49 protein-coding genes (1 of these 49 running past the window's edge) are annotated in these 56,787 nt (G+C 67.1%); 21 read left to right on the top strand and 28 right to left on the bottom strand.

The features are described 5' to 3' along the window. Positions 1 to 297: 297 nt before the first annotated feature. The 3 genes from AAF481_09365 to AAF481_09355 form a co-directional block, all read right to left on the bottom strand. Complete coding sequence (locus AAF481_09365) at positions 298 to 879, bottom strand: hypothetical protein (GenBank protein ID MEM7481370.1); 582 nt, start codon at positions 877 to 879, stop codon at positions 298 to 300. 95 nt (positions 880 to 974) lie between these two features. Next, a complete protein-coding gene (locus AAF481_09360; GenBank protein ID MEM7481369.1) occupies positions 975 to 1,709 on the bottom strand; it encodes a DUF4197 domain-containing protein in 735 nt (244 codons plus the stop codon). A gap of 75 nt (positions 1,710 to 1,784) precedes the next feature. Beyond that, positions 1,785 to 2,327, bottom strand: coding sequence for a GNAT family N-acetyltransferase (locus AAF481_09355; GenBank protein ID MEM7481368.1), 543 nt, complete (start codon positions 2,325 to 2,327; stop codon positions 1,785 to 1,787). 81 nt (positions 2,328 to 2,408) lie between these two features. Here AAF481_09355 and AAF481_09350 point away from each other — a divergent pair, with 81 nt between their 5' ends. Together AAF481_09350 and AAF481_09345 are read left to right on the top strand one after the other, a co-directional pair. Then, on the top strand, positions 2,409 to 2,744 hold the full coding sequence (locus AAF481_09350; GenBank protein MEM7481367.1) for a metalloregulator ArsR/SmtB family transcription factor: 336 nt from the start codon (positions 2,409 to 2,411) through the stop codon (positions 2,742 to 2,744). An 8-nt stretch (positions 2,745 to 2,752) separates the two neighbouring features. Beyond that, positions 2,753 to 3,223: an SRPBCC domain-containing protein gene (locus AAF481_09345; protein MEM7481366.1), complete on the top strand. Its 471-nt coding sequence runs from the start codon at positions 2,753 to 2,755 to the stop codon at positions 3,221 to 3,223. Here the strand turns inward: AAF481_09345 and AAF481_09340 are convergent. The 15 genes from AAF481_09340 to AAF481_09270 all read right to left on the bottom strand — a co-directional run bounded on the left by AAF481_09340 (position 3,220) and on the right by AAF481_09270 (position 20,403). After that, positions 3,220 to 4,170, bottom strand: coding sequence for a tetratricopeptide repeat protein (locus AAF481_09340; GenBank protein ID MEM7481365.1), 951 nt, complete (start codon positions 4,168 to 4,170; stop codon positions 3,220 to 3,222). The two genes, AAF481_09345 and AAF481_09340, sit on opposite strands and share 4 nt — an antisense overlap. Further along, the gene (locus tag AAF481_09335) at positions 4,167 to 5,927 is read right to left on the bottom strand and encodes a BatD family protein (GenBank protein MEM7481364.1); all 1,761 of its coding nucleotides are present in this window, start codon (positions 5,925 to 5,927) and stop codon (positions 4,167 to 4,169) included. Before AAF481_09335 ends, AAF481_09340 begins: the two co-directional genes overlap by 4 nt. Next, positions 5,924 to 7,051: a tetratricopeptide repeat protein gene (locus tag AAF481_09330; GenBank protein ID MEM7481363.1), complete on the bottom strand. Its 1,128-nt coding sequence runs from the start codon at positions 7,049 to 7,051 to the stop codon at positions 5,924 to 5,926. The genes AAF481_09335 and AAF481_09330 overlap by 4 nt, the downstream gene beginning before the upstream one ends. Beyond that, entirely contained in the window at positions 7,044 to 8,132 is a 1,089-nt protein-coding gene (locus AAF481_09325; protein MEM7481362.1) for a VWA domain-containing protein, read from the bottom strand. The genes AAF481_09330 and AAF481_09325 overlap by 8 nt, the downstream gene beginning before the upstream one ends. Then, positions 8,129 to 9,202, bottom strand: coding sequence for a VWA domain-containing protein (locus AAF481_09320; GenBank protein ID MEM7481361.1), 1,074 nt, complete (start codon positions 9,200 to 9,202; stop codon positions 8,129 to 8,131). The genes AAF481_09325 and AAF481_09320 overlap by 4 nt, the downstream gene beginning before the upstream one ends. Then, positions 9,202 to 10,281 (bottom strand): hypothetical protein, encoded by a 1,080-nt coding sequence (locus AAF481_09315; protein ID MEM7481360.1) that lies wholly within the window; start codon positions 10,279 to 10,281, stop codon positions 9,202 to 9,204. The genes AAF481_09320 and AAF481_09315 overlap by 1 nt, the downstream gene beginning before the upstream one ends. Next, positions 10,271 to 11,302 carry a hypothetical protein gene (locus AAF481_09310; protein MEM7481359.1) on the bottom strand — a complete coding sequence of 344 codons (1,032 nt, stop codon included), beginning with the start codon at positions 11,300 to 11,302 and terminating at the stop codon, positions 10,271 to 10,273. Before AAF481_09310 ends, AAF481_09315 begins: the two co-directional genes overlap by 11 nt. A 3-nt stretch (positions 11,303 to 11,305) precedes the next feature. Continuing rightward, entirely contained in the window at positions 11,306 to 12,223 is a 918-nt protein-coding gene (locus AAF481_09305) for a DUF58 domain-containing protein (GenBank protein MEM7481358.1), read from the bottom strand. A gap of 14 nt (positions 12,224 to 12,237) precedes the next feature. Then, positions 12,238 to 13,227, bottom strand: coding sequence for a MoxR family ATPase (locus AAF481_09300; protein MEM7481357.1), 990 nt, complete (start codon positions 13,225 to 13,227; stop codon positions 12,238 to 12,240). Positions 13,228 to 13,339: 112 nt separating this feature from the next. Beyond that, positions 13,340 to 14,833 (bottom strand): TlpA disulfide reductase family protein, encoded by a 1,494-nt coding sequence (locus tag AAF481_09295; GenBank protein ID MEM7481356.1) that lies wholly within the window; start codon positions 14,831 to 14,833, stop codon positions 13,340 to 13,342. 240 nt (positions 14,834 to 15,073) lie between these two features. Beyond that, complete coding sequence (locus AAF481_09290; GenBank protein ID MEM7481355.1) at positions 15,074 to 15,736, bottom strand: hypothetical protein; 663 nt, start codon at positions 15,734 to 15,736, stop codon at positions 15,074 to 15,076. A gap of 46 nt (positions 15,737 to 15,782) precedes the next feature. Then, positions 15,783 to 17,522, bottom strand: a complete 1,740-nt coding sequence (gene ggt, locus AAF481_09285; protein MEM7481354.1) for a gamma-glutamyltransferase — start codon at positions 17,520 to 17,522, stop codon at positions 15,783 to 15,785. Continuing rightward, on the bottom strand, positions 17,523 to 18,986 hold the full coding sequence (locus AAF481_09280) for an NAD(P)(+) transhydrogenase (Re/Si-specific) subunit beta (protein ID MEM7481353.1): 1,464 nt from the start codon (positions 18,984 to 18,986) through the stop codon (positions 17,523 to 17,525). After that, entirely contained in the window at positions 18,983 to 19,273 is a 291-nt protein-coding gene (locus tag AAF481_09275) for an NAD(P) transhydrogenase subunit alpha (GenBank protein ID MEM7481352.1), read from the bottom strand. The genes AAF481_09280 and AAF481_09275 overlap by 4 nt, the downstream gene beginning before the upstream one ends. Beyond that, positions 19,270 to 20,403, bottom strand: a complete 1,134-nt coding sequence (locus AAF481_09270; GenBank protein ID MEM7481351.1) for a Re/Si-specific NAD(P)(+) transhydrogenase subunit alpha — start codon at positions 20,401 to 20,403, stop codon at positions 19,270 to 19,272. The genes AAF481_09275 and AAF481_09270 overlap by 4 nt, the downstream gene beginning before the upstream one ends. Positions 20,404 to 21,309: 906 nt before the next feature. On the opposite strand from AAF481_09270, the gene AAF481_09265 reads away from it, so the two are divergent. Genes AAF481_09265 through AAF481_09255 form a run of 3 tightly spaced genes read left to right on the top strand, consistent with a single transcriptional unit; the run spans position 21,310 to position 25,179 of the window. Continuing rightward, positions 21,310 to 22,659: an asparagine synthase-related protein gene (locus AAF481_09265; protein ID MEM7481350.1), complete on the top strand. Its 1,350-nt coding sequence runs from the start codon at positions 21,310 to 21,312 to the stop codon at positions 22,657 to 22,659. Between the two features lie 7 nt (positions 22,660 to 22,666). After that, on the top strand, positions 22,667 to 23,656 hold the full coding sequence (locus tag AAF481_09260; protein MEM7481349.1) for a radical SAM protein: 990 nt from the start codon (positions 22,667 to 22,669) through the stop codon (positions 23,654 to 23,656). Beyond that, complete coding sequence (locus AAF481_09255) at positions 23,653 to 25,179, top strand: FAD-dependent oxidoreductase (GenBank protein ID MEM7481348.1); 1,527 nt, start codon at positions 23,653 to 23,655, stop codon at positions 25,177 to 25,179. The genes AAF481_09260 and AAF481_09255 overlap by 4 nt, the downstream gene beginning before the upstream one ends. Before the next feature lies 1 nt (position 25,180). Here AAF481_09255 and tyrS read toward each other — a convergent pair whose 3' ends face one another. Beyond that, positions 25,181 to 26,449: a tyrosine--tRNA ligase gene (gene tyrS, locus AAF481_09250; protein ID MEM7481347.1), complete on the bottom strand. Its 1,269-nt coding sequence runs from the start codon at positions 26,447 to 26,449 to the stop codon at positions 25,181 to 25,183. Between tyrS and tmk the strand changes: the two genes are divergently transcribed. The 5 genes from tmk (at position 26,448) to AAF481_09225 (ending at position 31,700) form a co-directional block, all read left to right on the top strand. Next, positions 26,448 to 27,221, top strand: coding sequence for a dTMP kinase (gene tmk, locus AAF481_09245; GenBank protein ID MEM7481346.1), 774 nt, complete (start codon positions 26,448 to 26,450; stop codon positions 27,219 to 27,221). The genes tyrS and tmk overlap by 2 nt on opposite strands. Next, a complete protein-coding gene (locus AAF481_09240; protein MEM7481345.1) occupies positions 27,218 to 28,066 on the top strand; it encodes a hypothetical protein in 849 nt (282 codons plus the stop codon). Before tmk ends, AAF481_09240 begins: the two co-directional genes overlap by 4 nt. A gap of 102 nt (positions 28,067 to 28,168) precedes the next feature. Next, positions 28,169 to 29,287: a thioredoxin domain-containing protein gene (locus AAF481_09235; protein MEM7481344.1), complete on the top strand. Its 1,119-nt coding sequence runs from the start codon at positions 28,169 to 28,171 to the stop codon at positions 29,285 to 29,287. Between the two features lie 262 nt (positions 29,288 to 29,549). Further along, a complete protein-coding gene (locus tag AAF481_09230) occupies positions 29,550 to 31,010 on the top strand; it encodes a pyridoxal-dependent decarboxylase (GenBank protein MEM7481343.1) in 1,461 nt (486 codons plus the stop codon). A 3-nt stretch (positions 31,011 to 31,013) separates the two neighbouring features. After that, positions 31,014 to 31,700, top strand: coding sequence for a nitroreductase family protein (locus tag AAF481_09225; protein ID MEM7481342.1), 687 nt, complete (start codon positions 31,014 to 31,016; stop codon positions 31,698 to 31,700). A gap of 204 nt (positions 31,701 to 31,904) precedes the next feature. Here AAF481_09225 and msrP read toward each other — a convergent pair whose 3' ends face one another. Further along, positions 31,905 to 32,930, bottom strand: coding sequence for a protein-methionine-sulfoxide reductase catalytic subunit MsrP (gene msrP / locus AAF481_09220; GenBank protein ID MEM7481341.1), 1,026 nt, complete (start codon positions 32,928 to 32,930; stop codon positions 31,905 to 31,907). Between the two features lie 366 nt (positions 32,931 to 33,296). Between msrP and AAF481_09215 the strand changes: the two genes are divergently transcribed. The 6 genes from AAF481_09215 (at position 33,297) to AAF481_09190 (ending at position 37,980) form a co-directional block, all read left to right on the top strand. After that, the gene (locus AAF481_09215; protein MEM7481340.1) at positions 33,297 to 34,001 is read left to right on the top strand and encodes a hypothetical protein; all 705 of its coding nucleotides are present in this window, start codon (positions 33,297 to 33,299) and stop codon (positions 33,999 to 34,001) included. 41 nt (positions 34,002 to 34,042) lie between these two features. Next, positions 34,043 to 35,791, top strand: a complete 1,749-nt coding sequence (locus tag AAF481_09210) for an ABC transporter ATP-binding protein (GenBank protein ID MEM7481339.1) — start codon at positions 34,043 to 34,045, stop codon at positions 35,789 to 35,791. Between the two features lie 95 nt (positions 35,792 to 35,886). Continuing rightward, positions 35,887 to 36,141, top strand: a complete 255-nt coding sequence (locus tag AAF481_09205; GenBank protein ID MEM7481338.1) for a type II toxin-antitoxin system VapB family antitoxin — start codon at positions 35,887 to 35,889, stop codon at positions 36,139 to 36,141. After that, positions 36,141 to 36,587 carry a type II toxin-antitoxin system VapC family toxin gene (locus AAF481_09200; GenBank protein MEM7481337.1) on the top strand — a complete coding sequence of 149 codons (447 nt, stop codon included), beginning with the start codon at positions 36,141 to 36,143 and terminating at the stop codon, positions 36,585 to 36,587. Before AAF481_09205 ends, AAF481_09200 begins: the two co-directional genes overlap by 1 nt. Then, entirely contained in the window at positions 36,580 to 37,524 is a 945-nt protein-coding gene (locus AAF481_09195) for a TIGR01777 family oxidoreductase (protein MEM7481336.1), read from the top strand. Before AAF481_09200 ends, AAF481_09195 begins: the two co-directional genes overlap by 8 nt. A gap of 3 nt (positions 37,525 to 37,527) precedes the next feature. Further along, complete coding sequence (locus AAF481_09190; protein ID MEM7481335.1) at positions 37,528 to 37,980, top strand: SRPBCC family protein; 453 nt, start codon at positions 37,528 to 37,530, stop codon at positions 37,978 to 37,980. Positions 37,981 to 37,993: 13 nt separating this feature from the next. On the opposite strand, the gene AAF481_09185 is transcribed toward AAF481_09190, so the two are convergent. After that, a complete protein-coding gene (locus AAF481_09185) occupies positions 37,994 to 38,935 on the bottom strand; it encodes an FAD:protein FMN transferase (GenBank protein MEM7481334.1) in 942 nt (313 codons plus the stop codon). A gap of 462 nt (positions 38,936 to 39,397) precedes the next feature. Between AAF481_09185 and AAF481_09180 the strand changes: the two genes are divergently transcribed. Beyond that, a complete protein-coding gene (locus AAF481_09180; GenBank protein ID MEM7481333.1) occupies positions 39,398 to 42,556 on the top strand; it encodes a TonB-dependent receptor in 3,159 nt (1,052 codons plus the stop codon). 115 nt (positions 42,557 to 42,671) lie between these two features. On the opposite strand, the gene dapF is transcribed toward AAF481_09180, so the two are convergent. Genes dapF through trmFO form a run of 6 tightly spaced genes read right to left on the bottom strand, consistent with a single transcriptional unit; the run spans position 42,672 to position 49,162 of the window. After that, positions 42,672 to 43,505, bottom strand: coding sequence for a diaminopimelate epimerase (gene dapF / locus AAF481_09175; GenBank protein MEM7481332.1), 834 nt, complete (start codon positions 43,503 to 43,505; stop codon positions 42,672 to 42,674). A gap of 18 nt (positions 43,506 to 43,523) precedes the next feature. Further along, the gene (locus AAF481_09170; GenBank protein ID MEM7481331.1) at positions 43,524 to 44,831 is read right to left on the bottom strand and encodes a fibronectin type III domain-containing protein; all 1,308 of its coding nucleotides are present in this window, start codon (positions 44,829 to 44,831) and stop codon (positions 43,524 to 43,526) included. Beyond that, a complete protein-coding gene (gene hslU / locus AAF481_09165; GenBank protein ID MEM7481330.1) occupies positions 44,821 to 46,248 on the bottom strand; it encodes an ATP-dependent protease ATPase subunit HslU in 1,428 nt (475 codons plus the stop codon). The genes AAF481_09170 and hslU overlap by 11 nt, the downstream gene beginning before the upstream one ends. After that, positions 46,238 to 46,801: an ATP-dependent protease subunit HslV gene (gene hslV / locus AAF481_09160; protein ID MEM7481329.1), complete on the bottom strand. Its 564-nt coding sequence runs from the start codon at positions 46,799 to 46,801 to the stop codon at positions 46,238 to 46,240. The genes hslU and hslV overlap by 11 nt, the downstream gene beginning before the upstream one ends. Positions 46,802 to 46,845: 44 nt before the next feature. Further along, positions 46,846 to 47,784 (bottom strand): tyrosine recombinase XerC, encoded by a 939-nt coding sequence (gene xerC, locus AAF481_09155; GenBank protein MEM7481328.1) that lies wholly within the window; start codon positions 47,782 to 47,784, stop codon positions 46,846 to 46,848. Positions 47,785 to 47,836: 52 nt separating this feature from the next. Next, positions 47,837 to 49,162, bottom strand: a complete 1,326-nt coding sequence (gene trmFO, locus AAF481_09150) for a methylenetetrahydrofolate--tRNA-(uracil(54)-C(5))-methyltransferase (FADH(2)-oxidizing) TrmFO (protein ID MEM7481327.1) — start codon at positions 49,160 to 49,162, stop codon at positions 47,837 to 47,839. Positions 49,163 to 49,488: 326 nt separating this feature from the next. Between trmFO and topA the strand changes: the two genes are divergently transcribed. Continuing rightward, entirely contained in the window at positions 49,489 to 52,113 is a 2,625-nt protein-coding gene (gene topA, locus AAF481_09145) for a type I DNA topoisomerase (GenBank protein MEM7481326.1), read from the top strand. A 180-nt stretch (positions 52,114 to 52,293) separates the two neighbouring features. Here the strand turns inward: topA and dprA are convergent, their stop codons facing one another. Further along, a complete protein-coding gene (dprA, locus tag AAF481_09140) occupies positions 52,294 to 53,442 on the bottom strand; it encodes a DNA-processing protein DprA (GenBank protein ID MEM7481325.1) in 1,149 nt (382 codons plus the stop codon). Positions 53,443 to 53,826: 384 nt separating this feature from the next. Between dprA and AAF481_09135 the strand changes: the two genes are divergently transcribed. The 3 genes from AAF481_09135 to AAF481_09125 all read left to right on the top strand — a co-directional run. Next, positions 53,827 to 54,123 (top strand): tetratricopeptide repeat protein, encoded by a 297-nt coding sequence (locus AAF481_09135; protein MEM7481324.1) that lies wholly within the window; start codon positions 53,827 to 53,829, stop codon positions 54,121 to 54,123. 68 nt (positions 54,124 to 54,191) lie between these two features. After that, positions 54,192 to 54,884: a hypothetical protein gene (locus tag AAF481_09130; GenBank protein MEM7481323.1), complete on the top strand. Its 693-nt coding sequence runs from the start codon at positions 54,192 to 54,194 to the stop codon at positions 54,882 to 54,884. A 19-nt stretch (positions 54,885 to 54,903) separates the two neighbouring features. Next, on the top strand, positions 54,904 to 56,787 hold the 5' portion of the coding sequence (locus tag AAF481_09125; protein ID MEM7481322.1) for a hypothetical protein. The gene runs 1,002 nt beyond the window's last position; only the first 1,884 of its 2,886 coding nucleotides appear in the window; it begins with the start codon at positions 54,904 to 54,906; its stop codon lies beyond the right edge, outside the window.

The following is a 56,787-nucleotide window of genomic DNA, read 5'->3' as shown; positions in this document are numbered from 1 at the left end:
CTAGGCGCTCTGAGAGGCGTGAGACGATATAGATCCACACGAGTCCCCAGAGCACCATGTGATATCCGATGTGGCCGTCGAGTCGTAGGCGACCGGGAAACTTGATCATTCTCCTGAGGTCTCCCTCGCCCCGGAGTCCCGATTTTGGCCAGCGTTTCTTGCACCAAGGCATTTGACCTAGGATCGAATTCCATTGCCCACCGGTCAGGCGGAGTCCGATTTTTGCGAACATAACTACGTTATATTGTAATCTTAATTAAATTATATTCGAACTTCCAAGTCAACGACGCAAGCGCGTCACCGCCGACCCTTCCCGTACTCGTGCATCTGGCGGATGAAGTCCATCAGAGCACCGAGTTCTTCCACTTCAGGCGCGACCATGTGGAGTGCTCCGAGGCTGCGGATTCGGATCGTCTTGGAGATGGGGCCAAGCTCCTCGCCATTGCGTCGATAGCTTGCGAGTTCTAGATGGATCGTGATTGTGGACGGGTGGCTCTCTGAGAACCGTCCGTACTTTTCAAAAACGCGCCGGGTCAGTTCCTCTCCGCTCGTGTCGATGACTCCACCCTCGACGAGGAGGCCGACAAGCTGGTTGAGCTGGTCGAGGCTGAGTGACTTGTTCCATTTGCTGACCGGACCCGCGTTGTTCTTGTGCTCGTAGATGTATTGGCCGTCAGCAAAGAATTTGTGAGTGACCTGCTGGCCGTTGAAGCCTGGGGGCGACGTGCGTGAGATGACCACCACGCTTGGATCCGTCGAGAGTGAAAAGCTTCTCGATACAGGCCCATCGGTACTCGGGTCGTTTGCGGTACACGCCAATAGGGCGACGCTCGCGATTATGCCGACGAGGAGTCGTCCGAGAAGGGTTGCCCGCATCACGCTGCCTTTCCACGGGTTGAGACCGATGACGCTACCACGGGCTGAACCTGGTGCTGGGTGGCAGTGTGCTGTAGCTCCCGCAGAACGCGACCGACCTACCGCCTGCCAAACACTCTCCGCAACAGCTCCGTCGTCCGCGCAACCGGATCCTGCCGGATCTTGCGCTCTTCCTCGGCCAGTTCGTGGAACAGGCCGTCCAAGGCGCGGTCGGTGAGGTAGTCGTCGAGGTCGATGGCGGGGCGGGTGACGAAGGGGAGGGCGTTGTAGGTGTCGGCCAAGGTTCTGTACTGGCGGGCGAGGCCGACTTGGTCCATTTTTTCTTCGATGATCGGCTGGAAGCGCGCGGCGAGGGTGGCTTCGGTGCGCTGGCGGAAGTATTGGGTGGCGGCGGTTTCTTCGCCGCGCAGGATGCCCCAGGCGTCGGCGATGGTCATTTGGCGGATGGCGTTGACGAAGATGGGCTTGGCCTCGCTGGCCGCTTCCTCGGCGGCGCGGTTCATGGCGATCTCGAGTTCGTCCACCTGGCGGGAGAAGCCGATGCGACGGAGGGCCTCCGCCATGGTTGCGAGTTCTTCGGGCAGGCGGATGCGGATCAGCTCGTTGGCGAGGTAGCCGTCGTGGCTGGAGACGCGGGTGACGGCGCGGCCGCTGCCGACGTTCAGGGCTTCGCGCAGGCCGCGGGCGACGGTGGCCTCGTCGAGGGGGGCGTTGGTGCCGGCATTGGTGGCGGTGAGGATTTCCTCGATGGTGGTGGCGTCGAACCCGGCGCAGCCGCCGGAGAGAAGCACGGCGGCGGCGAGAACGGGCCAAAGCCTGTGTTGTTTCCTCATGCTTGGGAGGATACCGAAAGCGGTGCTCGGAGAACGGGCGGTCTGCGAGTTGCCCCTACCGAAAGCGGCGCGGGATCAAGGCTTTTCTCGCGCTTCCCACTCGTTTTCCAGCAGTCCGTAGTAGCCGGTGTCCCACCATTGATTCTCTTTCCAGAGGTCCTTCCGCAGGACACCTTCTCTGCGGTAGCCGAGGCGTTCGAGGATTTTGATCGAGGGGAGGTTGGCCGGGTCGACTCTTCCGAAGAGGCGGTGGGCTTCCAGGTGGTCGAAGGCGAAGGCGGTCAGGGCACGGGCGATCTCGCTGCCGTAGCCCTGGCCCCAGGCTTCCCGGGCCAGGGAGTAGCCGATCTCGTAGATGCGGTGGCCGTTGGGGAGGAGGAGGGCGCGGCCGAAGGGTTGGTCGTGGCGGGTGGCGACGAGCTGGTAGGTGTCCCGTGGGTCGGCCTCGGCGGCTTCGATGGCGCTTCCGATCAGGGCCAGGGTGTCTTCCGAGGTGTAGGGGCCGCGGCTGGTGTAGCGGGCGACTTCCGGATCGGATTGGAAGGCGTGGACGGCGGCGAAGTCCGAGGGGCGGAAGTCGCGGATCAGCAGTCGTTCGGTGACCAGCGGCAGGGGCATGGGCGGAGAATACTCTGCGACTCCGCGTCTTCCAAGGGGATGCTTGAAAATATAATATCAGTGTTATATAACTTCAACGCGATGGACGGAGTGCAGGAAATTTTCACCGCTCTCGCCGATCCCACCCGGCGCGCTCTCCTGGCCCGACTGGCCGAGGGCGAAGCCGGGGTGATGGAGCTGGCCGAGCCCTTCGAGATGAGCCAGCCGGCGATCTCTCGCCACCTCAAGGTGTTGGAGGATGCGGGCCTCATCGCGCGGCGGGTGGACGGCGCCCGGCGTCCTTGCCGGTTGGTGAGCGGGGGTACCGCGCCGGTGGAGCACTGGCTGGAGGAGCTGCGGCGGGTCTTCGCCGCGAACTACGAGCGATTGGACGCTTTGCTGGCGGCGGGCTTGCCGCCGCGAAAGGACGAGACTTGACGAACGAAATGAACCTGACGGTCGCGCAGGAGGGAGACCGCACGTTGGTGGTACGCCGCTTCTTCGCCGCGCCGCCGGAAGCCGTGTACCGTGCCCACACGGAGCCGGAACTGGTCCAGCAGTGGGTGCTCGGCCCGCCCGGCTGGACGATGCCGGTGTGCCGCAGTGAACCCAAGCCCGGGGGAGAGATCTACTACGAGTGGGTCGGGCCCGAGGGCGAAGGCTTTCACTTGACCGGCGAGTTCGTGGAACTGGTGCCGTTCGAGCGGACGGTTCACGTGGAGCGCATGCACCTGCCGGATCCCACCCCCGACAACCGGGTGGTGACCACCTTCGAGGCGGTCGACGGTGGCACCCGGTTGACGATGCGCATGACCGTGCTGGACGCCGCCACGCGCGCCCAGATGCTGGAGTCGGGCATGACCGACGGCATGGAGATGAGCTACCAGCGGCTCGACGGCCTACTGCCGACGAACTAAGAAGTTACCTGCTCGGTGTGCTCCACTTCGAGCCAGCCCTGCTGGCCGTCCGGGAGTTCGAGGCGGAGCCAGTCGCCGCGCTGCTCGACGAGGCGCACTTCGGTGCCGGCGTGGAGCTTGAAGCGCACCACCGCCCCGCCGTCCGGGCTGGAGCGCACGTCCACCTCCTGGGGCACGACCACGGCGACGCGCTGGGGGGCGAGAGTCTTGACCGCTAGGGAGGCGGTGACGGCGAGGAGGGGCACGAGGGCGAGGGCCGCCAGCCAGCGGAGGATTTCCCAGCGGCGCCGAAACAGGTGCAGGGCGAGACATCCCCAGAACAGCAGGTTGAGCACCACGGCGGTGGCGAGGAGTTCTTTCGTGGACAGGCCGTAGTGCCAGAAGAGCAGGGTACGCTGCACCTCCGACGGCGCCGGCGGCGCCAGGGCGTCCCGCGCGCTGCGGCGTGCAAAGTCGAGGTTGGCGGCGGCGTCCTGGTCGCGCGGCTGACGCACCAGACTGCGGCGGTAGGAGGCGATCGCCCGGCCCAGCTCGCCGGCGCGCAGGTAGGCGTTCCCCAGGTTGTAGTGCAGGGCGCCGTGGTCGGCGCCGTCTTCTAGGAGCTGGCCGTAGAGGTCGATGGCGCGGGGGTAGCGGCTCTCTTCATAGGCGTCGTTGGCGCGCACGAAGAGTTCGCCGAGGGCCTGGTCGGCCGGGCGCGCAGGCGCGGTGGCGCGGGGAGCCGCCGGCTCTCCCTCCGGGGCAGCCGTCGGGTCGCCGGCTTCGTCTACATCGGTTTCGTCGGTCTCTTCCAACTCTTCGCCAATGGAATCTTCGCCCTGCACGATCAGCGGATCGCCGCTTGCCAGGGACGCGTCGGCCGGCGGCGGGTCCTCTTGCGGTGCGGCCATGGCCGGCAGGACGCCACCGAGGAGGGCGGTGAGGATGAAGGCGGCGGCGCACTTCATGGGGTGGCCCGCCGTGCCGCCCGTAGGGCGCCTTCGAGGCGCCGAACGAGGTCCAGGGTGGTGCTTTCGAGGTCCGTCGTTTCGGCTTCGCGCCGGGCGTAGCGGGCGGCGTCCAGGCGGTCGAGGAGGGCGTGGACTTGCCTGGCCAGCTCGGCGTCGATCCCGCTGCCGCGGAGCGCCTCTTCGGCTTCCTGGGCGGTGAGGGCGCCACCTTCCAGGGTGAGCTTGTCGCCGATGTAGGCGCGCAGGGTGGCCGAGGCTTCAATGGCACCGTCGTTTCCCTCGTCGAGGTTCTCGAGCCGGCGGCGGGCGCGTTTGAGCGCTTCTTGCCGGCGCCGCAGACCGCCATCCCGCCGGTAGCGCTGGTCCCGCCGCCGGGCGAGCCAGAGACCGAGGAAGAGGAGCGGCGGCGCGGCCAGGGCGCCGCTCCAGCCGATCGGTCCGGCGGGGCTGGGCCGGCTCGCGGCCACCGCGGCGAGGTCACGCTTCAGGGGCAGGATGTCGTCCGCCAGGATGCGCACGGCCACTTTGCCGGTGGTCGGCGCGACGGATTCCGTGAGCCGCAGTTCTTCCTTGCCGTCCGCGGGGGTGACGTCCAGGGTGATCGCCTCGCTTCGGGCGGTGCGGTAGGTGCCGGCTTCCGGATCGAAGTAGACCAGCGACAAAGCCGGGATCTCGAGGCTGCCGGCGGTGAGCGGCACCAGCGCCTTGGAGAAGGTGCGCGAGCCGTTCAGGCGCACGCCGTTGCGCGAGATCTTGCGCAACGGTTTGTCGTCGTAGATCTTGAAGGCGGAGAGGTCCGGGAAGTCCGGTTCGCCGATGCGCTGCACGTTGCCCTGGCCGGCGACGGTGATCTTGAGGGTGGTCGACTCGCCGGTCTGGAGTGCTCGTTTGCTCGCCTCGGCGTCCAGGCTGAATTCTCCGACCAGGCCGCTGAAGGCCGCCGGTGCGGCCGGCAGCGGGCGGACGTTGAGGGTGATCGGCGGCCCGGCGACGGAGCGCGGTTCGGCGCGGCCGCGGCCGAAGAAGTCGTCGAAGGGGCTGCGGCGTCCGCGGTTTTGCACCACCACCTGGCAGTTGAGGCGCGAGCCGGAGACGGTCAGTTCCCCGGCGCGCAGCGGGAAGATCGCTTTGCGCCACTCGTAGACTCGGTAGCGCTGGCCATTGCGCACCGTCTCGTACTCCCGCACCTCCCCCAGATCCTCGACCTGGAAGCCGTCGAACTCCGGCGGAACGAGCTGCGGGTTGCCGATGCGGATGCGGTGAAAGAAGCGCCAGGTGTAGATCACCTGTTCGCCGACGAAGGGCTCGCGTTCGGAGACGGCGATTTGAATGAACAAGTCTTCGCCGCCGGACGCCGGCTGGTCCGCCTCCCGGACGCGCACCTGGAAGGGCCTGGACCGGTAGGTTCGACCGCCGATTTCGGCGCTCACCGGACCGATGGTGAAGGTGCCGGCGGCGCGAGGAATCAGCAAGTAGGAGTAGGTCACGCTGACGGTACTGCGTCCGTTCGAGATCTGGAAGTTCTGCGCTGCTCCCGTTTCGCGCGCTTCGAAGGCCGGCAGCTCCGGCAGCGAGGGGCGGGAGGTCCGGCTACCGCTCACTGTGACGGAGAGGATGAGTGGTTCTTGGAGGCTGGTTTCGACGCGGTTGACGGTGGCGCTGACGGACTGCGCCGATGCTGCCGAAGCGGCCAGACTGGCGGCGAGACAGAGTCCGACAAGGGCCAGGGTCTTGGCCTGGAGGGCGCGGCTCACCAGTCTTTCTCCGGCCGGGTACGGCGGCTGCGGCCCGGGCGTTCCTGCACCGGCCGCCCCTCTTCGAGGGAGTCGAGAAGGCGCGCTGCTTCTTCGGCGGTCAGGGGGCGTTCTTCGCCGCCGGTGGTGTCTCCCTGGGCGCCGGCGGACTGCTGGCCGGCGGGTGTGTTGTCCGGGTCCTGACCGTCCGGGATGCCGTCGCCGTCGGAGTCGGCCCGGTTGGGATCCGTTTCGCCGGGGTCGACCTCGCCGTCGCGGTCGAGATCTTCGGCCCCGTCCGGCAGGCCGTCCTGGTCGGTGTCGGGGTTTCGCGGATCGGTGGGATTGGCCCCTTCGCGCTCCACCTGGTCCGGCAGGCCATCGTCGTCGGCGTCCGGGCCGGCGGCGTCCGGGCTCCCGGCGGACCGCTGTTCCTGGGGGCCTCCCTGCTCCTGGTCGCCGCCTTCGTCTTGACTCGCGTTCGGTTGGTTTTCTTGTTCCTGGTTCCCCGGGCTGCCGGAGTCCTGCGAGTCGTCCCCTTCAGAGCCTTCCTGTGATTCCGACTGCTCGCCCTGGTCGCCCGGCGGTTGCTCTTGTCCTTGGTCGCCCTGCTGCTGTTGCTCCTGTTCTTGCTGGCGCTTCTGGGCCTCCTCGTGCCGGCGACGGATTTCATCGCGGGTGTATTCGAGGTTGAACTTGGCGTCTTCGTCGTCCGGCCTGACTTCGAGGGCGGACTGGTAGAAGGCGACCGCTTCGTCGAGCTTGCCCTGGCGGAAGGCGGTGTTGCCGAGGTTGTAGAAGCCCTGGAAGCGGACGTCCGGATCGTCGTCGTTGGCGGCTTCGGTGAAGGCCCGCTCGGCTTCTGGGTAATTCCCCATCTGGTAGTGGGCACTTCCCAGGTTGAGGGCGACTTCCGGATCTTCCGGCCGCCGCACCTGCTGGTCCACAAAGCCTTGGAGCGCCTGGTTGAAGTGGCCGCCCTCATAGGCCTCGTAGGGATCTTTGGGGGCGGGGGATGGCGCGGTCGCCGCCGAGCCTTCCGGTGCCGGGTCTTCCGCCGCCGGCGGGCTCTGCGCGTAGGCGAGCGCCGATCCGGCCAGGACGAAGAGCAGAACCACGGTGAGATGGCGTTTCAGGTCAGACATTCGCGGGCCTCCGGCGCCGGCGCTCGGGGATCAAGGCTTCGACCATCAGCAGCAGGACCGAGGCCCCCACCAGCCACTGGAATCGCTCCTGCCAGCGTTGGCGCCGGCGCGAACCGAGCTCCTGCGCTTCGAGGGAGGCCTTGATGCCCTGGAAGTAGATCTGCTCCAGGTCCACGTCGCCGGTGACCGAACGCACGTAGCGGCCGCCGGTGGTCAAGGCGATCTTCTGTAGGGTGGGTTCGTCCAGGCGGCTCAGGATGATGTCGCCCCGGCGGTCGCGCCGGAAGCCGCCGCCGGCCGTGGGGATCGGCGAGCCCTCGTCGCGCCCGATGCCGATGGTGAAAATGCGCACCCCCGCCGTTTTCGCCTCTTCGGCGGCCCGCAGGGCGGCGCCGCCGTGGTCTTCACCGTCGGTGATCAGCAGGATGGCCTTGGACTCCTGGGCGGAGCCCTCGAAGGCCTCCAGGGAGGTGCGGATAGCGTCGCCCAAGGCGGTGCCCTTGACCGGGATCAAATCCGTGTCGACGGCGCCCAGAAACACCTCGGCGGCGCTGTAGTCGAGGGTCAGCGGGCACTCCAGGAAGGCGGTGCCGGCGAAGGCCACCAGGCCGATGCGGTCGCCTTCGAGGATCTGCAGGAGATCCACGATCTCGCGCTTGGCGCGCTCCAGGCGGCTCAAACTGCCGCTCGCCTCGGCGTCTTCCACCAGCATCGAATCGGACACGTCGAGGGCGACCACCACGTCCACTCCGCGCCGCTGTACCTCTTCCCAGGTGAAGCCGAATCTGGGCTCCGCCAGGGAGAGGATCGCCGCCGTCAGGCCGAGGAGGGTCAGGAACACTTTGAGGATCTGCCGCGGCCGGCTGATGCCGGCGGTCAGCTGCTCCAGCATGTCCGGCGAGGCGAAGCGCCGCAGCAACCGCGCCTTGGTGCGGAAGGAGTAGACAAAGAACACCAGCAGCACCGGCACCAGCCACAGCAGCCAAAGGGCGCGCGGATCGCCGATGCGGACCTCGCCGCCGCAGCCAGCGGTGAAGGCCGCCAAGAGCCACAACGCGAAGAGGAAGCGGTGGGGCTTCACGGTAGCTTCCTGAAACGGGTGCCCAGGAGGAGCACTTCGAGCAGCAAAAGAGCCACCGCCGGCAGCACGAACCAGCGGTAGCGCTCGTTGTACTCCATGTAGGACTCCATGGTGATCTCGGTCTTTTCCAGCTCGTCGATGCGCTCGTAGATCGCCGACAGGGCGCTCGAGTCCTCCGCCCGGAAGTACTCGCCGCCGGTAGTTTCGGCGATCTCCTGGAGGATTTCTTCGTCGATCTCGACGTCCTGGTAGGTGATCTGCTTGCCGAACAGCGTGTCGACTAGGAAGGGTGCCTTGCCGCGGGTGCCGGCGCCGATGGTGTAGACCTTGACCTCGAGGGCGGCGGCCGCTTCCGCCGCCTGGCGCGGCGAGATGGATCCCGCGTTCGAGCGGCCGTCCGTCAACAGCACCACCACCTTGGATTTCGCTTCGGAGTTCTCCAGCCGCTTGACGGCGGTGCCGAGGGCGGAGCCGATGGCCGTGGCGTCGCCGGCGATGCCGATGTCGATGCGTTCGAGGAAGGTGGCGACGATGCCGTGGTCGAGGGTCAGCGGGCACTGGGTGAAGGCCTGGGCGCCGAACACCACCAGGCCGATCTGGTCGTTGAGGCGCTTTTCGATGAATTCTTCCACCACCGCCTTGGTGACCTGCAGGCGATTGCGCCGCTGGCGGATGCCGCGGTCGGCGTCGAGGTCGAGGGCCTGCATGCTCCCGGAGGCGTCGAGGGCGAGGACGATGTCCACCCCTTCCGTCGACACCTGGGTGAGGGTGCGGCCGGTTTGCGGCCGGAGCATCGCCACCAGCAGCAGGGCGACGACGACGAAGCGCAACGCCCGCACCGCCGTGCGCAGCCGCAGGGTGAGCGACGGGCGCAGCGGCGCCAGGTGCCGCAGGCTCGAAAAGCGCACCGCCGCCGAGGCCCGCTGGCGCAGGCCGAGGAGTCCCGAACGGCGCAGGGCGGCGCGCAGCAACCCCGGCCAGAGGAGCGCCCAGAGCACGAACAGCGGCGCCAGCACCCAGGCGAAGCGGAGGTCCGCCCAGTGCAGGTCCGAGAGGAGCGAGGGCAGCATCAGGCGGCGATCTCCTCGGCGCCGTCGGCGGCCGTCTCGGTGGTCGCGCCGTGCTCTTCGCCCGCCGCCGGTTCTGGTGGCGGCACGGTGCGCTCGACGAAGGACAGGGCGTCCTCGTAGATCGTCTGGATCTCCGGCTCCGTCGGCGAATGGCCGGCGAATTTCACCCGATCCGTCGCCCGCAGGAAGGTGGCGAGCTGGGCGCCCGGCGGCCGCGCGGCATCGGGATCGCCGGCGGCCGAGGTGGTCAACTCGCGGTGGTCCGAAAGGCGGGGCAGGATCTCCTCGGTGGTCAGGTCGGTGGCGTTGAGGCCGAAGCGTCCTTCGACGTAGGTGCGCATGACTTCCGAGATGCGGAAGGCGAAACGGCGCACCGCCTCGGGGTCCGAGAAGTCGGCGCCGCGCAGCTCGTCGAGGGCGGCGAAGGCCACTTCGTGGGGCGGTATGGCGGGTTCCGGCGTCTCCTCGCGTCGCCGGTACCACCACCAGAAGGCGAGGATGGTGAGGAGCAGGGCGCCGCCGGCGCCGGCGGCGATCCACTCCCAGGGTGGTCCCGATTCGATGCGGCGGAGCGGTTTGAGGCCTCGGATGTCCGTCGCCTCGCCGTCCGCCGGCAGGACGGACTCGACCTCGACGAAGATCTCCGAAGTCTCGACCCGACCGGTCTCGTCCGAATCGCGCCGCTGCCAGGACACGGTGACCGAAGGCAGGACATAGGAGCCGACGAGATCGGCGCGCAACTGGTACCAGCGGGTCTCGGTGATGCGGCCGTTGCTCTCGACGGGGTCGCCGCGGGAATCCTCACGACCCAGTTCGATGATCCGGAAGCCGGCGATCTCGGACCCCGCTTCGGGGATCTCGACTTCGATTTCCGGATCGTGTTCGACGACCAGGGTGTACATCAGCAGGTCGCCGGTGGTGGCGACGGCGCGATCGACGGAGGTGGACGCTTCCACCGGCGGCGGGGGATCCTGCGGTGCCGCGTCCCCCACCGGCTGCCGGCCACAGCCCCCGATGAGGAGGCCGACGAGGGCGCTGAGAAGAGCGAGTTTCGCCGCCAGGCGAAGACTACGGCGCATTCGGCTCACCTTCCGCGGCCAGTCGCTCCGGGTGGAGCTCCACTTCGGCGCCGGCGAGGGCCTCGGTGACCATTTCGCGATAGGCGCTTTCGGCCTTCTGTCGCCGGTAGGCCGCTTCGACGGCGGAGCGCACCTCCTCCAGCTCGGGAGTTTCCTCGGTCTCCGGATTCGTCCACTGGTCCTGGTGGGCGGTCCAGAAGTTCTCCAGGTCCGCCGCATCGACGGTGATCTTGGACACCACTTCGCGATCGATGAAGGCGGCGAGAACGGCCTGCTTGCGCATCTCCTCGGCCTGGCGCCGGATTTGGGGATCGTCGTCCAGGCCCAGCCGTTCGGCCTTGGCGAGGAGCAGGTCGTCCGCCACCACCTTGCGCAGCAACTCGGCGCGGCCCTCGGCGGTGGCGGTGAGCTGTGCCCGCGCCGCCGGCGGCAGCAGCTCCAGGGCGGCATCGACGTCCGAGCGGCGCAGCTCGCGCTCGCCGATGCGGGCCACCACCGGGTTGCTCGCGGTGTCCGTTGCCGCCGTCGGTGGCGCCAGGCGGGTGCTGGCGGCGAGGGCGCTCTTGGCCGCCAGGGAGCGCCCGAGGCGTTCCAGGCAGGCGACGATCTTCTCGGCCACCGGCCCGCCGATGCGGTCGCGCACCTCGCCGTCCGCTCCTTCGAGCAGGGTTTCGGCCTGGTAGAGCCAGCGCAGGGCTTCTTCGCACCGCCCCTGGTCGAGGTAGGTGGCTCCGACGCCGTGGGCGATCTCTGCCCGTTCTCCGGCGGAGCCTTCGCCCGCCGACAGGGCGCGTTCGTAGAGGTGGGCGGCCTGGTCGTCGAGGCCCGCCGCCTTGAGCTTGGCGGCGGTGGCGCGGTCGAGCTGCGCCGCGGCGCCGTCGCCGCCCGGTCCCGCCAGGTCGAAACGCAGCCAGACGAGGGCGGCGAGCAGGAGCGCCAGGAGCACCGTGTTGAAGAGCAGGAGGTTGCGTCCGGTGGCTCCGGCTGCCCGCCGGGGGCGGGGAGGCTCGCGCAGTTCCATGGCCTACCGGCGCCTTTCGCGGGCGCGGAAGTAGCGCACCAGGGAATCGATGTAGGGCTCGTCGGTCCACAACTGGACCTCGCCGACACCGGCGGAGCGGAACAGTTCGCCGCGGCCGTGGCGCTCGTCGTCGCCGAGCACCCGGAAGCCGCGGGTGACGTTCTTGTCGTAGGTGTCGATCAGCAGGGTTTCGCCGGTTTCGGCGTCTTCCAACTCGATCAGTCCCACCGGCGGCAGCTCTTCTTCCCGCGGATCGCCCACCGTGACGGCGGTGATGTCGTGGCGCTTGGCGGCGGTGCGCAGACGGTCTTCGAAACCTTCGTCGAGGAAATCCGAAATGACGAAGGCGACGACCCGCCGGGGGGTGACCTTGCTCAGGAACTCCAGCGCTCCGGCCAGGTCGGTGGTGCGGCGGTCGGGCCGGAAGGTGAGGAGTTCGCGGATCACCCGCCAGACGTGGGCGCGACCCTTCTTGGGCGGAATGTAGCGCTCGATGCGGTCCGAGAAAATGATCAGACCCACCCGGTCGTTCGAGCGGATGGCGGTGTAGGCGAGGGCGGCGGCGACCTCGGCGGCGACTTCGTTTTTGAGCTTGCCGGCGGTGCCGAAGGCGCCGGAGGAGCTGACGTCCACCACCAGCATCACCGTCAATTCGCGCTCTTCGCGGTGCTCCTTGACGTGCGGCACGCCGGTGCGGGCGGTGACGTTCCAGTCGATGTGGCGGATGTCGTCGCCGGGCTGGTACTCGCGTACTTCCTCGAACTCCATGCCGCGGCCCTTGAAGGCGCTCTCGTACTCGCCGGCCATCGCCTCGGTGACCAGGCGCTGGGTGCGGATGTGGATCTGCTGGATCTGCTGGAACAGCTCCGGCGGCAGCGACGCCTCGCCGTTTTTCGGATCGGTGGTGGTGACTGCGGCCATCTTCAAGGGAGGGGCTATGGAACGTCGACGGTGTTGAACACGTCCTGGATCAGATCGTCGGAGGTGCGGTCCTGGGCTTCGGCCTCGTAGGACACCAGCACCCGGTGGCGCAGCACGTCCGGCCCGATGGTCTTGACGTCCTGCGGGGTGACGAAGGCGCGGCCGGCGAGGAAAGCGTGGACCCGGGCGGCCCGCGCCAGGAAGATGCTGGCGCGCGGCGAGGCGCCGTAGTCGATCAGCTTGTCGAGTTCCGGCAGGCGATAGGCAGCCGGCTCGCGGGTGGCGAAGACGATGTCCACGATGTAGTCCTCGACCTTGCTGTCGAGGTACACGGAGTCGGCCACCTCGCGCATTTCGCGGATGTCCTGGGGGGTGAGCACCGGTTCGACGGTCGGCTGGTGTCGGCTCGCCATGCGCCGCAGGATCTCTTTCTCTTCCTGCTTGTCCGGATAGCCCACCTTGAGCTTCAGCATGAAGCGGTCCACCTGGGCTTCCGGCAGCGGGTAGGTGCCTTCCTGCTCGATGGGGTTCTGGGTGGCGAGCACCAGGAAGGGATCCGCCAGCGGGTAGGTCTTCTCGCCGAGGGTGACCTGGCGCTCCTGCATCGCTTCGAGGAGCGCGCTCTGAACCTTGGCGGGAGCGCGGTTGATCTCGTCCGCCAGCAGCAGGTTGGTAAAGAGCGGTCCCTTCTTGACCACAAAGTCGTGATTCTGGGGGCGGTAGATTTCGGTGCCCATGAGATCCGCCGGCAGCAAGTCGGGAGTGAACTGGATGCGGGCAAAGTCCGTTTGCACCGCCTGGGCGACGGTTTTGATGGCGGTGGTCTTCGCCAGGCCGGGGATGCCTTCGATCAGGATGTGGCCGTCGGCGATCAACGCCATCAACAGGCGGTCGATCATGTACTGCTGGCCCACCATCACCTTGCCCACCTCCGCGCGCAGGCGGTCGAGGCGGTCCGTGTGGGCCTGGATTTCGGGGGTCAGCTCCTCGGCTGTGACGGTCATCTCCCTCTCCTCTTCAAGTGCTCAAAGTACGAATGTGGTGATCTGTATGCCTGGGCCTGGCGGGTCGGTCGGGGGCGCTGGTGCGCGGTCACTCGCGGAGGTCGGACTCTCCTCAAGATCCAAGGTGGCCCGTCGGCACCGGTTCCCGCGGCGTGTCGCCCTTGCGAGAGCGCCGGTCGGAGCGCAGCCGCAGTTTCTGGCGCTCGGCGTCCTGCGGGTCCGGCTGGCGACTGCGCAGCAGAAGTTCGGCCCGCCGTTCGAGGCGCTCGAGCTCTTCTCGCGAAGGGACCCGGCCGCCGTAGCGGACGTTCTCGATCTGCGGCGGCAGGTCCCTCGTGTCCTCCGGATCCAGCTCTTGGAGCAAGCTCGCCAGGCGCTCGAAGGCGCTTCGCGGATCGCCCTGCATGCGGTCGCGCCGCGCGTCGGCCAGTTTCTGCCGCCAGCCTGCGAGGGCCGCGGCCCCTTCGTCGGCGGCAACGGGGCCTTGTCGCCGTCGGCGCCAGCCAACGAACAGTAGCCCCGCCAGGGCGCAGGCGAGGGTGGTGCCGGTGCCGGTCCAGAGGAGCGTTTGACGGGTCATGCCGGCCCACCGCGGCGATTCGACATGGACCGTCGGGCCGGCGAGGCGCGTGGCCACCGGGTACTCCTCGAAGCGCGGGGTGTAGACGAGTTCCACCGGATCGAGGGCATAGCTGCCGGTCTCGGCCGCCGCCAGCGGAATGCTGTAGGTGATGACGTTGCGGCCGGCCCGGCTGGTGGTTTCGGCCCGAGTGGCGCCGCTCTTGGCGACCCCTTCCGGCAACGCGACCTGCGGCGGATGCAGCAAATACTCGTCGAAGGTGCCGGACCAGCGGATCTCGATCGCCAGTTCGAAGGTTTCGCCGCGGCGCGGCCGATCCTTCGAGAGCTCGACCACGGCGCTCGGTGGGGTCACTGCCGAGGGCAGGTCCACGGTGCCGTCTTCGAGGGCCGCGTAGGTGGCTTCGCCGGATGGGGCGGCGCCACCCATCGCCACCACTCGGTCGAGCATCGGGCCGAGGGCCGCCCAGTCCCGCGCCCCGCGCGAAACCCCGGCGATGCGGCCACTCGGGTCGATCAAGTAGGTGATGGGAATGCTGTTGGCCCGGTAGGCTCGGCCGGCCCGGCCGTCTTCGTCCCACAGCACCGGGAAGGTGACGCCGAGTTGTTCGACGAAGGGTGCGACGGACGCCTGCTGGTCGTCGAGTGAGATGCCGAGCACGACCAGTTCGTTGTCCGCCCGCTCCTGGTGCAGGGTTTCGAGGCTCGGCATCTCCGCCCGGCAGGGGCCGCACCAGGAGGCGAAGAAGGTCAACACCACCCAGGAGCCTTCAAAGTCCGACAGGGCGCGCCGCTCGCCGGAGAGGTCCGGAAGGGCGAAGCTCGCCGCCGGCGTGGCGGGCTCGACGGGGCGGATACCGTGCTGCTGGAGCAGCGCCGGTAGCGTGTCTCCGGCCTCCGTCGTCGCCGCCGATACGGGAGCGGACCCGACCGCGCACCAGGCCAGCCCCAGGGCCAGGAGGCCCAAGGGGCGGGCGAGGGCTGTGGATCTGCGGTTCTTGGTCATCGGTCGACTTTTCTCACTCATGCCGCCGCTTCTGCGCCGGTGCCGCGCCAGTTTGACGCCGCTGGGTCGGCTCGCCATCCGGTGGACCGCCTTGGGCAGTCGCCCTGTGGGCGCCGAGACGTTGACCCTCGCGGCGTGCCCACGGCGCGGGGCGAGGGCTCATACAGCAAGCACCGTGCCGAGGAAAAAAGAGGGTGAGGTTTCGAGGGGAAATGGATTCCTCCAGCACCGGTTTCGGCGCCAGAGGTACTGCCTTCGTTCCTAACCGTTCGACGCGCCGGAGTCGTCTTCCAGCTCGCCGCCGTCTACCGTGCCCTCGTCCTCGGTGGCGTCGCCGCCACCCTCTCCGAAATTGCTGCCGGTGCCGTCGAAGGTGATCAGCCCGTAGGCGGTCATGATCTGCTCGCGGCGGGCTTGGGTGTCGCCCTCCGTCGGCGGGTAGACGGCGGTCAGGGTCAGTAGGCGGTCGGCCCTCGGGTGTTTGGCGAACAGCCGGTGTTCCTCCATCGTCACGCCGTCGTCCGAGAAGCGACCGCGGGTGAGATAGGCCGGGCCCAGGTGGCTGCCGAGTTCGACCTGCCCCTTGAACTCGCCGTCCGGCCGGCTGTTCATCTCTTCCTTTTGGCTCTTGATCTCCTCGACCAAATTGACGCTGTAGACGTCGGGGCCGACCGCGAAGGTGTAGGTGGCCGGCGGCAAGGATCCGTCGCCGGGCCAGCGCAGTCGCAGATCGGAACCGCCATTGGCCTCCAGTTCGAAGCCGGCGGTGGCTGGATCCGTCAGCACCAGATCGAGCGCTTCGTTGGACAGCGTCTCGGGTTCCGCCGGAGTCGCGGCCTCTTCCGTCGGTGCGCCCCCGCAGGCGGCAAGAGCCATGATGAGGAGGGACAGGATCAGGTTTCGAGGCACAGTCCGTTGCGGCATGAAGAATCTCCTTTCGGAGCGAGTAGGTGTGGAATTTGAGCGGATCTTACTCCGGTGAAGGCGATACCACCGCCGCGAAGCCGGGGCCGCGCGGATCGACGGCCGCTTCGACTTCGCCGTTCGGCCGCTGGGCGACGGCCTGGATCTTGGCGGTGCGCGGGTCGAGCACCAGGCGGTGGCCGCGGGCCTGCAGGACGGCGCGGGTTTCCGGCGCCAGGGCGTCCGGTTCGGCGAGCAGGCGATCCGGTAGCCACTGGTGGTGCAGGCGCGGCCGGTTGACGGCCGTTTGCAGCGGATCGTCGTCCACCATGTAATGGAGCAGCACCTGGATGGTGTTGGAGGGAATCTTCGAGCCGCCGCGGCCGCCCAGGGCGATCGCCCGGTCTTGCCGCCAGGCGATGGTCGGGGTCATAGACGACAGCATGCGCTTGCCCGGCGCCACGGCGTTGGCTTCGCCCTGCACCAGGCCGAAGTCGTTGGCGGCGCCCGGGGCGGCGGCGAAGTCGTCCATCTCGTTGTTCAGGAAGAAACCGGCTCCGGGCACCCACAGGCCGCAGCCGAAGAGGCCGTTCAGGGTGGTGGTGAGGGCGACCATGCGGCCCTCGCCGTCGATCACCGACAGGTGGGTGGTGTCGCCGCTCTCCGTCGGCTCGGCAACGACCTCCGGTCTGGCCTCGGACCAGCGGCCGACGGTGTCCGAGTCGCTGGCGCGCGCCGGATCGATGCTGGTGGCGCGCTCGTCGAGCCATTCATCGGCCAGCAGGTCGTCGGCGGTGCCGCGGGTGGTCGTGGGGTCGCCCATCAGGAAGCGATCCGAATAGGCCCGGCGCCAGGCCTCAGTGAGCAGGTGGGCGCGGTCGGCACCGAAGCGCGGTGCCTCACGCCAGCCTCGTCGTTCGAGCATGCCCAGGGTCTGCCCGAGGAGGATGCCGCCGGAACTGGGCAGGTCCATCGCGGCAATCTGCCAGCCGAAGGCCTCGAAGCGCACCGGCTCGCGCCACACCGGTGCGTAGGCGGCGAGATCCTCGGTGGTCAACATGCCGCCGTGGCGCCGCGAAACGGTGGCGATGGCCTCCGCCACGGCGCCCCGGGTGAGGGCCGCCGGGCCGCGCTCGCCGTAGGCGGCGAGGCTGGCGGCGAGATCCGGCAGCACCAGCCGGGAGCCCACCGGCGGTGGCTCGCCGTTCGGTAGCCAGACGGCGGCGGATTCCGGGAAGCGAGCGAGCAGCTCGCGCTTGTCGTCGATCACCCCTTGCAGGTGAGGTCCCACCTCGAATCCCTCGGCGGCCAGCCGCCGGGCCGGCTCGACGATCTCCTTCCAGGGCAGCTCACCGAAGCGGCGGTGGAGCGCCCACAGGCCGACCGGCGAGCCCGGCACGCCGGCAGCCAGGGGACCGATCAACGAGGCATCCGGATCCGGCTCACCGTCCGGTCCCAGGTACATATCGCGGCTGGCGCCCGCCGGCGCGACTTCGCGGAAATCGAGGGTCGAGATCTCGTTCCCGAGCTTGACGACGGCGAAACCGCCGCCGCCGAGGTTGCCCGCTTCCGGGAAGGTGACGGCCAGTGCCAGGGCGGTGGCGACGGCGGCGTCCACCGCGTTGCCGCCGGAGCGCAGGGTGGCGAGGCCGACCTCCGTGGCCTGGCGCTCCGCCGAGGCGACGGCGCCGCCGGTGCCGTGAGGGGCGTCCGGCGCGGCAGCGTAACCGGCAGGCCCAGCGAGGAGCCACAGGGCGAGGCAGAGCCCCGCGATCCCGTGGAGTCTTCCGCCGGGGCGACGGTTCATCTATCCGGCGGCCTTCACTTCGGCCAGCATGTCCTGGAGCATCTTCTTGCCGTCGCCAAACAGCATGATGGTGTTGTCGTACTCGAACAGTTCGTTCTTGATGCCGGCGAAGCCGGCGGACAGGCTGCGCTTGATCATCATCACCGTTTGCGCTTCGTAGACCTTGAGGATCGGCATGCCATAGATCGGACTGCCGGGGGTCTTTTCGGCCGCCGGGTTGACCACGTCGTTGGCGCCCACCACGATCACCACGTCAGTCTCTTTGAACTCCGGGTTGATGGTGTCCATTTCGAGGAGCTGTTCGTAGGGCACGTCCGCTTCGGCCAGCAGGACGTTCATGTGGCCGGGCATGCGGCCGGCTACCGGGTGGATGCCATAGGTCACCTTGACGCGGCGCTCGATCAGCAGATCGGCCAGCTCCCGCACGACGTGCTGTGCCTGCGCCACGGCCAGGCCGTAGCCCGGCACGAAGACCACCGATTCGGCGCTTTCGAGCACCAGGGCGGCGTCTTCGGCGCCGTAGGACTTGACGTTGGTGTACTCGCTCGACGCCCCACCGCCGCCGGCCGATGCCTCGCCACCGAAGCCGCCAAAGAGGACGTTGCCGAGGGTGCGGTTCATCGCCACGCACATGATCTGGGTGAGGATCAGTCCGGAGGCGCCGACCAGGGCGCCGCTGATGATCAACAGGTTGTTGTTGAGCACAAAGCCGGTGGCCGAGGCGGCCAGGCCGGAGTAGGAGTTGAGAAGGGAGATCACCACCGGCATGTCGGCGCCGCCGATGGGCAGCACCAGCAGCACGCCGAGCACCAGGCTGGCGAGGGCGGCGACGATGATCAGGGGAGCCAGGCCGAAGCCGGTGGGAAGAAACATCGCCGCCAGACCGGCGCCGAGGGCGACCAGGCCCACCAGGGCGTTGATGACGTGGCGGCCGGGCAGCAGGATCGGCTGGCCGGAGATGCGCCGGCCGAAGATCCAGCCGCGCAGCTTCAGGTAGGCGACGAGGCTGCCGGTGAGGGTGACGGCGCCGATCAGGATGGAGAGCACCGAGGAGACGGCGGAATCCGCCCCGAGGAGGGCCGCCGGCGTGCCGTCGGCGGCCGGCTCGACCACCCGGTACCAAAGGTAGGCGGTGGCGACCAGCACCGAGGCACCGCCGCCGCAGCCGTTGAACAGCGCCACCATTTCCGGCATGCCGGTCATCTCGACCTTGACGGCGGCGATGCTGCCGATGAGGCCGCCGATCACCAGGCCGGCCAGGATCCAGCGATAGTCGATGGTGCCGAGATCGATCAGGGTGGCGACGATGGCGAGCAGCATGGCGCCGGCGGCCAGCAGATTGCCGCGGCGGGCGGTCCGCACCTTGGTCAGGCCCTTGATGCCGAAGATGAAGACCACCGCCGACACCAGATACAGGATCGGCACCAGGGTGGCGGTGACGGAGGGGGAGCTGGCGGGACTCATCGCTTCCTCTTTTGGCCGAACATCTTGAGCATCCGGTCGGTCACCATGAAGCCGCCGACGACGTTGACGGTGGCGAGGATGATCGCCAGGCAGCCGAGGATATTGGACAGCGCCACATTCCCCGTTTGGGCGGTGTAGAAGGCGCCGACGATGGTGATGCCGGAGATCGCGTTGGCGCCGGACATCAGCGGGGTATGGAGCGTCGGCGGCACTTTGGTGATGACTTCGAAGCCGACGAAGATCGCCAGTACGAAGACATAGATGCTGATCAGCAACGGTCCCATCATGAGCCGGACTCCTCGAAGGCGGCGGCGGTGGCCGGGTGGAAGATCTCGCCGTCGCGGGTGAGGAGCGCGCCGGCCACTACGTCGTTGGATTCGGGGTCGAGGACGATCTTTCCTTCGTCGTCGAGGACGTCTTCGAGCAAGGCCAGGACGTTGCGCCCGAAGAGGGTGCTGGCGTCGTGCGCCATGCCCGCCGCCAGGTTGGACGGGCCGAGGATGATCACGCCGTTGTGGTCCACCTCTTCGTCGGCCCGGGACAGTTCGCAGTTGCCGCCCTGTTCGACCGCCAGGTCGACGATAACGGAGCCCGGCTGCATCGCCTCGACCATGCTGGCGGGCACCAGCATCGGCGCCTTTTTGCCGGGCACCAGGGCGGTGGTGATGACGACGTCCGCCGCGGCGACGTGGCGGTGGACGATCTCGCGCTGCTTGCGCAGGAAGTCTTCGCCCATCTGTTTGGCGTAGCCGCCTTCGCCTTCGCCGCTCTCTTCCAGGGGCAGCTCAATGAACTTGCCGCCTAGGGATTCGACCTGTTCCTGGACCACCGGTCGGATGTCCGATACCTCCACCACGGCGCCGAGTCGCTTGGCGGTGGCGATGGCCTGCAGGCCGGCGACGCCGGCACCCATGATCACCACCTTGGCCGGCGGGATGGTGCCGGCGGCGGTCATCAGCAGCGGGAAGTACTTACCCAGACGGGCGGCTGCCAAGAGCACCGCGCGGTAGCCGGCGATGGAGGCCTGGGACGATAGGGCGTCCATGCTCTGGGCGCGGGTGATGCGCGGCACCAACTCCATCGCCAGGCAGTTTACTTTTCCGTCGACCAGGGCCTGCACGGTGGCGCGCTCCTGATGCGGGGCGACGAAGGAGATGAGCAGGGCACCGGCTTGGATGCGGCGGGTCTCTTCGGCCGTCGGCGGGGTGACTTTGACCACCACGTCGGCGCTCGACCATCCGTCGCCCAGGGTGGCGCCGGCTGCGGTCATGGCGTCGTCAAAGAGGTATGCCTTGTCGCCGGCGCCGGGCTCGACCTCGACGTTCAATCCCTTTTTGACCATCTTCTTGATGGTCTCGGGGGTGAGGGCGATTCGCCGCTCACCGCTCTTGTGCTCGATCGGGACGAAGACCTTCATGGGGATCCATTCATGAGTTGATGAGCTTTCCAGGAAGTTCTTGCGGTGAGGGATCTAGCCGATGGGCTTTTCTTCGCTGCTTTGGGAATTGTGTGGATCGTACTCTCGTGGTGGGTTTTGGCGCAAATTTCGTTTCCCTGAAGGAATGAGGCGGGGGTCGGGTGGGTCGAGGTCGCTGGAGGCCGGGAGTGGTGGGGGTCGGCTGGGTCGAGGTCGCTGGAGACCGGGCGGGGCAGTTGGGACTTTGGGAAGCAGGCCCCGCCCTGCGCGGCGTCGGCGCAAGCCGGCTCGGACTCCCCCTCGGTGTACTGGCGCCGCCGCCGAGCTCTCCAGCGACCTCAACCCAGCCGATCCTCGGACCACCCTTCCCCATGTGTTGATTCCTATGGGTCTGCTCTGACATTGAGTTGGTGTGCTCGACCGCCCCGCCCCTCGGGCCGATTCTCCCGGCGAAGGCTGCACCACGGCCCTCGCTACTACTGCGTCACATCGGGGTCGCTGTTCGAGGAAGAGGCGAACAGAAGTGGAGGAACCGTTCGCCCACAGGGAGAAAAAGGGCAAAAAAAGGGCGACCTTCATTGAAGATCGCCAAAAATCGCCGTTGCGTCCTACGGACGTCGAACGTCCGTGGGCTGCGTGACGCACCGATGTAGAGCAGGGCCTGTGCCAGGGACCTTGCGTGGGACCGGGATGGAGAAGTGAATCCTTGTAAGAGATATACATTTCAAAGGTTTGCGTGTAAATGGCACAGTTGCGTACATGGGTAGATTGAGGGGTTGGGGGGTTGGAGAAATTCCGTGAGGTGGGAGTTTCTCCCAGGTACTCGACCCGGACCGAGGACGCGGCGAGGGGATTTCGAGACTTATAATAGAGCGCTCATTGACACGGATCCCAAGGAGAGAACCCATGGTTTCGCTCGCTGCTCCCAAGCCCATCGCCCGGTTGATCGATCTCGTCGAGCCGGCGAGTCAGGAATTGCTCGACATGGAGGTTGAAGAGGCTCGTCGGCGGGTGCTCGAAGGGGCTCCGGAGGAGGTGCTCGCAATCCGTGGTTCTTTCGCTCTCGTCGGTCGCTCCGGAGAGCGCGTGAAGCTGGCTCGCAGCCTCGATCGGCCGCTGCGCTATTTCCTCGCCAAGGAGGAGGCCGGCCCGATGTTGGTGGTGGCCGAGACGATGCGAGAGATTCTCGATTTCTTGACCGCCGAGGGCTACGAGAAGCAGTTCCACCCCACCTACTGCCGGATGGTTCCGGCGCACCACGTGATGGAGCTGCAGCTGGTCGGCTGCCCGGATCCCAATCCCGTCTGCCGTCGTTTCTTCGATCCGCCGCGGGCAGTGCTGCCGGCGGATCTGGATGCGATTGGCGAGCGCTACGTGTCGGCGCTCTATCAGGAAACTCGCGATTGGTTGGCGCGGGTGCCCGAGGACGAGCCCCTAGGGGTGGCGTTCTCCGGCGGCATTGACAGCGGTTCGGTGTTCCTCACCATCTATCGGGCCTTGCTCGACGCCGGACAGAGCCCGGCGCGCTTGAAGGCCTTTGTGCTGGCGGTGGACGGCGGCGGTGAGGACGTCGAGCAGGCGCGGGAGTTCTTGCGACGGCTGGATCTGGAGCTGTTCCTGGAGACCATCGAAGTCAGCGCCGAGGAACTCGATCCTCTCGAAGCGGTGGCGCTGATCGAGGACTACAAGCCCCTCGATGTCGAGTGCGCGGTGATGGGCTTGAACCTGGCGCGGGGCATTCGCCGCAGATATCCGGAATGGCGCTACTTGATCGACGGCGACGGCGGCGACGAGAACCTGAAGGACTACCCGATCGAGGACAACGAGGAACTGACCATTCGCAGCGTGGTCAACAACTCGATGCTCTACCAGGAGGGTTGGGGGGTCGAAGCGATCAAGCACTCGCTGACCTATTCCGGCGGCTTCAGCCGCGCCTGCGTGCGCACCTGGGCACCGGCCCGGCGCCACGGGTTCCGTTCCTTTAGCCCTTTCACCCGGCCGGCGGTGATCGCCGTCGCCGAGGCCATCCCCTTTGCCGAGTTGACCGGCGGCTCCCACGCGGCGCTCTACGATCTGAAGGGCGAAGTGATGGCGCGGGGTATGCGCTCGGTTCTCGGCTTCGAGCTGCCGGTGTTCCCGAAGCGCCGCTTCCAGCATGGCGCCGCCAGCGCCGAGACCGCTGCGTCGGCCTTCGCCGTAGAGCCGGCGCGCTACCGCTCGCACCTGCTCGAAAGCTTCGGCGTCGAAGCCCGTTGAATCCCCGGTGACGCTCGACACTCGGCGGATCCGCGCCCTGCGGCCGCCGAAGAAGGCGGTGGATCCTGGCCGACCGATCGCCGTGCTGCGGGAGTTGGAACGCTGGCGGGGCGAGGCGGTGCCGGTGGAGGCCCTGACGGTGTTTCTCGCCGGTGCCGAGTGTCCCTTCACCTGTGTGTTCTGCGACCTCTGGCGGGAGACCCTCGACGATCCGACGCCACCGGGCGCCATTCCGCGCCAGATCCACGCCGCCCGAGAGGAAGCCACCGCGGCGACCCGCTCGATCAAGCTCTACAACGCCAGCAACTACTTCGACGAACGCGCCGTTCCGGCAGCGGACGATGAAGCGGTGCTTTCGGCCGTTCGATCCTTCGAGCGGGTGGTGGTGGAGTGCCACCCGCGCTTGACCGGCGCCCGCTGTCTGAAATTCGCCGCTGCCCTGGAGCGCCAGGACAGTCGCCTGGAAGTGGCGATGGGGCTCGAGACCTGCGACCGGCAGGCCTTCCCCAAGCTCAACAAAGGGATGGATCTCGAACACTTCGATCAGGCCTGCGAGCGGCTGCTGGCGGCTGGTTGTGCCCTGCGCGCCTTCGTGCTGGTGGGCACGCCCTTCGTCGCCCCGGAGGACTATGTCGAGTCCGCCGTGGCGACGGCCCGCCACGCCTTCGAGCGGGGGGTGGACACGGTGGCCCTGATCCCCCTGCGGGCGGGCAACGGCGCAGTGGATGAATTGATCGAGGCCGGCGACCTGCGGCCGCCACGGCTCGCCGAGTTGGAGACGGCGCTGGAGGGGGCGCTGGCGGCGGCCGCCGAGTTCTCCGACGACGGTACGGCCTCGCCGGTGATCACCGCCGATACCTGGGATCTCGACCGGTTCGCCACCTGTCTTCACTGCGCGGGTGGTCGAACGGAGCGTCTGGCCCGGATCAATCTGAGCGGTGCGGTGGAGCTTCCGGTGGAGTGCGATGCATGTTCGCGTGAGGGGGACTCGCGTTGACGTCCGAGCGTTGGGACGTCGTGGTTGTCGGCAGCGGTTTCGCCGCCTCGATCCTGGCCCGCATCCTCGCCCGCCAGGGCCGCGAGGTTCTGCTGGTGGAACGGGGAGCCCACCCGCGGTTCGCCCTTGGCGAATCCACTACGCCGCTGGCGAACCTCACCCTGGAGCGCCTGGCTCGACGTTGGGACCTGCCGGACCTTTGGAATCTGGCGAACTGGGGGCGCTTCAAGAAAAGCTTCCCGGAGCTGGGCGTCGGCAAGAAGCGGGGATTCACGTTCTATCGCCACCGGGCCGGCGAGGAGTTTGCTCCCGGACCGGCGAACGAGAGTCGCCTGCTGGTGGCGGCGAGCCCGAAGGATGCGCTGGCCGATACGCAGTGGCTGCGCCGGGACGTCGATCATCACCTGGTGGACGCCGCCGTCGCCGCCGGGGTGACGTATCGCGACGAAACTCGCCTCGACGATATCGAGATCCGCTCCCGGGGCCTGCGTCTGGCCGGTATGCGCCGCGGTGAATCCTTCCGCTGCACGGCTTCCTTCGTCGTCGACGCCTCCGGGCCATCGGGTTTTCTCGCCCACCGGTTGCCGATCGAGCAGGTTCCTCCGCCGGGCCCCCCCCGGGCGCTGGTCTACGGGCACTTCGCCGGGGTCGAACCCTTCGAGCGGGAGTCCTTCGAGGTCGGTCCGTATCCGGACGATTGGGCGGCGGTCCATCATCTGCTCGAGGAGGGGTGGATGTACCAGCTTCGCTTCGACGCCGGCGCCTTGGGAGAAGGGGAGGGGGTGAGCGCGGGGGTGGTGCTGGCCGATGCATCGGAGATGCGCGCCGAGCCGGCGGAGGTGTGGCGGCGGCGGCTCGCCCGCTACCCCAGCCTGGAGCGGCAGTTCGCGCAAGCGGAACCCCTCCGCCCCATTGTCGCGTTGCCGAACCTCCGGCATCGCCTCGTCACCTCGGCGGGCGATCGCTGGGCGCTGTTGCCGCACACCTACGGCTTCTTCGATCCGCTCTACGCCACCGGCATGGCCTGGTCCCTGGCCGGGGTGGATCGTCTGGCGGAACTTTTCGCCGCCGGCCGGCCGACCCCCGGTGGCCTGGTGCGCTACGACCGCCTGCTGCGCAAGGAAGCGGATCACCTCGAAGGCTTGATCGAGGGCGCCTGGCGGCTGATGCCGCACTTTCCGGCCTTCGCCGCCTACAGCCAACTTTACTTCGCCGCCGCCAGCTACTCGGAGGTGCGCCGTCGCCTATGGCCGGAAAAGGAATGGACCTGGGACGGCTTTCTCGGTGCCGAGGACAAGGTGATCTCCGGCTGGTTCGAGGAGATCCACCATCTGCCGGCGGAAGAGGTCGCCGGCTGGGTGCCGAAGGCGATCGCGCCGCGCAACATCGCCGGCCTGGCGGATCCGGCGCGGCGCAATCTCTATCCGGTGGACTTCGAGGTGCTGATCGAGCGTGCCGGCCTCCTCGGTTGGACCGAGTACGCGATGCGCGAGGCCCTACCCCGGCTAATGGGTGAGGAGTAGCTCAATCCGTGAGGCGGACCAAGTGGTAGTTCTTCTTGCCCTTGCGCAGCAGGAAGATCCGCCCTTCGAGGGCGTCTTCGGCGGTGAGGATCTTGGCGGGGTCTTCTTGGCGGGCGTCGTTCAGGTAGATACCGCCGCCGGCGACGGCGCGGCGCGCTTCGCCCTTGGATTTGACCACTCCGCTTTCCGCCAGCAGATCCTGTAGCCGTAGGCCTTCCGCCAGGCGAACTCTCGCCAGCTCCGAGGACGGCGCATCGCCCACCGCGTCGAGCACTTCGTCGGCGGTCAGTTCCGCCAGGCGGCCACCGAAGAACAGTTCGGTGATTTCCTGCGCCCGGGCGAGAGACGAGGCGCCGTGGACCCGCCGGGTGACCTCTTCGGCCAGGCGGCGATGGGCTTCGCGGCGGTGCGGTGCTGCTTCATGGGCCGTCTCCAGGACCTCGATCTCTTCCCGCTCGAGTTCCGTGAAGTAGCGCAGGTAGCGGGGTACGTCCCGGTCGTCCGTGTTGAGCCAGAACTGGAAGAAGCGGTAGGGCGAGGTGCGCTTGGGATCGAGCCACACAGTGCCCGCTTCGCTCTTGCCGAACTTGGTGCCGGAGGCGGTGGCGATGAGCGGCTGGACCACGCCATAGACCTTCTCGCCGTGCAGCCGGCGCACCAGATCGATGCCCGAAACGATGTTGCCCCACTGGTCGCTGCCGCCGACCTGCAAGTTGCAGCCGTAGCGCTGGTAGAGCACGGCGAAGTCGTAGGCCTGGAGCAGCATGTAGCTGAACTCGGTGTAGGAGATGCCGTCGTCGCTGTCGATTCGCCGTTTGACGGATTCGCGGCTGAGCATCAGGTTGACGGTGAAGTGCTTGCCGATGTCGCGCAGGAAATCCGTCAGCGGGATGGTGGCCAGCCAGTCGGCGTTGTCGACCATCAGCGCAGCGTTGCCGGTGCGCTCGAAATCCAGAAAGGGCTCGAGCTGGGCACGAATGCCGGCGAGGTTGGCCTCGATCTGTTCCCGCTCGAGAAGCGGACGCTCGTTGCTCTTGCCGGAAGGATCGCCGATCAGACCGGTGCCGCCGCCGATCAACGCGATGGGGGTACCGCCGGCCTGCTGAAGCCGCGCCAGTGCCAGGATCTGGATCAGCGAGCCGACGTGCAGGCTGTCCGCCGTGGGGTCAAAGCCGATATAGCCGACGGCCCGCTCCGGCAGGGTCTCACCCTCGCCGAGGGTGGAGTCGAAGATCAGTCCGCGCCAAGTCAGCTCGTTCAGAAAATCCATGGTTCTCGCTCCCGGTTGGGACCGGTATCTGCGACCGGCCCGACAGGCTCCGAAGGATCGCACCGCCGGCGCCGATGGTCAATGTCGCGAAGGCCTGGAGTCCCGCGGGTGCTATCGTCTGCGGCGCATGAACGGACGCTTCATCAGTTTTGAAGGGCTGGACGGTAGCGGCAAGTCGTCGCACCTCGAACGCAGCGCCCTGTGGCTACGCGAGCGGGGGGCGGAATGCCTGGTGACCAAGGAGCCCGGCGGCACGCCCCTGGGGGATGCGCTGCGCGGCGTGTTCCTCGATCCCCGCTGGGGGGAGATGGACGGTACGGTGGAGCTGTTGGTGGTCTTTGCCAGCCGGCGGCAGCACTTGCTGGAGCAGATCGACCCGGCCCTCGCCGCCGGTGTCCACGTGCTGTGCGACCGGTTCACGGATTCCACCCTCGCCTACCAGGGGGCCGCCCGCGGCGTACCGCGGGATCTGATCGACCGGGTCGACGATCTGGCGACCGGCGGCCGGCGGCCGGTGGCGACGCTGCTGTTCGACCTGCCGCCGGAGGTGGCCCGAGAGCGCGGCCATCTCACCCGCGAAGAATCCGATCGGCTGGACGCCGAGGGGCTCGAGTTTTACCGGCGGGTGCGGGAGGGCTTCCTGGCCGAGGCGGAACGCGAGCCGGACCGTTTCTGGGTGATCGATTCGAGCGGACCGTTCGAAGAGACCGAACGCCAAACCCGCGCCGCGCTGCGGAGAATCTTCGATCTCGCGCCGGAGGGCCGGCTGTGAAGCTCGAAGCGAATCGCGAATCCGCCCGCGCCGGGCGCCTGTACCCATCGGTGATCCTGCACGGCGGCCATGCCGAGGAACGGCAGGCCGCCGCCCTCGAACTCGCCCGTACCCTGCTGTGCGGCGAGGCACCGGAGGAGCGCCCCTGCGGCTCCTGCCGACACTGCCGCCGCATCCTCTGGCCCGGTGAGAGCGCAGACACCTTCCACCCGGATTTCATGGTTCTGGAGCGCGACTTGAGGACTTCGACCTCCGTCGATGCCACCAAGGGCCTGCTGCAGGCGGCGCAACTCGCGCCCTTCGAGGCGCGTGGGCAGGTGTTCATCGTGGCCGATGCGGCGTCCCTGTCGGTGGAGGCGTCGAATGTGCTGCTGAAGGTGCTCGAAGAACCGCGCGAGTCGGCGCCGCGCCACTTCTTCCTGCTCGCCCCGTCGCAGTTCGATCTCCTGCCGACGCTGCGCAGCCGTTCGCTGGCGCTCTACCTCGGCGCCGCCCCGCGGCCGGAGGAAGAACAGGTGGCGCCGATCGCCGAGGCCTTCGCCGGCGCCGTCGGTGCCTGGATGGAGAGTGGCGCGGCGGTCTACCTGCAGGCTGCCGCCGGTGCGCTATTGGCCGGCACCTCCTGGGACGATCCGCGTGCCGGCCGGCCTTGGTCATTGGCCTCGGCGGCGGTGCTGGCCGCCGCCGAACGGCCCGATCTGCCCGCTGGGCCGCTCCTGGCACTGGCCGAGGGCCTGCTCGAAGCGCCGCCGATGCGGCTGCGGGGGATCCCGGCGGAGCGCATTCTCGAAGGGTTGGTGAGTCGCCATCTGGCGCTGTCCGCTGGCCCGAGAATTGCTTCGTAGGAGGAAGAACGACAAATTTTCGCGCAGGCCGCGACGATCCACTGCAATGCGAATTTCTCTAAACGTAGGAATTTCTGCGACTTATGCAAAGGAGCACACAACATGAAGGACTGGATTTTGAACCAAAACGGTAGTGCGCGAGGTGCTGTCCTGGCGCTTTTGACGGCGGCTGTGCTGACCGGCGGCTGGGTGCTGCCGGCGTGTTCGGCGCCGAGCACCGGCGCCGTGGCGAGCGCGGACGGCTCCGGCGGTGGCGACGAGGTGATGGCGACGGTGATGGGCGAGAACATCACCGCCGCGGATGTCAAAGAACAGGCCTCGGACCGCCTCGACCAGGTCGAGACGCAGCTTCTTTCCTGCCAGGCGACGGCCAAGCAGCAGCGCCACCAGGTGATGGAGAGCGCCATCCAGCAGATTCTCGAGAATCGCATGCTGGAGGCTGAGGCGGAGGAGAAGGGCGTTTCCGTCGAGGATCTGCAGAAGGCCGAGATCGCCGACAAGGTGACCGAGGTGACGGACGCCGAGGTGGATGTCTGGTACACCGAAAATCAGGCCCGAGTGCAGCGCCCGAAGGAGCAGGTGGCCGGTCAGATCAAGCAGTACCTACAGAACGAGCGTCAGCAGACCGCCCGCGCCGACTACATGAAGGGGCTGCGCAAGAAGTACAGCGCCCGGGTCCTGCTCGACGCGCCGCGCGTCGAGGTGGCCGCCACCGGTCCCTCCAAGGGGCCGGACGACGCGCCGGTGACGATCATCGAGTTCTCGGATTTCGAGTGCCCCTTCTGCTCGCGCGTGAATCCGACCCTGGCGCAGGTGCGGGAGGAGTACGGCGACAAGGTGCGCATCGTCTTCCGTCAGTTCCCGCTGTCGATCCATGCCAACGCCCAGAAGGCCGCCGAGGCTTCCCTTTGCGCCCACGATCAGGACAAGTTCTGGGAGATGCACGACCTGATGTTCGAGAAGCAGCGTGAGCTGGGCGTCGACCAGTTGAAGGCCCAGGCCTCGCAGCTCGGCCTGGATACCGAGGCCTTCAACGAGTGCCTCGACTCGGACAAGTACGCCCAGGCCGTCAAGGACGACATGAAGGCCGGCGCGCAGGCCGGTGTCTCCGGCACGCCGGCGATGTTCATCAACGGCCGCTCCCTGTCCGGCGCCGTGCCCTTCGAGCAGGTGGCGAAGGTGATCGACGACGAGCTGGAGCGCAAGGGCATCGCCGACTGAGCTCGCAAGCAGGCTGCTGAAGAACCGCTTCGCGGATGCTTTCAGCAGACCTGCTTGCCGTTTGTTCCCAGGGGGCTGGGCGCCCCCTCGCCCGAGAGGTAAAGCATCCTCGGGCTCACCCCGTCCACGGCAGCTGTGCTGCCGCCTCGCCCTCTGGGCTCGGTCGCTGGATGAACTAGCTGAAGGACGCCCGCTGCGCTCGATGGCGCGGCGGGCGTTTCTTTTGGCCTCGTATCCTGATGGCCTGTATCCTTCGACTCCTATGGCCGATCGAACCGATTTTGGGGACCTGGATCCGGAAGAGCTGCGCGCGGCTCTGCACCGCGCGGCGGACCATATTGCCGACTACCTGAGCGGTGGCGTCGAAAGCTCTCCGGTCTTGGCGCAAGTCGAGCCGGGCGACCTGACGGCGGCCCTGCCGTCACGGCCGCCGGAGCAAGGCGAAGGGATGGACGCCCTCCTCGACGACTACCGGTGCCGGATCGAACCGGCGGTGACCCACTGGAATCATCCGGGCTTTCACGCCTACTTCGCGATCAGCGGCTCCGGGCCGGGGGTGGTGGCGGAAGCGCTGTCGGCGGCTCTGAACGTCAACGCCATGCTGTGGCGCAGCGGTCCGGCGGCCACCGAACTGGAAGTCCTCACCTGCGACTGGCTGCGGCAGATGATGGGGCTGCCGGAGACCTTCCGCGGCCATATCAACGACACGGCGTCGTCCAGCACCCTGGTCGCCCTGGCGGCGGCTCGGGAGAGCCTCGATGCGGACATTCGACGCCGTGGCGCGGCTGGACGAGACGATCTGGCGCCGCTCGTCGTCTACACCAGTGACCAGGCCCATTCCTCCATCGACAAGGCGGCCATCGTCCTCGGACTGGGCACCGAAGGGGTGCGCCGCATTCCGTCCGATGCGGCCTTTCGAATGGACCCCGGGCTCCTGGCCGAGGCGGTCGCGGCGGATCGCGCTGCCGGCCGCACGCCGATGGCGGTGGTGGCGACCACCGGCACCACGTCCACCAGCAGCATCGATCCATTGCCGGAGATCGTCGAGACCTGCCGGCGGGAGCAGCTCTGGCTGCACGTCGACGCCGCCTACGGCGGCGCCGCGGCGATCGTGCCGGAGCTACGGCCGGCCTTCGCCGGCATGGAGCACGGCGACTCGCTGGTGGTCAATCCCCACAAGTGGCTGTTCGTACCGGTGGACTGCTCGGTGCTCTTTGTGCGCGATGAAGACCTTCTGAAGCGGGCTTTCTCGCTGGTGCCCGAGTACCTGAAGAGCGACGATGGGGCCGACACCAATCTGATGGACCTGGGTTTTCAGCTCGGTCGGCGCTTCCGGGCCCTCAAGCTGTGGATGGTGATCCGCGCCTTCGGCGTCGAAGGGCTGGCGCGGCGCATCCGCCATCACTGCGAGCTGGCTCGCGAACTGGCGGCGGAGATCGAAGCCGCGCCGGGCTATGAACTGGCGGCGCCGGTACCCCTGGCGCTGGTCTGCTTCCGCGCCACCGCCGACGACCTGGTGGAGCAAGATCGTCTCAACGAGCGGCTGATGGCGGAGCTGAACGCCACCGGCCGGTTCTTCCTGTCGCACACCCGGCTGGACGGCCGTTTCACCCTGCGGGTCGCCATCGGCAACATCCGGACGGAGCGTCGGCACCTCGCCGATCTGTGGCAGACCATCCAACAAACCTCCGGTGCCCTCCGGGCCGGAAACGGACCCCACTGAACCATGAGCCGATACCCTCGCATTGCCTATCGTCCGGAACGCCTCGATCCTGCCGCGATGGAGCGCCGAGGCCAGGCCTTTTACGACTCGATGGACACCCGCCGCAGCGTGCGCGACTTCGCTCCGGATCCGGTGCCGAGGGAATTGATCGAGCTCGCCATCCGTGCGGCCTCGACGGCGCCCTCCGGGGCTCACCGGCAGCCTTGGCGCTTTGTGGCGGTGGATGACCGGGAGATCAAGAAGGTGATCCGCGAAGCGGCGGAGGAAGAAGAGCGCACCAACTATGAGGGCGGTCGTTTCCCGGACGAGTGGCTGGAGGCCCTGGAGCCGATCGGTACCACCTGGCAGAAGGCGCACCTCACCGAGGCGCCCTGGCTGGTGGTGGTGTTCGAGGAGATGTTCGGCTTCGAAGAGGACGGCTCGAAGCGCAAGAACTACTACGTCAAGGAGAGCGTCGGCATCGCCTGTGGACTGTTCATCGCAGCGCTCCACACGATGGGCCTTTCCACCCTCACCCACACGCCGTCGCCGATGCGCTTTCTCGGCGAGATCCTGGGACGGCCGAAGAACGAGAAGCCCTACATTCTCTTTCCGGTGGGCTACGCGGCGGCGGGCGCCACGGTGCCGGACCTCACGCGCAAGTCCCTCGACGAGGTAGCGCTGTGGAATCCCCGGCCGGCGTCCGACTGATCGAGCAGGGTGCTGAAAAACTGGCTATGGCGATTCATCGGCGCCCTGCTCCGAGCCCGAAGGGCGAGGCGGCGGCGAAGCCGCCGAGGATGGGGTGAGCCCGAAAACCTTGGTGTTTTCGGGTGAGGGGGCGCCCAGCCCCCTGAGAGAGAATGGCTAGCAGGGCAGCTGAAAGAATAGGCCGAAGGCCGGTTCAGCAACCTGCTAGAACTCTTTTCCGTCGTACAGGCTCGCCACCTGCTGGTAGCCGTTGTACAGCTCGGTCTTTCGCACTTCCTGGGTGCCGATGTCCGTCTCCTCGGCCTGGCTCCAGCGCGGGTGCGGCTTGCCCGGGTCAACGTTCGAGTAGAAACCGTACTCTCGCGGCTGGAGGTCGTACCAGAAGGTGCCCGGTTGCTCTTTGGTGAACTCGATGCGAACGATCGACTTGGGGCTCTTGTAGCCGTATTTCCAGGGGATCGCCAGGCGCAGCGGGGCGCCGTGCTGCATCGGCAGGGCGTGGCCGTAGCTGCCGACCACCACGAAGGCCAGATCGTGCATCGCCTCGTCCATGCGCAGCGCCTCGAAGTAGGGCCACGGGTACCACGGCTCCTTGCGCTGTCCCGGCAGGCCCTTTTTGTCGAGGAGGGTGACGAAACGCACGAACTTGGCCGACGGCATCGGTTCCAGGAAGCGGATCAAATCCTTGAGCGGAAAGCCGGTCCACGGCACCTGCATGGCCCAACGCTCGACGCAGCGGAAGCGGTAGAGGCGCTCTTCCAGGGAGAAGCGGCCGAAGAGGTCGTCCAGGTCGAGGGTGCGGGCCTTCTTGACCAGGCCGTCGACCTCGATCTTCCAGGGCGGAAGCTGGTAGTCCTTGGCGAGCTTCCAGACGCGGTCCTTGGTGGTGGTGAATTCGTAGAAGTTGTTGTAGCGGGCGGAGACGTCCTCCGCCGTCAGCGGGCGGCCGCCGAGGTCGTAGGCGGCGTTGCGTGCGGCCGGGAACTGGTCCGCGAAGCGCGAGCCGATGGCCGGGTCGGTCATCCCACGGGAGGGCGTTTCGCTACCCTCGGCACCCGCCTTGGCGCCGCCTCGACCACTTCCCGGGGTACAGGCTGCCAGCGGCATTGCCATGCCGAGGGTGCCGAGGCCGAGGGCCGAGAGCACCTGGCGCCGGGACCAGTAGACGGACTCCGGCGTCGCCAGCTTCTCGGAGATTTCCCAGGGGCGGGGGATGCGGATGTTGGACATGGGTCAGCCTCCAGACGATGCCCCGCCGCGCTTATTGTGCGCTTCGGGTCTCAGTAGTAGTCGGCACAGGATAGGAAGTAGCCGCATACCGGATCCGGGCAGTACAGCTTGCACTTGCGTTCCGCCAGCTCCTTGCCGCAGATCGGGCAGGTGCGCATCAGCCGATCCGGATCGGCTGTCGCGGCGGCCTTCTCATTCTCTGATTTCGCTGCTGGAACCTTCATCGGATTCCACTGTAGCAGCCAGATGTCCTGAAATCCTCACAGGCGCTAGCGCGCGCTTCGGTCGATCCCGAGGCAGTGATCGCCTGCCGGCCGCCGAGGTTGGCCCCCTGCTAGACTGACGCCTTCCTGAGGAGCCCGACCCATGCCCAATCCTGTATTGGTAGATACCCCCCGGGGAGAGATCCGCCTCGCCGAAACGGGCGCACCGCTCGTTCTGGATTCCCTGGTGCCGGGAGGCGGCGAATGGGAAGTCGAGCTGGGGTTTGGCAAGGGCAAGTACCTGCTGCGCCGTTCCCAGGAGTCGCCGGAGCGGCGTTTTCTCGGGGTGGAGATGGTTACCGAGTACTACCGCATGTTGGTCGCTCGGGCGCGCAAACGGGGGGTTGAGAATCTGCTGGTGCTGCGCGGCGAGGCGCTCTACCTGCTGTCGGCGGTGCTGCCCGCGGGTTTCGCCTCGGACCTCCACGTGTACTTCCCGGACCCCTGGCCCAAGGCTCGGCACCACAAGCGCCGTCTGTTCGACGGCGAAACGGTGGATCTGGTGCTCGGCCTGCTCAAGCCCGGCGGGCGGTTGTGGTTCGCCACCGATTTTCTGGATTACGGTGAACTGGTGGCAGACCTGCTGATCGGTCACCCCGAGCTCGAAGTGGAACGCCGCCGGGAGCCCTGGCCGGAGGGACCGCGCACCAACTACGAGGCCAAGTACCAGCGCGAGGGGCGGCCGATCCTGCGGCTCCAGGGGGTATTTCGCGGCGCTGAGGAGAAAGTTGGCTCCGCCAGTCTCCATCCGGTCGGCGCCGAGGCGGTGCTGGCGGCGCCCTGGAAGGCCCCCGCCGACGAGCCTTGACGCCCTTTCCGTCGCCGCTCGGCTGATACGCTGCCCGTCCAGTGTTCGAGCAACTTTCCTATCTCTTCCCTCTCTTTCGCCGCTACCGGGGCCGCTTCCTCGGGGGACTGGCGGCGGTGGCCGGTTCGGCTCTGATCGGCCTGCTGGCGCCGCTGGTGGTCGGCCGGGCGGTGGACGGCCTGCGGGCGGAGGATCCCCTCGGGGGTCTGTACCTGCAAGGCGCCCTGCTGGTGGCCATCGCCCTGGGACAGGGCATTTTCATGTTCACCCAGCGCTTGGTGCTGGTGACCATGAGCCGCAACATCGAGCGCGATCTGCGGAACCGCTATTTCCGGCATCTCGAAACCCTCGATGCGGGCTTTTACCAGGAGCGTCCAACGGGCGATCTGATGGCCCGCGGAACTAACGACCTACAGGCCGTCCGCATGCTGTGCGGCCCGGCGATCATGTACAGCGCCAACACCCTGTTCACGGCCACCGGAGCGCTGATCTTCATGTCCCGCATCCACGGCACATTGACCCTGCTCTCCCTGGCGACGATGCCGCTGGTGGCGTGGGTGACGCGGGTTTTCGGCAGCCGAATTCACATCCTGTTCGAGCGGGTTCAGGAATCCTTTGCGGACCTTTCGACGCGGGTGCAGGAGAACCTCGCCGGCGCGCGGGTGGTGCGGGCCTACGTCCAGGAAGAGCCACAGGTCGCCCAATTCCTCCAGGACAACGAAGACTACGTGGAGCGCAATCGACGGCTGATCCGCTGGAGCGCCGCCTTCCACCCGACCCTCCAGGGGTTGGTGGGCCTGGGCTTCGTGGCGGTGCTGTTCTACGGCGGCAACCTGGTCCGCGAGGAGGCGATTACCCTGGGGCAGTTCGTCACCTTCAATCTGTTCCTCGGCAAATTGATCTGGCCGATGATCGCCATCGGCTGGGTGATCAATCAGGCCCAGCGCGGCAGCGCCTCCCTGCGGCGCATTCGAGAGGTGCTGCAAACGGAGCCGGCGGTTGCCGACCACCCGCCGCTGGAGCACCCGGCCGAGATCGGCGGGGCGGTGGCCTTTCGGGATCTCACCTTCCGCTACGGCGATGAGTCGAAGCCAGTGCTGCGGGAGATTTCCTTCGAGGCACCGGCGGGTTCTACGGTGGCCCTGGTCGGTCGTACCGGCTCCGGCAAGAGCACCTTGCTCACCCTGATTCCGCGCCTGGCGGAGCCGCCGGAGGGGACGGTTTTCGTAGACCGGGTGGACGTGCGCAGGCTTTCCCTGGACCAGCTTCGTGGTGCCCTCGGCGTGGTGCCTCAGGAGAGCTTTCTATTTTCCACCACGGTGGCCGACAACATCGCCCTGGGGCGACCCGAGGCGACCCGCGAGGAGATCGCCGAGGCGGCCCGGCTGGCCGGTCTCGGTGAAGACCTGGAAGGCTTTCCGAAGGGACTCGACACACTGGTGGGGGAGCGCGGCATCACCCTCTCCGGCGGCCAGAAGCAGCGGGTGGCGCTGGCGCGAGCGCTCCTGCGGCAGCCGCGCCTGCTGCTACTGGACGACAGCCTATCGGCGGTCGATACGCAGACCGAAGAGAGAATTCTCGGCAACCTGCGTCGGGTGTTCGTCGGCCGTACCGTGTTTTTGGTCTCCCACCGGGTATCCACGGTGCGCGACGCCGACCTGATTTTGGTGCTCGACGAAGGCCGGATCGTCGAACGCGGTTCCCACGACGAACTGATCGCCCTCGGCGGGCACTACGCTGACCTGGACCGGCGCCAGCGCCTCGAAGAAGAGCTGGCGGCGGTTTCATGAGCTCTCTGCCCGTCTTTTGCTTTCAAGAGTGAAGGTCGTTATGATACCGTGTAGAAAGAGTGGTTGATGTGTAGAAATAGGCGAAGAGACCAACCATGGCCCTGAACATTCGAAACAGGGAGGTAGAACGGCTCGCCTCGGCGGTTGCGGCGCTCACCGGCGAGACCAAGACCGAGGCCGTGCGGCGCGCTCTCGAAGATCGCCTCGAACGGTTGCGCCACGAGCGCTCCGGCCGACCGTTGGTCGAAGAGCTCGACGCGCTGGCTCGGGAGTGCTCCCGGCTGCCGGTGCTCGACGACCGTCCGGCGGACGAAATCCTCGGCTACGACGACAGGGGCCTGCCGGGCTGATGGTCATTGATACTTCGGCGATTCTCGCCATCCTGCAGGACGAAGAGGAGCGTTCGCTGTTCAATCGTCTGCTGTCCGAGGCGGAGCGGCCGGTGCTGTCGGCGGCGACCTGGGTTGAATGCTCCATCGTGATCGAGTCTCGCTACGGTGCCGCGGGCCTCCACCTCCTGGAGATGTTGGTCGATCGAGCCGGCATCGAACGGCTCGCGGTCGGGGTCGATCAGGCGAAAGAGGCGTGCCGGGCCTACAGCCGTTTCGGCAAGGGCCGTCATCCGGCGGGCCTCAATTTCGGCGACTGCTTCTCCTATGCTCTGGCGCGCACTCGATCGGAGCGCTTGCTGTTCAAGGGCAACGACTTCTCGCTCACGGACATCTCGCCGGCCGTAGGCCTCAATCCAGCGTTGTCCTCGTCCGAAGTACACGAGGAGGGGCCGAGCTATGGTTGAGGGGCACAACGTGAACGCCCGCGGCCGCGTCCTGATCAGCGGGGGCTCCGGAATGATCGGCCGTGCCCTGACCGCCATGCTGGCGGAAGGCGATTGGGAAGTGGTGGTCCTCTCCCGCAGTCCGGAGAAAGTCGCAGGGTTGCCCGCCGGCGCGCGAGCCGTCGGTTGGGACGGCCGAACCGCCGAGGGGTGGGGCGAACTGGTCGATGGCGCTGCCGGTATCGTCAATCTCGCCGGCCGCAACATTGCCGGCGGGCGTTGGACGGCGGCCGAGAAGGAACGTCTACGCAGCAGCCGCCTGGAGCCGAGCCGGGCCATCGTCGAGGCGATTCGGGCGGCGGCCACCAAGCCGAGTTTCCTGATGCAGGCGAGCGCCGTGGGTTTCTACGGCGGCGATACGGGCGATGCGCTGATCACCGAAGAATCGCCGCCGGGCGATGATTTCCTGGCGGAACTCTCCGTCGAGTGGGAAGCCTCGACGGAACCCGTTGAAGCGCTGGGCGTTCGACGGGTGCTTCTGCGGACGGGCATCGTGTTAAGCCTCGAGGGCGGAGCCTTGCCGAAGATGGCGATGCCCTTTCGCTTCGGAGTGGGTGGTTCCCTGGGTGACGGCGAGCAGTACATGCCTTGGATCCATCTGAACGACGAAGCGGAGGCGATTCGCTTTCTGATGGAGCATCCGGAGGCGGCCGGACCTTTCAACCTGAGCGCTCCGAAACCGGTGACCAACGATGAGTTGAGCCGGGTGCTAGCGCGGGTGCTCCACCGCCCCAACCTCTTGCGGGTGCCGGCCTTCGCCTTGAAGCTGGCGATGGGGGAGATGTCTCGCCTACTGCTCGGCGGTCAGCGGGCCGTGCCCCGGGCCCTGGAAGACCTCGATTTCCCCTTCCGCTTCTCGGATCTGGAATCCGCTCTGGAAAATCTGCTGGCGGACTGAGCGGTGATCTATCGAAGCCGATTTCGGGTGTCGGCGCCGATCGAGCGGGTGGAGAAATTCCACCGCCGACCGGCCAACCTCGCCGCCGTCACCCCTCCCTTCGTGCCGATGAGGTTCCTGATCCCGCCACCGGAGCGGCTGCAGGCCGGCGATGAGTTGACCATGCGGATGTGGGTGGGTCCCATTCCGGTGACCTGGTGGCTGCGGGTGGCGACGTTGGACGAGCCCGAAGTGGTGGGTTTTCGGGATCGCCAAATCTCCGGCCCGTTTGCCTACTGGGAACATCGTCACCGTTTCCGGCCGGCGGCGGACGGATCCGCCACCTGGATCGAGGACGAGATCGAGGCGCGGTGGGGCGGGGGGCTGATGCGCCGCCTGATCGGCTGGCAGATGTGGGCAGGATTGCCGGTGCTCTTTGCCTACCGCCGCCGCAGAACCCGCAAGCTGCTCGAATGAGCTAGCCGACGGGCTAGGGATTCGTGACCTTCACCTGCGACCAGCGGTACGAGCTGAGCAGCGGCGCGCCGGTACCGCTACCGAGGAGCCAGAGAACTGCCGGCGTCGGCTTGAGGGCGCTCACCCGGAACTCCCCCTCACGGCTCCCCAGGACAAACAGGGCCGTCGACAGGGCCTGCGCGTCGAGGCCGAGTTCGGTGACGGTAAGGGTGGCGACCCTTCCCGTCGCCGGCCGGCCGCTCCGCTGGTCCAGGTACGGCGCCAGCGAATCGCCGCCGACCCGCAGGGCGTTGCCGCGGATGGACGCCAGGGCGAGGGCCTGATCCTTCAGCCAAGCGGTGCCGAGGGATTCCTCCAACCCCTCGAGCTGCGGGAGTTCCACCGGCCAGCCGCGGCCGCCGGGCCCCGGACCGACGCCGCGGGTGACCGGGCCAACCCGCACCAGGCCGTTGGTGACGCCTTTTTGCCGTAGAACCTCCACCGCTCGGTCCACCGCGAAGCCCGGCGCGAAATCCGCCAGGTCGAGAAGGCTGCCTTCGGCCAGACGAGCGGTGGACGATTCCTCATCGATCGTCAAGGCATCGCAGCGGGCGCTGCGCACGGCTTCTTCCAGCCGATCCGGCGTGGGGCGCCCAGCCGCCGTTCCGCGCAATCCCCATAGCTTCGCCAACTGACCGCCGAGGGGGCCGGTGGCGCCTTCGGACCATCGGCAGAATCGGAGGCTTCGGTTCAGCAGGCGGCGCAGCCGAAGGTCGAGGGGTTCGTCGCTGACGGTGCTCCCTTCGGCGAGGGCTTCGACCTCCAGAATCTCGATGACCGCCCGGCGCATCGCCGCCTCGGCCTCGGCCGCCGGGAGGTTTCGGATCTCGATAGCGATCGGGCCGTCGAAAGCGCGGGCCGAAATGCGGCGAGGCTCTCCGATCCCCGCCGATCCCCCGCCGCTTTCGGTGGCCATTGAAGGAGGCGCCGATGAGGTGCTGGCGGATAGGCAAAGGGAGCCCAATAGGGCGAGAAAAAGCATGAATCGGGCGGTGAAAAAAGGCATCGGACATCCATCATATTGGATCTCTCCCAGGTGGGCGGATCCGGTGATTCGCGTGGTATCATTTCGGCACTGGTTCAAGCCGCGCCGCGCCCTGATACGAAGACTTTCTCCAACCCTTGCCGGGGCGGCTCAGACGAACCCTAGTCATGGCTTTCAGCCCTCCGGGGCTTCTATTTCACTCGTCGGTTGCTCACGGTTCACCCGCTGTTCACAGGGGGGTTCAACGATGCCCCTGAAGTTGAAGATCCTGAACGTGCTTCGACTGTGTACGGACGGCTCTGACAACCAACTCATGGGACTTCACGGCTCTACTCAAGGCCAACGCCAACTAGGCCCAATCCAGCCATATTCAACCGTGTTCGGAGGAGAGAGATGAGACCTTCCTGGAAAACTACGCTTTGTCTGGTGCTGGCGACCGCTCTGGCGGTCGCCGGTGCTTCCAATGTCTTTGCCCAGGGCGTCACCACCGGCGCCTTCAAGGGCCTCGTCGCGGACGAATCCGGCGGTGCCCTGCCGGGTGTCGTCGTCGAGGCGCTGCACAACCCCACCGGCACCCGCTACACCACGGTGACCCGGTCGGACGGCCGCTACGCGATCCTGAACGTGCGCGTCGGCGGTCCCTACACCATGACCGCCCAGCTCGACGGCTTCAACACCTCAGAGCAGACGGACATCTTCGTCCAACTCGGTGGCGACTCGAACGTCGACTTCACCCTCACTCTCGGCGCGATCGAAGACACGGTGACGGTGGTCGGCCAGGCGGACACCCTGTTCAGCTCGACCCGCAACGGTGCCGCGAGTAGCGTCTCGACGGATCAGATCGAGAACCTGCCGACGGTCGGCCGCGGCTTCGAAGACTTCGCCCGCACCAACCCCTTCATGGTGGTGGCCTCCGAGAATGACGACGCCAACGCCATCTCCGTCGCCGGCCGCAGCAGCCGCTACAACAACATCCAGATCGACGGCGCCGTCAACAACGACCTTTTCGGCCTCGCCGATCAGGGCACTCCCGGCGGCCAGGCCAACACCACCCCGATCAGCCTGGACGCGATCCAGGAGATCGAGCTGGTGATCGCCGAGTTCGACGTCCGTCAGGGCGGCTTTTCCGGCGGCAGCGTCAATGCCATCACCCGCAGCGGCAGCAACGACTACTCCGGCTCGGTTTTCTACTTCACCCGCGATCAGGATCTGGTCGGTGACGGTCCCGACGAGCTGGGTGAATTCGGCACCTTCGACGAGGAGCAGTACGGCTTCCGCTTCGGCGGCCCGATCGTGCGCGACAAGATGTTCTTCTTCGCCAACGGCGAAATTTCCGACCTGACCCAGCCGACCGGCTTCTCCCTCGACGGCGCCAGCGGTCAGCAGTTCGGCGGTGGCGATCCGCGAGTGCAGGATGCCGCCAACGCCTTTCGTCAGGACTTGATCAGCCGCTTCGGCTTCGATCCCGGCGGTCTCGCTGAGCAGAGCCTGGAGACGCCGTCGGACAAGTTCTTCGGCCGCGCGGATTTCAACCTGGCGGATAACCACCAGCTCACCCTGCGCCACAACTACGTGGACGCCCAGAACGACGTCAACAACCCGGGCAGCTTCACCTACGAGTTTCCGACGGAGGCCTACACCTTCTCGAGCGAAACCAACTCGACGGTGGCTCAGCTCAACAGCGTCTTCGGCTCGAACGCCTTCAACGAGGCGCGGGTGACCTACCAGACCATCCGCGACAGCCGCTCCGGCATCAACGGTACGCGTTTCCCGTGGATCGAGATCGAGGATGTGCTCGGCGACGCGGACTCCGGCCGCCTGGAGTTCGAGGTGGGCACGGAGCCCTTCTCGACGGCCAATGCTCTCGATCAGGACATCCTGGAGATCACCGACGACTTCACCATGGTGCGCGGCGACCACACCTTCGTCATCGGTACCCACAACGAGCTGTTCAGCTTCGACAATCTGTTCCTGCAGAACTTCTTCGGCTCCTTCGAGTACGACACCCTCGACGACTACTTCGCCGACAACATGGACCGCTACCGGGTCACCGTGGTGCCGCCGGGACAGGCGCAGTCGCAGCAGTTCGACGTCAACCAGTTCGGCCTCTACTTCGGCGACACCTGGGCGGTGAAGTCGAACCTGACGCTGACCTACGGCCTGCGGGTGGACGCACCGTTCTTCCCGGACAGCCCGAGCCGCAACCCGTTCACCGAGACCACCTACGGCTTCCGCACCGACGAACTGCCGGACGGTGAGCTGCTGTGGCAGCCGCGCCTCGGCTTCAACTGGGACCTCGGCGGCAACGCGCAGCAGCAGCTCCGCGGCGGCATCGGCATCTTCGCCGGTCGCGCCCCTTACGTGTGGATCTCGAACAACTACGCCCGCAGCGGTATCGAGCAGCAGTTCATCACCGTCAACACCAACGGCGCCGTGCCGTTCAATCCGGACCCGAACAATCCGACCATTCCCACCGGCGGCTCGGTGGCGATCGGTGAGTTCAACCTGATCGATCCGGACTTCGAGTTCCCGCAGGTGATGCGCATCAACCTGGCCTACGATCGGGAGCTGCCGTGGTGGAATCTGGTGGGTTCGATCGAAGGCATCTATGCCGATTCGGTGCAGGAGATCGACTACCGAAACGTCAACATCCGCCAGGTCGGTACCCTGCCCTTCGATGGCCGCCCGACCTTCGAGACGGTGGACCGCAACGTCGATGGCGCCTACCTGATCACCAACAGCACCGAGGGTGAGGCAACCAATGTCGCCGTGAAGCTGGAGCGCCGGGCCGGTCGCGGTGTCTACGGCTTCCTGGCCTACACCTACGGTGACTCGACGGTGGTCAACGAAGGCTCCTCCAGCCGCGCCGTGTCGAACTGGCAGTTCAACGAGGCGGTCAACCCGAACAATGCCGGCGCCTCGACTTCGGACTTCGAGGTCGAGCACCGCATTTCGGCTTCCCTCTCGTACCAGTTCAACGGCCGCACCGAGTGGCCGACGACCGTGGGTCTGTTCTACAACCACCAGTCCGGGCGCCCGTACACGACGCTCCTCGGAACGTCCCGCAGCATTCGGACGGGTAGCTTCAACGGCGACGGGTTCTTCTTCTCGAACGACCTGTTCTATGTGCCCTCCGGTCCGAACGACGTGGAGATCGTCTCCGGAGGCACCTACGCGGATCTCGAGGCCTACATCCAGCAGGACGAATGCTTGAGCAGCAATCGCGGCCGCATCGTACCGCGCAACTGCTCGAATGCGCCCTGGAACAGCACCCTGGATCTGCACTTCGCGCAGGCCATCCCGGTGGGCTTCGGTAGCCTGGAGGTCACCGCCGACATCCTCAACCTGGCGAACCTGTTCGACTCCGATTCGGGTCTGCTGCGCTACGCCAACTTCAACTCGGTCACCGTGGCGGATTTCGCCGGCATCAACGCCGACGGCAACCCGCAGTACGAGCTGCGGAGCGTCGCGCGGAGCCCGGAGAATCGCTTCGAGATCCACCCGCTGTCCTCGCGCTGGCGCGCCAAGTTGGGACTGCGCTACACCTTCTAGGCAGGCGAGAGCAGCAGCAAGTCCTTTCGTATGGGAGGCACCGAGGGCCGCGGGTTTCCGCGGCCCTTTTTCTTTCTAGGAAGTTGGAAAACGGCGGCTGGGGAGGTAGGTGCCCCTAGTCCGACCAGTGCGGCGGCTCGGGAAGGCATTCCGCTCCCGGCGAGAGGGTACCCCGGGCGACGATGCGGGCGTCGCCGGTGAGGGTCCATTGGGCGATGCGAGCTCCGGAAACCTCGCCCTCGACTCCGAGGATGAACCCTCCGGCGGTGAGAGCTTCCCAGGGAGGCCCTCCGCGGCCGGCGGCGTGGGTTGCCGCCGCCGTTGCCAGGACCCCGGTACCGCAGGCCAGCGTTTCCGCCTCCACGCCGCGCTCATAGCTGCGGATCTCGAAGCGGTCCTCGCCGATCAAACGCACGAAGTGGATGTTGGCGCCGATCGGCCCGGCGGCCGGGCTCGCCCGCAGGGCGGGGCCGGCTGCGGCCACCGGGGCGTCCGACAGCGGCCGATCCTGGAAGAGCACCAGATGGGGCACCCCGACGGTGACGAACCAGCCACGGTAGTTCGTTCCCTCGATCGACTGTTCCACCGGTCGGGGCAGTGCCTCCGGTAACGGGGCGGAGAGGCGGATACGCCCATCCCCGGCATCGCGACCACGCAGTACCCCGGCGGCCGTCCGCAGGGCAATTTCCCCTTTCCCCCAGCCCAGTTCCAGGGCGCAACGCACGGCGCAGCGCGAGCCGTTCAGGCACAGCTCCGCCTCGCTGCCGTCGGCATTGAAATAGCTCATCGCCACCTCGTCGCCGTCGCGTCGCAGCACGCACAGGCCATCGGCGCCGAGGGAGAGCCCTCGGCGGCACCAGGCGCGGATCTGCTCGAGGGAAGGAGCGGCCAGCGGCTCCGGCAGCACGACAAAGTCGTTGCCGGCGCCGGAGGCCTTGAGAAAGTCCATCGGGGAGCCGCGGAGGGGCTACCGCACCGGCGCGGTGATCACGTCCTCGCCGGCGCTCTCGTTGCCGATCGCGTCCAGGGCGGTGACGCGGTAGTCGAGGGATTGGCCGACCGCGAGACCCGTATCGACGTACTCGGTGGCCTGCACCGGACCGCGGGTGAGCGCGGTCCACTCGGTCATTCCGGTATCGCGCCGGTAAACGCGGTAGCCGGCGAGGTCCGGGGCGTCCACCGCGTTCCACAGCAGGCGAATTCGTCCTTGTTCGGACAAGCCCACCACGCCGGTCGGATCCGGCGGCGCGAAGCGGTCCTCGAAGGCCACTTCCCGCGCCGCGCCGATGGCGCTTTCGATGCGCGGCCGGCGCTGAGCCACCCGGGTGACCGAGTAGACGTAGCGCTTGCCGTAGGTGGCGTCGAGGTCCTTGAAGCGCCGCTGCTTGTCGCCGACCAGCTGCAGCGGTTCGTCGAAACCGCGGCTGGAGGCGTCGCGGCGGTAGATGGCGAATCCCGGAACGCCGCCGGCGTAGGTGTCGTCGGCGGCGTCCTCGAAGGTCCAGCTCAACTGCACGCCGTCCGGCTGTTCTTCGACGGTCAGGGCGGTGACCGCTGGCGGCGGAACTCGCGGAATGATGCCGGCGAAGTTGGAGAAGCCCGAGGTCTCGCCCTCGGCGGTGCGGGTGCGCACCGCCAGCAGCAGCGCGGTGGGCGTCGTGTCGCCGGCTTCTTCGCTCCCTTCGTCTACTGAGGGCGTGTACGGCAGGCGGAGCGCAATGCGGCTGCCCTCGACGGCGTCCTGCAGGTCCTCGCCGCGCAGGGACAGCCGCCGGGTGGCCGCGCCGGCGAACTCCCGCGCTTCGACCGAAGGAAGCTGGTATTGCGCCGTCGGGTCCTCGGCCGGCGGGTCGCTGGCGGACTCGCTTGCCGGCGGAACCGGTTCCTCGGCATCGTTCGAGCCTTCTCCGGAGGCTTCAATCTCTGCCGCCGGTTCCTCCGGGGCGGCCTCTTGCGGTGCCTCTTCTTCGGCGGTCTCTTCTGCCGGTGGCGGGGGAGGTGGCGGCAGGATCGCGGCTCGTTCGAGTTGCCACAGCTCGATCTCGTCGATCCCCGCCAGCGCCGCTCCGGAGGTGGTGCGGTTCGGATACTCGAAGGAGATCATCAGCTCGGAGCCTCGCTGCTGGACCGCCAACTCCTGCGCCGGCGCTGGAATGGTGCGGAGCGGCGGCAGCGGGTCGCCCTGCTTGCCGCAGCCGGTCGTGGGCAGCAGCGCCGCGAGGAGCAGGGCGAGGCCGAAGTGGGGACGTGGCGAATGCATCGGTTTACAGGACATAGCGCGAGAGATCCCGGTCTTTGACCACGTCGGCCAGGTACTTGCGCACATAGCTGGCGTCCACCTTGACGGTGGCGCCGTCCATCGCCGGGGCCTCGAAGGAGACTTCGTCGAGCAGCCGCTCGACCAGCGTGGCGAGGCGCCGGGCGCCGATGTTCTCGGTTGACGAGTTGACCTCCACGGCCAGCTTGGCGATTTCCTCGACGGCGTCGTCGGTGAACGACAGGGTCAGCCCTTCGGTGCCCATCAGCGCCTCGTACTGCTTGGTGAGGGCCGCCTCCGGCTCGGTGAGAATGCGCACGAAGTCGTGCTCCGTCAAGGCGTTCAATTCAACCCGTATGGGGAAGCGGCCCTGCAGTTCCGGAATCAGATCCGAGGGTTTGCTGACGTGGAAGGCGCCGGCGGCGATGAACAGGATGTGGTCCGTTTTCACCATGCCGTATTTGGTGGTGACGGTGGTGCCCTCGACGATCGGCAGCAGGTCGCGCTGCACCCCTTCGCGAGAGACGTCCGGTCCGCGGCCGCCTTCCCGGCCGGCCACCTTGTCGATCTCGTCCAGGAAGATCATGCCGCCCTGCTCGACCCGGCCGCGCGCTTCGCGCGCCACCTGCTGGCGGTCGATCAGCTTTTCGGCTTCCTGCTGGGCGAGGATCTCGCGCGCATCGGCGACGGTCACCTGCTGCTTGCGCCGGCGGCCGCCAAAGAGGCCCGGCAGCATGTCCTTGACGTTGACGCCCACCTCTTCCACTCCCTGCGGGGTGAACATCTCGAAGCTCGGATAGGCCGACTCCTCGACTTCGATCTCCACCTGGCGGTTGTCGAGCTTGCCTTCCCGAAGCTTCTGGCGGAACTTCTCCCGCGTCTCCTGGGTGTCGTCTTCCTCCGGTTCTTCTTTCTCCTCGGGCTCGCCGTAGCGGCTCAGGCTGCTCAGCGCGCCGGCATAGCCGCTGCCGTAGCCCACTGCCGGGCGCGATGGCACCAGCAACTGCAGCAGGCGATCCTCGGCCCGCGAGGCGGCCTCTTCCTGCACCGCGGCGCGCTTCTCCTCGCGCACCATGGCGAAGGCGATTTCGACCAGGTCGCGCACCATCGATTCGACGTCGCGGCCAACATAGCCGACTTCGGTGAACTTCGAGGCCTCGACCTTGATGAACGGCGCCTTGGCAAGGCGCGCCAGACGGCGCGCGATCTCCGTCTTGCCGACACCGGTAGGGCCGATCATCAGAATGTTCTTGGGCGCCACCTCTTCGGCCATTTCCGGATCGAGCTGCTGGCGGCGCCAGCGGTTGCGCAGCGCGATGGCGACGGCGCGCTTCGCGTCGTGCTGGCCGACCACATACTTGTCGAGTTCCGCCACGATCTCCCGTGGCGTCATGTCCTCGAGGGCGAGGCTCACTTCTGAGATCTCAATCGCCATCGGAGAGCTCCTCGAGGGTGAGTTGGTCGTTGGTGAAGACACAGATGTCGGCCGCCACGGCCATCGCTTCGCGCACTACCTCGGCGGCGGAGAGGTCCGTGTGGGAGAGCAGCGCGCGAGCGGCGGCCAAGGCAAAGTGCCCGCCGGAGCCGATCGCCAGGACGCCATCCCCTCCGGCATCCATCAGGTCCGGCTGCATCAGATCGCCGGCGCCGTTCAAAAGGAAGCTCTTGTCGACGTCGGACACCACCATCTGGGCCTGGAGCTGGCGCATCGCGCGGTCCGTCCGCCAGTCTTTGGCGAGTTCGACCACCGCCCGCTCCAGGTTGCCGCTGTATTCCTCCAGCTTGCCTTCGAGGCGCGAGAACAGCGCCAGTCCATCGGCGGCGCCACCGGCGAAACCGACCAAAACACCACCGTCACCGGCCCGCCGCACCTTGGCGGCGCCGGCTTTGATCACCGTATTGTTCAACGTGACCTGGCCGTCGCTGGCCATGCACACTCGGCCATTGCGACGCACCATGAGCACGGTCGTTGCATGAAAGTCACTCATCAGGGGTACTCATCCGTTGGATAACTCGTGGTTCGCAGTAGGGGTCACTCTCGTCGAGCGCGAGGATGCGCATCCCGGTATACGGACAGGAGGCGCTCGATTTCGACGTGAGTATAGCGCTCGGTGGTGGAGAGCGAGCGATGGCCCAAAAGCTCCTGGATGGCGCGCAGATCCGCGCCGCTCTCCAGCAGGTGAGTGGCGAAGGTGTGGCGCAGCGTATGCGGGTGAACGCCGGCGGCCAGGGCGGCTCCCTCCACCCGCTTGTCGATCACCCGCCGCACCGAGCGGGCGCTCAGGCGGCCGCCGCGATAGTTGAGGAATACCGGCTCGCTGGAATCGTCGGCGCGCTCCGCCGGCTGTCGGACGGACTCCCACACGGCCAACCATTGGCGAAGCGCCCGTTCGCCTTCGCGGCCAAAAGGCACCATGCGCTCCCGGCCGCCTTTGCCGAGTACCCGCAAGACCCGGGCGGCGAGATCGAGGTCCGGCCAGTCGAGGCCCACCAGTTCGCTCACCCGCAGGCCACTGGCGTAGAGCACCTCGAGGAGCGCCCGATCGCGCAGGGCGAGGGGATCCTCCTCACCCGGCGCGCTCGAGGTGAACCCCAGCAGTTGCTCGATCTCTTCCGGCCGCAGATGGCGCGGCAGGGTCTTGGGGGTCTTCGGCGTCGGCACCGCGGCGGCCGGATTGCTGGCGAGCACCCCGCGGCGGCAGGCCCAGCGGAACAGGCTCTTGATCGCCGACAGGGCCCGGGCCTGGGTGCGCCGGCTGACCCCGTCCCGGTGGCGGGCGGCGAGGTACGCCCGCACCCCTTGGCCGTCCACCGCTTCCGGCGTCAGCTCCGCCGGAGCGATGGCGAGGAAGTCCTGGGCCAGAAAACCAAGAAACCCCTCGAGGTCTGTCCGGTAGGCGCGCAGGGTATGCGGCGACAGATTGCGGTCGAGGGCGAGGTGGTCGAGAAAGTCCTCGATGAGGCGGCGCATCGACGTGGAGTTTCCCACAGGCAAAGGAGTACCTCCGGGCCGGCGGACAGGCTCAGGCCGTGACGGCGGCATCGAGGGAGTGGGCTTTCCTCCAATCCCGCAGGGCTTTCTGGGCTCGCGCCACGTAGGCCTGCCGGCGCTCTTTCTTGGGCACCCGCTCGGTCAGTTCGTCGAACAGCCCGTAGTTGACGTTGGCCGGCTGGAAGCGCTTGGCCTCGGACTCCGTCAAGTGCCGGGCGAGGGCGCCCAAGGCGGTGCTCGCCGGCAGCGGCTCGAAGGTTCGTCCGTCCCGTTCCAGAACCGTATAGAGAGCGATCAGCAGGCCCGTCGCCGCCGATTCCAGATACCCCTCGACGCCGGTGATCTGGCCGGCCAGCCGCAGCCTCGGGCGCGCTTTCAGGCGATAGAGCTTGTCGAGGTGGGTGGGGGAGTTGATGAAGGTGTTGCGGTGGATCTGCCCGTAGCGGACGATCTCGACCGTCTCCAGCCCCGGGATCAGGCGGAACACCCGCTTCTGCTCCGGCCACTTCATGCGCGACTGGAAGCCCACCAGATTGAAATGGGTCTTGGCCAGGTTTTCGCGCCGCAGCTGCAGCACCGCGTGGAAGCGCCGGCCGTCCGGTGCCGTCAGGCCCACCGGCTTCATGCAGCCAAAGCGCAGGGTGTCGACGCCGCGGCGGGCGAGTTCTTCGATCGGCATGCAGCCCTCGAAGAAAAGGCCCTTCTCGAAGTCGTGGAGAGGCAATACTTCAGCGCCGGTCAGCGCTTCGTAGAAGACCGCGTACTGCGCGCGGTCGAGGCCGGCATTCAAATAGTCATCGCCGTCGCCCTTACCGTAGCGCGACTGCCAGAAGAGCTGCTCCATGTCGAGGCTCTCGGCGTCGACGATGGGGGCGATGGAGTCGTAGAAGTAGAGGTACTCCTCGCCGAGGAGTTCCTGTAGCGCCTCGGCCATCGCCGGGGACGTCAGCGGTCCGGTGGCGATCACCGCATCGCCGTGCGGCAGGGTCCGCACCTCGCCCCGGCGGATTTCGATGCGGGGATGGCTTTCCAGGCGTTCGCTCACCGCCGCGGCGAAGCGATCGCGATCCATTGCCAGGGCGCCGCCGGCCGGTACCGCCGCGCCCCGGGCGCAGGCGATGATCAGCGAATCGAAGGACTCCATCTCGCGCTTGAGGAGACCCGCCGCATGGAACGGGTCATCGCTGCGAAAGGAATTGCTGCACACCAGCTCGGCGAAGCGGTCCGTTTTGTGGGCGGGGGTGGCGCGCCCCGGCCGCATTTCGTGCAGCACTACCGGCACTCCGCGCTCGGCGAGCTGGAAGGCGCATTCGGAACCGGCGAGGCCGCCGCCGACGATTTCCACCGGGGAGGTCATCAGCCGAGTATACGGTCGCCGCGGCGGTGCCGGGCGGTGACTTTGGAGGCGTCGCGAGACCGGCGCCGGCGATGGCCCGTCCTTGACAGGCCGAAAACGGGGCCGGTACTCTCGCGGCCGCTTCTCCGGGCGCTGCCGCTCCGCCGCGGCGGAACGCCTCGCCGCCACCTCTCTCATCCCCGGCGGGCGATCCCCAGGGCGCCCCCTCGGCCGTCTTCGGCCCCGTGGCGACCCACCGGTTTGCGGCCGGCGAGCCACCGACGAACTCGGTGCGACGCCCGGCCGGCGTACCGAACTTGATCAGCGAGACGACAGCGAAGAAACCGATGAGCACAGACACCAAGCATCTCGTCATCGTCGAGTCCCCCGCCAAGGCGAACACCATCAGCCGCTTCCTGGGGGATGAATACCAGGTGGAGGCGAGCTACGGCCACGTGCGGGACCTGCCGCAGAACGCCAAGGAAATTCCCGCCGCCGTCCGCAAGCAGACCTGGGCGCGCCTCGGAGTCAACGTCGACGGCGGTTTCGAGCCGCTCTATGTCGTACCGGCGGACAAGAAGAAGCACGTCAAGCGCATGAAGGACGCCCTGAAGAAGGCGGATCGCCTGCTCCTCGCGACGGATGAAGACCGCGAGGGAGAGAGCATCAGTTGGCACGTGCTGGAGTTGCTCGATCCGAAAGGCGCCGTGGACGTGGAACGCATCGTCTTCCACGAGGTGACGCCGGAGGCGATCCGCAAAGCCCTGGACAATCCCCGCAAGGTCAACGAAAACCTGGTGCGGGCGCAGGAGGCGCGCCGGGTGCTCGACCGCCTCTACGGCTACTCCCTGTCGCCGCTCTTGTGGAAGCGGGTGGCGCCGGGGTTGTCCGCCGGACGGGTGCAGAGCGTGGCGGTACGGCTGTTGGTGGAGCGCGAGCGGTCCCGTATCGCCTTCCGCTCCTCGACCTACTGGGACCTGAAGGCCGGTTTGGCGGCAGAGGACGGGCGCTTCAAGAGCCGCTTGGCGCGGGTGGGAGATCGCCGCCTGGCGGACGGAAAGAGTTTCGACTCGGCCACCGGCAAGCTGGCGAAGAAAGAGCACCTTCTGCTCGACGAAAAGGCCGCCAAGGCCCTCGCCGGCGGCGCCGCCGAAGCCGCCCCTTGGAAGGTCACCTCCCTCGACAAGAAGCCCGGCCAGCAGCGGCCGGCGCCGCCCTTCATCACGTCCACCCTGCAGCAGGAGGCGAATCGCAAACTGCGTTTTTCCGCTCGCCGCACGATGAGCGCGGCGCAGCGCCTGTACGAAGGCGTGGACCTCGGCGGCGAGCGTATCGGTCTGATCACCTATATGCGTACCGACAGCGTGAGCCTGGCCGGGCGTGCCGTGGAGCAGGCCCGGGAGGTGATCGCCAAGGCCTACGGTGAGGACTTCCTTCCGCCCCAAGCCAATACCTACAAGACCAAGGCGAAGGGTGCCCAGGAGGCCCACGAGGCGATTCGTCCGACGGATCTTGGCCGCCGCCCGCAGGACGTCAAGAAGTTCCTGGACGCGGACCAATACCGCCTCTACGAGCTGATCTGGATGCGCACCATCGCCTGCCAGATGTTGCCGGCCAGATTCGAGCGCACCCAGGTGGAGGTGACCGTGGAGGTAGACGGCGACGCGCTGGTGTTTGCCGCCTCCGGCCGCCGCATCGTCTTTCCGGGCTTCTTGCGGGCCTACGTCGAAGGCACCGATGATCCGGAAGGCGAGTTGGGCGATCAGGAAACCCTGCTGCCGGCCCTGGAAGTGGGCATGGATCTCCAGCCGCTGTCCGTCGAGGCGGAAGGCCACAGCACCAAGCCGCCTTTCCGCTTCACCGAAGCGAGCCTGGTCAAGCAGCTCGAAGAGGCCGGCATCGGCCGCCCGTCGACCTACGCTTCGATCATCAGCACGGTGCAGGACCGCGGCTATGTGTTCAAGAAGGGCAACGAGCTGATTCCCACCTTCACCGCCTTCTGCGTCACGGAGCTGCTCGAGAAGCAGTTTCGGGATCTGGTGGACACGGAATTCACCGCCCACATGGAGGACGACCTCGACGAGATCGCCGCCGGCCAAAAGGATTGGGACGGCCTGGTGGCCGAGTTTTTCCTCGGGGAAGGCGGCGATCCCGGCCTGCAGCAGCGGGTGGAGGAGGGCGAGGTGATCTACCCGGCGATGGAGATCGGCAAGGACCCGGAGTCCGGCGACGAGCTGGTGGTCAAGATCGGCCGCTACGGCGCCTACCTGCGGCGCGGCGAGGGCGGCAAGGAAAACTCCGTCAGCCTGCCGGAAGACCTGCCGCCGGCGGACCTCACCGTCGCCAAGGCGGTAGACCTGCTGCGCGCCCGTCAGGCGGACGACGAGCCCATCGCCCAGCATCCATCCGGGCGCGACGTGTTCTTGAAGACCGGCCGCTTCGGCCCCTACCTGGAAGTCGCCCAAACGGAGGCGGAAAAGGAGGCGAAGGAAAAGCCGCAGCGGGTCTCCCTTCCGAAGGGCCTCGACGTCGGCGATGTGACGCCGGAGATTGCCACCCGCCTGGCGTCGCTACCCCGCGAGCTGGGGCCGCACCCGGAGTCCGGTGAGGTCATCACCACCGCTATCGGCCGCTACGGTCCCTACGTCAAGCATCAGAAGGACTTTCGCAGCCTCTCTTCGTGGCAGGAAGCCTGCGACATCGAGCTGCCGGCGGCGCTCGAAATCCTCGCCCAGCCGAAGAAGGGGCGCGGCCGCCAGCAGCGCACGGTGTTGAAGGATCTCGGTGAGCCGGAAGGAGCCGACGGCCCCTTGAAGGTGCTCGACGGGCGCTACGGTCCCTACGTAACGGACGGCAAGGTCAACGCCTCCCTGCCCAGGGGCTCGAAGGCCGAAGACTTGACCGTCGATGTCGCCCTCGAACTCCTCGCCGCCCGCCGCAACGCGCCGAAGAAAACCCGCCGCCGCCGCTAGCAGTTTGCTGAAATAAGCCTTCGGCTTACGTTTTCAGCTGCCCTGCTAGCTTTTGTTTCCAGGGGGCTAGGCGCCCGCACGCGGTCCGCCCCTCACCCGAAAACTCTAGAGTTTTCGGGCTCACCCCGGCCTCGGCGCCTATCGGCGCCGCCCAGCCTTTCAGGCTCGGGATCGCTTCGCCTACCGCCGGCGGCCGTAGGTCGGTCCCGGCCGGCGGGTGATCCAGCCGCCGATTTCCAATTCCATCAACGCCGCGAGGGTGTCCTCCACCGGCACTCCGGCCGTTTCGGCGAGCTGCTCCGCGGTGAGTAGCCGTCCCTGCGGCAGGGCCACCAGCAACCGGCCGGCGAGTCCCGGTAGGTCCGGCACGGGCTCTTGCCGCGGTGGCTGGGGCGATTCCGGCAGGGCGTCCAGGATGTCCCGCGGATGGTGCGCTGGATAGGCGCCGTCGCGCAGCAGGCCGATGGTGCCGGCGGAGCCCTCGTCGAAGATACGGCCGGGTACCGCGAAGACATCGCGGTTCAGATCGAGGGCGTGGCGCACGGTGATCAAGGAGCCCGAGCGGGGTGCCGCTTCCACCACCAGCACCGCCTGGGCGAGGGCGGCGATCACCCGATTGCGTACCGGAAAGTGCCAGGCTCTAGGCGTCGTAGCGGGTGGGAACTCGCTCACCAGGGCGCCCCGGCGGCAGACCTCCCGGGCGAAGTCGCGGCTACCCCGCGGGTAGTCGGCGTCCACTCCGCAGCCGAGCACCGCCAGGGTTTTTCCTCCGGCGTCGAGGGCGGCGCGATGGGCCGCCGTGTCGATGCCCCGGGCGAAGCCGGAGATCACCGTCACCCCCGCTGCGGCCAGATGGCCGGCGAAAAAGGTCGCGGCTTCGAGGCCGTAGTGGGTGGCGCGGCGGGAGCCGACGATGGCCACCGCCGGTTCCGTGGCTCTTCCTTCGCAAGGCATTTCTCCTCGTATCCACAGCGCGGCGGGCGGCAGGGAGAGGTGGCGGAGGCGCGCCGGAAAGCCATCATCGTGGCGGGCCAGGAGGGTGCATTGGGCGGCCCGGGCGCAGGCATGGATCCCGGCGGCGCGCTCCCGGGCCGCCGGGCGCAGCGCCATGGCGCGCTTCATCGCGGCGGGTGGAACGCCGAAGGCAGCGGCCAGGGCCGGAGCCTCCGCCGCCGGTCGTCGGTGCCAGTTGGGCAGTTCCGCCACCAGCCGGCAGCGGGTGGCGAGGCCCAGCTTTGCCAGGGTCGCGAGGGCGAGGGTAAGTTCCCGGATCGGGTTCGGGAACGGTGGCTCCGGGGCGGCTTCGGAAGGGTTTCTCGGGTGTTCCATACCCTGAGGAGACGCCAAGGGGCGACGGCGTCGCTCGTCAGCGCCGGGAGAGGTCGGTAGGGGGCTTGGTCCATCGCTTCGCCGACGGTGCGGAACCCACTTTTGGGCAGGTCTCTGCGCGGCGTCATGCATCCATTGACCCCACAGGGGCTCGTATATACTAGTGGTGGTGTTTTTAGCGCTAGTTCCGGACGGTCGACCTTTGATCGCGGAGTTCGATTCGGCGAAAACGAGCGCGACCCGTGACTTCAGCGAGGGCGAAAGGCTATGCGCGCAGTAACTCCACGGATTGTTCTTCTGGTCATCTCGCTCCTACCTCTGGTGGCCTGCTCCAGCGCGGGGTCCTCCACCCGAGCTTCGTCGCAGATCGACTTCGGGGTTGACATGGCCCGCCGCGGCCTGTGGAACGAAGCGCTCTTTCGATTTCAGCAAGCTCAACGCCTGGAGCCTTCGAGCTTTCGGGTGATGAACAATCTGGCCGTGGCCTACGAGGCGACGGGTCAGTTCGACGAGGCCCTGGAGGCCTACCAAGGGGCCTTGGCGGCTTCCCCGAACAACCGCGAACTGCGGCGAAACTACTCCCGCTTTATCGAGTTCTACCAAAGCTTCAAGCCCGAGACCGACGAAGACGCCGCGGATCGCGGCGAGGATTCTTCGACGACGGCCGACGGTAGCCCTTGAGGCACCGTTCGAACCCGAGGTCTACGGTCTACCACCCGAACCGGCAGCCCCCAACCAGGAGGTAGATGATGCATACACCCAGAATTTGGCTCACCGGTCTGGTCCTGCTCTTGATCTCTTTGCCGCTGATGTCGGCGGTAGAGGTTCGACTGACCCTGCCCCAGAAGGCACGCCTCGATCTGAACGGCCGCGATAGCGTCACCATCGCACCTTTCCTGGTGGTGACCCAGGAGGGGCAGGAGCGCGTCCAGAATCGCAATATCGATGTGCAGAAAGAGTTCGAGCGCTACCTGGAGAAGACCTTGCGGCGGGAAACGGAACTCAAGCTGATCGAGGCGCCGCCGATGGACTACCCGACCTTCGACCTGAATCAGCTCTCGCGGGAGTCGGACTTCTGGCTCTCCATTGGCGACCGCACCCAGGCGGACCTGATTCTTGCCGGTGGCCTCGATTTCGACATCCAGGACCGCACCGGTTACCGCACCGAGGAGTACACCTCACCGTTCAACGGTCGGCAGTACTACCGCCAGGTGCTGGTGGAGCAGACCGGCTTCGAGTACGACATCTTGATGCACGTCTATGACGGCACCACCGGCAAGCTGCTCTACACGGACAACTTCAAAGACTTCCAGAACTATGAGCAGGAACAGGCGGACCCCCTGACCGGGATGTTCGAGAACCTCTACTCCCTCGAGGATCGCATCGTGGGCGTGTTCACCCAGAAAGAGATCGAGGCCACTCGGTCCCTGTTCACGGACTGAGGCGTAAAAGGAGATGCTGTTGAACCGCTCACGAATCCTGAGGATCTCGGTTGCTCTGCTGGTTTTCTTTCTCGCTGCCGACTCGGTGATGGCTCAGCTCGGTCCGGCGCGGGGCGGCCGGGGTTTCGGCAAGAACAAGGTGCAGTATCGCGACTTCGACTGGAAGATCTACCATTCGACGCACTTCGACGTGTATTTCTACACCGAGGAAGAAGATCAGCTCGAGCGGGTGGTGTCCTTCGCCGAGAGCGCATACGACCGCCTGTCGCGGGATTTTGATTTCCAGATTCAAGAGCCCACGCCGCTCATCTTCTACGCCAACCACTCGGCCTTCGAGCAGAACAACATCATCCTGAATTTCATCCCCGAAGGGGTGGGCGCCTTCGCCTCGCCGGTGCGCTTCCGCATGGTGCTGCCGATCGACCTGCCGGACGATGAGTTGATGAACCTCATCGAGCACGAACTGACCCACATATTCCAGTACCACATCCTGTTCCGGGGCAGCTTCGGCCGGGCCATCGCCGCTCGTCCGCCGACTTGGGTGATGGAGGGCATGGCGAGCTACATGGCAGAAGACGAAACGACGCGCGACGTGATGTACCTGCGCGATGCCGCCGTCAACGACATCATCCCGAACGTCACCACCTGGGAGGGTGGAGGCTTTCTCGCCTACCGCATCGGCCACGCCATCTTCGACTACATCGAGGAGACCTACGGCAAGGACGGCTTCCAGGACTTCATCTTCGAGCTCCGTACGTCGATCGGCTCGAGCGTCGGCCGCGCCGTTGACCGGGCCTTCGGCGTGGAGGGCGAAGACTTCGATGCTGACTTCCGCCGTTGGCTGCGCCGCAAGTATTTGCCGGAGCTTCTAGAGACCGGTGAACCGCGCGACTTCGGTCGGCCCTTCCGGGTGACCCGCGGCCTGCCCAGCCAGATCATTTCGCCGGCGGCCTCGCCTTCCGGCGACCTGCTGGCGGCCTTCACCTCCGAGCGCGGCGACGTCGACATCACGCTGTTCGACACCCGCGAGCGCAAGAATCTGCGCAACCTGACCAAGGGTTTCGACGGCGACTATCAATATCTGGTGGCGCAGGAGTTGACCCTCGGCCGAAAGTTCGGACGCGACATCGCCTTTTCCCCGGACGGCAACACCCTGGCGGTGTTTGCCAAGCGCGAGCGCAACCGCAGCCTGCTGCTCTACGACGTGTTGACCGGCAAGCTGCGCCAGCGGCTGGACCTGAACGAACTGGACCAGCACATCGCCCCGGCCTGGCATCCGGACGGCCGCCGCATCGCCTTCTCGGCGATCGTTGACGGCGCATTCGACATCTATATCGTCGACATCGAAACCGGGGAGGTCGAGAATTTCACCGATGACGAGTTCTACGACTCCTCGCCGGTGTTCTCGCCGGACGGCAAGTCGGTGGTGATGACGACGGTGATCGGCGACGGACAGGCGAAGCTTTTCCGGGTGCCGCTGGACGATCCCACCAAGCGCTTCCAGCTCACTTTCGGCGAGTCGAGCGAGACCGACGCGGTGTTTTCGCCTACCGGCCGCCGGCTGTACTTCACCTCGGACCGCAGCGGGATTCTGAACATCTACGGTCTGGATCTATCGACCGGCGAACTCTCGCAGTACACCAACGCGGTCACCGGCTGCTTCATGCCCACGGTGTTGCCGGAGCCGGACGGCTCCGAGCGGCTGGTCTACACGGCCATGTGGAAAGGGCGCTTCGACCTCTACTCGATCGAGGTGCCGGAACCGGTTACCGAGCCGGAGACGGTGGAGATCTCCGAGACGGCCGCCGATGCCAATTCCCTACCGGTTTTCGAACCGGATATCCAGGTGCCGATTGACGATTCGAACAAGGAGAACTACCGCGGCTTCAAGTTGTTCCTGGAG

Source organism: Acidobacteriota bacterium, from assembly GCA_039030395.1.
Classification (GTDB): Bacteria; Acidobacteriota; Thermoanaerobaculia; order Multivoradales; family JBCCEF01; genus JBCCEF01.
The sequence above is the reverse complement of the archived record's forward strand: the minus strand, read 5'-3'. Positions and strand labels throughout refer to the sequence as shown.

Excerpts from the sequence above, each read along its gene's own strand:
- AAF481_09360 (MEM7481369.1), bottom strand. The coding sequence starts at position 1,709 with ATGAGGAAACAACACAGGCTTTGGCCCGTTCTCGCCGCCGCCGTGCTT.
- AAF481_09355 (MEM7481368.1), bottom strand. The coding sequence starts at position 2,327 with ATGCCCCTGCCGCTGGTCACCGAACGACTGCTGATCCGCGACTTCCGC.
- AAF481_09350 (MEM7481367.1), top strand. The coding sequence starts at position 2,409 with ATGGACGGAGTGCAGGAAATTTTCACCGCTCTCGCCGATCCCACCCGG.
- AAF481_09345 (MEM7481366.1), top strand. The coding sequence starts at position 2,753 with ATGAACCTGACGGTCGCGCAGGAGGGAGACCGCACGTTGGTGGTACGC.
- AAF481_09340 (MEM7481365.1), bottom strand. The coding sequence starts at position 4,170 with ATGAAGTGCGCCGCCGCCTTCATCCTCACCGCCCTCCTCGGTGGCGTC.
- AAF481_09330 (MEM7481363.1), bottom strand. The coding sequence starts at position 7,051 with ATGTCTGACCTGAAACGCCATCTCACCGTGGTTCTGCTCTTCGTCCTG.
- AAF481_09320 (MEM7481361.1), bottom strand. The coding sequence starts at position 9,202 with ATGCTGCCCTCGCTCCTCTCGGACCTGCACTGGGCGGACCTCCGCTTC.
- AAF481_09315 (MEM7481360.1), bottom strand. The coding sequence starts at position 10,281 with ATGCGCCGTAGTCTTCGCCTGGCGGCGAAACTCGCTCTTCTCAGCGCC.
- AAF481_09310 (MEM7481359.1), bottom strand. The coding sequence starts at position 11,302 with ATGGAACTGCGCGAGCCTCCCCGCCCCCGGCGGGCAGCCGGAGCCACC.
- AAF481_09305 (MEM7481358.1), bottom strand. The coding sequence starts at position 12,223 with ATGGCCGCAGTCACCACCACCGATCCGAAAAACGGCGAGGCGTCGCTG.
- AAF481_09300 (MEM7481357.1), bottom strand. The coding sequence starts at position 13,227 with ATGACCGTCACAGCCGAGGAGCTGACCCCCGAAATCCAGGCCCACACG.
- AAF481_09295 (MEM7481356.1), bottom strand. The coding sequence starts at position 14,833 with ATGAGTGAGAAAAGTCGACCGATGACCAAGAACCGCAGATCCACAGCC.
- AAF481_09290 (MEM7481355.1), bottom strand. The coding sequence starts at position 15,736 with ATGCCGCAACGGACTGTGCCTCGAAACCTGATCCTGTCCCTCCTCATC.
- ggt (MEM7481354.1), bottom strand. The coding sequence starts at position 17,522 with ATGAACCGTCGCCCCGGCGGAAGACTCCACGGGATCGCGGGGCTCTGC.
- AAF481_09280 (MEM7481353.1), bottom strand. The coding sequence starts at position 18,986 with ATGAGTCCCGCCAGCTCCCCCTCCGTCACCGCCACCCTGGTGCCGATC.
- AAF481_09275 (MEM7481352.1), bottom strand. The coding sequence starts at position 19,273 with ATGATGGGACCGTTGCTGATCAGCATCTATGTCTTCGTACTGGCGATC.
- AAF481_09270 (MEM7481351.1), bottom strand. The coding sequence starts at position 20,403 with ATGAAGGTCTTCGTCCCGATCGAGCACAAGAGCGGTGAGCGGCGAATC.
- AAF481_09265 (MEM7481350.1), top strand. The coding sequence starts at position 21,310 with ATGGTTTCGCTCGCTGCTCCCAAGCCCATCGCCCGGTTGATCGATCTC.
- tmk (MEM7481346.1), top strand. The coding sequence starts at position 26,448 with ATGGTTCTCGCTCCCGGTTGGGACCGGTATCTGCGACCGGCCCGACAG.
- tyrS (MEM7481347.1), bottom strand. The coding sequence starts at position 26,449 with ATGGATTTTCTGAACGAGCTGACTTGGCGCGGACTGATCTTCGACTCC.
- AAF481_09235 (MEM7481344.1), top strand. The coding sequence starts at position 28,169 with ATGAAGGACTGGATTTTGAACCAAAACGGTAGTGCGCGAGGTGCTGTC.
- AAF481_09230 (MEM7481343.1), top strand. The coding sequence starts at position 29,550 with ATGGCCGATCGAACCGATTTTGGGGACCTGGATCCGGAAGAGCTGCGC.
- AAF481_09225 (MEM7481342.1), top strand. The coding sequence starts at position 31,014 with ATGAGCCGATACCCTCGCATTGCCTATCGTCCGGAACGCCTCGATCCT.
- msrP (MEM7481341.1), bottom strand. The coding sequence starts at position 32,930 with ATGTCCAACATCCGCATCCCCCGCCCCTGGGAAATCTCCGAGAAGCTG.
- AAF481_09215 (MEM7481340.1), top strand. The coding sequence starts at position 33,297 with ATGCCCAATCCTGTATTGGTAGATACCCCCCGGGGAGAGATCCGCCTC.
- AAF481_09205 (MEM7481338.1), top strand. The coding sequence starts at position 35,887 with ATGGCCCTGAACATTCGAAACAGGGAGGTAGAACGGCTCGCCTCGGCG.
- AAF481_09200 (MEM7481337.1), top strand. The coding sequence starts at position 36,141 with ATGGTCATTGATACTTCGGCGATTCTCGCCATCCTGCAGGACGAAGAG.
- AAF481_09195 (MEM7481336.1), top strand. The coding sequence starts at position 36,580 with ATGGTTGAGGGGCACAACGTGAACGCCCGCGGCCGCGTCCTGATCAGC.
- AAF481_09185 (MEM7481334.1), bottom strand. The coding sequence starts at position 38,935 with ATGGCCACCGAAAGCGGCGGGGGATCGGCGGGGATCGGAGAGCCTCGC.
- AAF481_09180 (MEM7481333.1), top strand. The coding sequence starts at position 39,398 with ATGAGACCTTCCTGGAAAACTACGCTTTGTCTGGTGCTGGCGACCGCT.
- dapF (MEM7481332.1), bottom strand. The coding sequence starts at position 43,505 with ATGGACTTTCTCAAGGCCTCCGGCGCCGGCAACGACTTTGTCGTGCTG.
- AAF481_09170 (MEM7481331.1), bottom strand. The coding sequence starts at position 44,831 with ATGTCCTGTAAACCGATGCATTCGCCACGTCCCCACTTCGGCCTCGCC.
- hslU (MEM7481330.1), bottom strand. The coding sequence starts at position 46,248 with ATGGCGATTGAGATCTCAGAAGTGAGCCTCGCCCTCGAGGACATGACG.
- hslV (MEM7481329.1), bottom strand. The coding sequence starts at position 46,801 with ATGAGTGACTTTCATGCAACGACCGTGCTCATGGTGCGTCGCAATGGC.
- xerC (MEM7481328.1), bottom strand. The coding sequence starts at position 47,784 with ATGCGCCGCCTCATCGAGGACTTTCTCGACCACCTCGCCCTCGACCGC.
- trmFO (MEM7481327.1), bottom strand. The coding sequence starts at position 49,162 with ATGACCTCCCCGGTGGAAATCGTCGGCGGCGGCCTCGCCGGTTCCGAA.
- topA (MEM7481326.1), top strand. The coding sequence starts at position 49,489 with ATGAGCACAGACACCAAGCATCTCGTCATCGTCGAGTCCCCCGCCAAG.
- dprA (MEM7481325.1), bottom strand. The coding sequence starts at position 53,442 with ATGGAACACCCGAGAAACCCTTCCGAAGCCGCCCCGGAGCCACCGTTC.
- AAF481_09135 (MEM7481324.1), top strand. The coding sequence starts at position 53,827 with ATGGCCCGCCGCGGCCTGTGGAACGAAGCGCTCTTTCGATTTCAGCAA.
- AAF481_09130 (MEM7481323.1), top strand. The coding sequence starts at position 54,192 with ATGCATACACCCAGAATTTGGCTCACCGGTCTGGTCCTGCTCTTGATC.